Origin of the sequence: Sphingomonas sp. HF-S4 (assembly GCF_032911445.1) — a bacterium.
GTDB lineage: Bacteria > Pseudomonadota > Alphaproteobacteria > Sphingomonadales > Sphingomonadaceae > Sphingomonas > Sphingomonas agrestis.
This window is the reverse complement of record NZ_JAWJEJ010000001.1, coordinates 57,672-112,577: the sequence shown is the minus strand read 5'-3', so window position 1 is coordinate 112,577 and position 54,906 is coordinate 57,672. Positions and strand designations below refer to the sequence as shown.

Sequence of the window (54,906 nt, the reverse complement as noted above, 5' to 3'; positions counted from 1 at the left end):
GTGAAGTCGAACGCCGCGAAGCGCCCCTCGCCGAACAGGTCGCGCATCGCCTCGAGCTGGAGCACCGCGCCGGGCGACAGCTCGTTGAAGCGGGGATCATGCCCGACAAAGGCATAGATCACCGTGTCGCCCTGGACCGGGCAATAAAGATAGGCGGCCGGCTCGCCGCCCACGTACAGCAGCCAGGCACGCACCTGCCCAGCCGCGCCGAGGTCGCGCATCGCCGCGAGGAACCCGGCATCCTCGGGCAGTCCGGAGCCGAGCAGCCGTTCCTGATAGGTCGTCGCCGAGATCGCCCGTGCCACGGGATGGAACGCCGCCAGCTCGCCGGGCGTCCGAAACCGCCGAATGTCCAGCACGCCGCCCGCCGCGATCTTCTTGGCCTTGCGCTTAAGCCCCTGCCGCGCGTTCGACGAAAGGCCGGCGAGCCACGCCTCGAACCCGCCCGCGAAATCGAGATAATGCCGGGTGTAGCGCTGGCGCACGAACGGCAGCATCCCGCCCGCCTGCGCGGCCAGCGTCGCCACCCGCGCCTCGGGAAGCGACGTCACCAGATAGCCGTCGGCGTCGCCTGCCAGGGCGGGAAGCGCCGGCATCGCCTCGCTGCGCGCCTCGGCAAGCGTCAGCGGCACGCGCACCAGCCGAGGCTCGACCGCGAACAGCGTCCGCGCGCCGATCGCGAACTTGAGCCGCACCGGGCGCGGCGCCGCGGCGATCTCGGCATGGGCATTCACGCCGCGCGTTCCTCGACCCAGTTGGACCAGAGCTGCTCGGCCTGGCGCAGCCGCGTGCGCAGCACGCTCGGCCCGAGCGGCGAATCGTCCTGCCCGAGCGCCATTTCCGGCCGGTCGGCGAAATGCGCGGTCTCCAGGATCTCGCGGCGTTCGGCGAGCATGCCGCACAGCGCCTCGAAGCGGCGGACATGCACGCCGTTGGCGCGCGTCCCCGCGCGATTGGCCAGCTCGAAGCCGTGGCTGACGATCGTGACCGCCGCGTGTCGCTCGCGCGATGCATGATCGAGCGCGGCCTTCATCTCGGCGGCCGAAAGCGCGCAGATCTGGAAGTGGCGCAGATGTCCCTTCTGGTCCTCGATCAAGGTCACCGGCACTTCGATCACCCCGCAATGCTCGACGGGAGCGATCTGGCGTGGCGCCAGGCTGATCGCGCTCGGCCAGGGATGCTCGGAGCCGTTGTGGCTCGAATCATAGGCGAAATCGAGCCGCGCCAGCGCCGCCAGCGTATCGTCGCTCGCCGAATAGGAGCCCGAACGGAACGCGATCGGATCGGGCGCCCCCGCGGCGACCAGCATGTCCGCCGCGCCGGCGATCAGTTCGACCTGCTCGGCAAGGCTGTAATCGATCAGCTCGAACGCGCCGTAGCTGACGCCGCCGTCGCCGGCATGCGCGCCGGTCCAATTGGGGTGCAGGTGGAGCTGCACTTCCTGCCCCGCCTCGAGGATCGATCCCACCACGCGTTTGATTGGCTCCAGCCCGTAGACCAGCGCCGGCATCGGATCGACGAAGAAACACGCCTTGAGCCCATGCACGGCAAGCTGCGCGAGCTGCCAGCCCACCCCCACCTCCGCCGGCTCGAGCGAGCGGCGGACGATCGTCTCGGCATCGAGCCCGGCGCAATGGTGGCGCCACATCAGCTCGGTATCGACAGTCAGGAAGACGCGGGTCGGCATGCTGCTCCCCTAGCGCTTCGGGGTGAAGAAACTCCCAATCCTATTACGGCTTGATCCCCCAGCGTGCATAGTCCTCGTCGATCCGCGACGACATCATCCGCGCCGCACCGAGATCGTCATTTCCGCGCGCATCGCCCATCTTCTTGCGGATCACGCCCCGCATATAGAGGCTGGCACCTTGCGTCGGCGAGAGCTCGAGCGCGGCATCCAGATCGGCCAGCGCATCCTCCATGCGGCCCATCCGGTAATAGACCATCGCCCGGCTGTCATAGATCGACGCCGGGTTCTCGGCGAGTTCGATCCCCTTGGTGCAGTCCTTGAGCGCAGTGTCGAGCGCAGCGCCGAGCGTGCCCTTGATCCAGCAGCGTTCGTTGAGCAGCGTGGCGTTGCCTGGATTGACTTTGATGACGCCATCAAGCGCCGCGATCGCCTCTTCGCCGCGTCCTGCCTCGGCAAGCAGATCCGCCCGGCGCGCGACGAAGGTAAGCTTCTCGGTTCCCCCCGCCTCGATCCGCTCGGCAAGCGCAGCCAATGCCGCATCGCGCTCGCCGGCGCGGAATCGCAGCATCTCGCGCTGGGCGACGCCCGCGGTCGAGCTTGGATCGAGCGCCAGGCCCGCGTCGATATCCGCGAGCGCGCCCTTGTCGTCGCGCAACATGGTGCGGATTCGCGAGCGGGTAAAATACAGTTCGGCGGAAGGCTCGATCGCGATCGCCTTGTCCATATCGGCGGCCGCTTCCTTCCAGTCCCACACGCCGTTCAAGAAATTCGCCCGGTTCGAATAGCCCAGCGCCTCTTCGGGTTCGTGAGCGATCACCGTCGCATAGGCGGCCAGGATCGGTGCGAACGCCTTTGTGCCGCGCGCCTCGGCAACGACCTTCCAGCGCGCAGGATAGTCAGCCGGCGCGACCAGCGTGAGCAGCCGGCTTTGCGCCAGCGCCACCTGCGCCCGCGCCGCCGGAATATCGGCCGCAGCGATTTCCGCACCATCGGTTTCGGCGGCATCTTCGAGCGTCGCCCACGCGCCCTCCATCGCCACCTTGCGTCGCATCGTCGTCCCGGCGAGCCGCGCCGGCAGCACCCGATCGCCCTCCAGTTCGAAACCGACGCCCTTGGCGGGCAGATGGACGCGCATCCGCAGCAGCGTCGAGAACGCCATCGGCGCGGTCATCGCCGGTATGTCCTTCCATGCCGGTCGCGCGCGATCGGGCGAGAAGGACGACTTTTCCATTGCCTTGTCGAATTTCATCCGCAAGCGTCCGTCGACCATCCGCCACGCGCTGGAAACGATCCCCTTCGCGGTGATCCGCGTCGTCGAGGTTTCAGCGTCGTAGGTCCAGCTGCGCTCGCCGATCAGCGCCTCGCCCAGCACGCTGCCCACCATCGACTGCGCAATCGCGGTCAGCTGTTCCTTGTCGGCCTGGCTCGCGTTGGTGTGATACATCTCCGCCATTGCCCCGCGCACCGTGAAAACCACCGTGAACGGCGTCGGCAGGTTGAGCCCTGCGCTCTGGTCGAGCTCGACGTCGATCTCGACCGGCGGACGCCCCGGCGGATGCATCGCGAGCGGCATCAGCCCCGCCCCCTCGGCGCGCAGCGGCAAGATGTTGCGGAACGGCGGCGTATCGTCGAGATCGGCGAGGCGCGTGCCGTTCCCGGTCCCGTCGAGCCACAGGCTCTTGCCGCCGATCGCTGCGCGCACGATGACGTGATCGAACGCACCCGGGCCCGGCAGCCGCTGCGCAACATGGTCGCTCAACTGGGCGCTCGCCACCACGGGCTCGGCCTCGATCCCCAATTGGTGGAGGATCGCCAGCAGCAACAGCGTCTTGGCCTTGCAATCACCATAGCGCATCGACCAGGTGTCGGCGGGCTTTTGCGGCGTATAGTTGCCGCCGTCCATGCCCTTGAAGAGATAGCGAACCTCGTCCTGCACCAGTCGCAGCGCCAGCGCGGTGCGGGTGCGCGGGTCGCTCGACTTGGCGGCGATCTTCGCGACTTCGCCGGCCAGCGGGCTTCCCGCCGCGATCAGGCCGTCGGTCCGGTAGAGCGGCGCCATCACCCGCGACACTGCCGGCCAGTGGGCAAAGCTGGTCGCTTCGAGCATCGAGAGCTTATGGTAACGTGCGGGTGCATCAGCCGGGAGCTCGGCGGGCTTGGCCAGCGGCAGGGTGATGTCGATCTCGTTAAAGCCGTCGCGCTGGACGACCTTGGGCGCCAGCCCATCGGCATAGCTGCGCCATTTGAGCTCGGTCCCCACTGGCCAGGACAAGCGCGCCCGGGCAAATTGCGCGCGCGCCGGCGCCGCCATCAGCCCGATCGACGTCTGGACATTGCCCTGCAGCGCCTTGTCGCGGCTCGTCACCGAATAGCTCATCCGCAGCACGTCGCCCACCCGCAGCCCTTCGACGGTCATCGTCGCGGTGAGCATGCCGCTCAGCTGCCATTGCTCGAGCTGTTCCTCACGACGCAGCACCTCGAAGCGCTGCCCCGCCGCGATCAGGTCGATCTTTTCGCCCCCACGAAGGATCTCGGCGCGGTGGACGATCAGGTCGCCGGCATCAGGCTGCCACGGCAACGTCACCGTGCCGCTGTCGCGCATCGCCTGCGACGACAAGATGCGCGTCGCCTGGTCGGTATATTCCCAGACCTGCCCGTCGCCGACACGGTGCTGCTGGTCCATGATGACCAGCGCGGGATCGGAGTCGGTGCGCTTGGCCGCATCGGGCGCAGGTGCCGCAACCACCCATGCGGGCGCCGGCTGGTACAGCGGCTTGTCCCCCGCATAAGCCACTGCCGGCGCACACAGCAGCACCGCCGCAAACGTCATTCGCCCCAACATCGAAAAAGCCCCCTGATCCAACCTGCGGGAGACTAGCGGCTCGAAAAGAGCCGGCAAGCGCGATTGGTGTGCGGAACGCGTCAAAATCCGGTGAGGAACGGGTCAGTAGCCTGAGAGTAGATAATCGATCGCGCGGATGATTTGATCGGCTTCGTGCGACAGCGAGACGAGTTTCGCACCGATTTCCCGCTCGGGCACCGTGGCCATCGGGTGCGTCGCCATGACGAACCGCTCACCTTGAATCGAAAAAATCGGATGCAGCCCTCGCAATTGGGCCGGCGTTTCGGCTTCCGCCTCCGGCAGCAAAGGCACCATCAGTCGGCGGCCCAGATCGACGAGGTCCGACTGACAATCTAGCAGCAAGGTCGAACTGGTGCGTGCTTGATATATCCCGAAGCGAGCCACCTAAAAGCCGCGATACCGATCTAACGGAGATCCGTGCCGCTTCTCCCAAGGCGTTCCACTGCTCGATCGCCTCACGGTTCTCTTCCTTCCACCGCGCCTCGCCGACTCGTTTCACCTCAGCGCGCAGTGCTCCTGTATCGAGCCCGGTGGAGTCGACCTCCAGATAGGTGGCCGTCTCCAGCAACCCCGCATGCGACATGCGGTAGGTGGATTTGGTCGGGGCTTCGGCGAGACTCGCCATGCTCCGCAAGATACACCTTCCCGCCCCCGCCATCAACGCGAGTGGAAATAGTCGTGCACCTGCTGCGCGACCGCGGCCGACACCCCCGGCGCCTTGCGCAGATCCTCCAGGCTTGCCCCGCGCACCGCCCGCGCCGTGCCGAAATGCATCAGCAGCGCCTTTTTCCGTGCCGGGCCGATGCCGGGTACTTCGTCCAGCGGCGACGCGCCGATCGCCTTGCTGCGCTTGTCGCGATGCGCGCCGATCGCGAAGCGGTGGACCTCGTCGCGCAGCCGCTGGAGGAAGAAGAGCACCGGCGAATTTACCGGCAGGGTAAGCTCGCGCCCGTCCATCAGATGAAACACCTCGCGCCCATCGCGGCCGTGATGCGGCCCCTTGGCGACGCCCACCAGGCACACATCCTCGATCCCCAGATCCTCGAGCACGCCCTTCACGGCGTTCAATTGCCCGCGCCCGCCGTCGATCAGCACCAGATCGGGCCAATTGCCCTGGGTGCGATCGGGATCCTCGTCCTGCGCGCGGGCGAAGCGGCGCGAGAACATCTCGCGCATCATGCCGTAATCGTCGCCGGCGATCGTCTCGGCGCGCTTCATGTTGAACTTGCGATATTGGTTCTTCTGGAACCCCTCGGGACCGGCGACGATCATCGCGCCCAGCGCGCTCGTTCCCTGGATATGGCTGTTGTCATAGACTTCGATCCGCTCGGGCGGCTCGGGCAGCTCGAACAGGTCGGCAACCTCGGCGAGCAGCTTGGCCTGGGTCGTGCTTTCGGCCATGCGGCGGTCGAGCGCTTCCACCGCATTGCGCTGCGCCTGTTGGAGCAGTCGCCGCCGCGGCCCGCGCTGCGGCACCCCCAGCGCCACCTTATGCCCGGCGCGCTCGGCCAGCGCCTCGGACAGCAATTTGGCTTCCTCCAGGTTGCGATCGACGAAGATCGTCTTGGGCGGCGGCACTTCCTCGTAGAATTGCATCAGGAACTGGCTGAGCACTTCGTCCTCGGGCACTTCGGCGGTGTGCGCGGGGAAGAAGCTGCGATGCCCCCAATTCTGCCCGCCGCGGATGAAGAAGGCCTGGATCCCCATCACCCCCTGCTTGCAGGCGAGCGCGAAGATATCGACGTCACCCACGCCCTCGGCGTTGATCGCCTGCGATCCCTGGATGAAGGTGAGCGCCTTCAACCGATCGCGCAGGATCGCGGCCAGCTCGAAATCGAGGTTCTCGGCGGCCGCCTGCATCTGCTCGCCGAGCTTGGCCTGGACCTGGGTCTTCTTGCCCATCAGGAAGTCGCGCGAGTCGCTCACCAGCTCGGCATAGGCTTCCTCGCTGATCCGCCCGACGCACGGCGCCGAGCAGCGGCGGATCTGATACAGCAGGCACGGCCGGTCGCGCGTCGCGAAAAAGCCGTCGGTGCACGATCGCAGCAGGAACAGCTTCTGCAGCGCGTTGAGCGTCTGGCGCACCTGGCCCGCCCCCGCGAACGGTCCGAAATAATCGCCCTTGTAGCGCCGCGCGCCGCGATGGAGCTGGACGCGGGCAAAAGCGTGATCCTGCCGCAGCAGGATGAACGGGAACGACTTATCGTCGCGCAGCAACACGTTGTAGGGGGGGCGATAGCGCTTGATCAGCTGGGCCTCGAGCAGCAGCGCCTCGGCCTCGTTGTTGGTGGTGACGATCGTCATCGATCGCGTCTGCGCCACCATCCGCTGGAGCCGCTTCGACAGCCGCATCACCTGGGTATAGTTGGTCACCCGGTTCTTGAGCGCGCGCGCCTTGCCGACATACAGCACGTCGCCGCGCGCGTCGTGCATCCGGTAGACCCCCGGCCGCGCCGGCAAGGTATTGAGCACGTTGCGGATCGCCGCCACGCCCGCCTCGAGATCGGGCGCCCCCTCCCCGCGCACGGCGTAGGTCGCCTTTTCCTCGTTGAATCGATTGGGGGAATTGGGGTCGGACATGGGCTGCCCGCGATTTAGGCGCGCGCGCGACTCCCGGCAATGCGCCGAGTCATTTTCGCTACCGGTTCAGGCAGCTGCAGGCGCCTTGTCGTCGAGCACCTCCCGCACCCGCGCGGCGAGTTGGGCAATGGTAAAGGGTTTGGGGAGCAGTGCCACGCCATCGGTCAGCATCCCGTCGCTGACGATGCCGTCGCTGGGATAGCCGCTCATGTAGAGAAGCCGGATTTCGGGTCGGGCACGCTCGACCTGCGCGGCGAGCTGCGGCCCGCTCATCCCGGGCATCAGCACGTCGGTGAGCAGCAGGTCGATGCGCGGCTGGTCTTCGAGCAGGCTCAGCGCCGCCTCGCCGCCCGGCGCCTGGATCACGATATAGCCGAGCTCGCGCAGGGCATCGACGGCGAGCTGGCGTACCTTGTCCTCGTCGTCGACGACGAGGACGATCTCGCTGTCCTGCGCGGCGGGCAGCCGCGTCTCGGGACCGGCCCGCCAACTCTCGACCTCAGCGACCTTGCCTTCGTAGCGGGGCAGATACAGGCACACCCTGGTCCCGCGCCCGGGCTCGGACTCGATCGCGACATGCCCGCCCGATTGCTTGACGAAGCCATAGACCTGGCTGAGCCCCAGGCCCGAGCCCTTGCCGGGGCCCTTGGTGGTGAAGAACGGCTCGAACGCCCGTTCGCGCACTTCGTCGAGCATCCCGGCGCCGCTGTCCTGCACGGTGATGCTCACATAGTCGCCCGGCCCGACATCGGGATGCGACTTGGCATAGGCGCGGTCGAGCTTCACGTTGGCGGTGCGGACGACCAGCGTGCCGCCCTCGGGCATCGCGTCGCGCGCGTTGACGCACAGATTGACCAGCGCGCTCTCGAGCTGGCCGGCATCGGCATGGACCGGCCACAGCCCGGGCGCGGGATCGACCTGGAAATCGACATTTCCACCAATCGTCCGCCGCAACAACTCCGATAGCCGGCGCAGGAGCTGGCTGGCATCGAGCGCGGTCGGCGCCAGTGGCTGGCGGCGGCCGAAGGCAAGCAGCTGCGAGGTAAGCTGTGCCGCGCGCTGCGCGCCCGACATCGCCGATTCGATATGCTCCTGCGCGCGTTTGACGTCCTTCTCGATCCGGCGCCGGGCAAGGTCGAGCGATCCGATCACGATCGCCAGCATGTTGTTGAAGTCGTGTGCGATGCCGCCGGTCAACTGACCGATCGATTCCATCTTCTGCATCTGGCGTAGCTGGTTCTCGGCCACTTCGCGGCTCGCCGCTTCCTCGTGCAGCCGGCTGTTGGCGTTGAGCAGCTGGTCGCGGGCGATCGATGCGTTGCGCGCCGTCGCCAATGCCTTGCGGGTCGAGCGCATCGCGAAGGCCATCACCGCGGTGGCGCAGATCAGCAGCCAGATCGACAGCAAGGTCGCCTGGCGGTCCGCGGCTTCGCGCTGCTGGTCGAATTGTCGGGCGGCCTCCCCCTTCATCGCGACGACGATTTTCCGGCAGCGATCGGTGATCGGTCGATCGAGCACGGTGCGGATCGACCGCCGCGCCGCATCGGCCTGGCCCGCCTCCATCAGCAGGAAACGCCTGTCGGTCTGCGAAAGCCGCGAGCGCCAGCAGCGATCGAGCTGCGCAGCCGCGGACAACTGGCCCGCATCGTCCGCCACGTGCCGTCGCAGCTCGCCAAGCTCGACATAGAGCCGGTCGCGCGCCTCGCGATATCGGCCGACGAAGCGCGTATCGCCCGAAACCAGATAGCCGCTCTCGCCGAGCAGCGCCTCCTGCGCGCGAGTGAGCAGGCTGTTGAGCCGCTCCTGCACCTGCAGCGTGCGCACCACCGACGCATCGGCGCGTTGCTCGGCGCGAAACAGCAGCAAGGTGCCGACCATCGCGGCGGAGATCAGCGCCAGCCCGAGCAGCAGCGCGACAAGAGCGACATCCCAACGCTTCGTGGCCATCGCACACATCTTGCGCAACAACCGAAGAAGAGCAAACGGATTCGCAGCCGAATTAGAGACTATCCGGCAAATGCAACTCTAATATTGCGAAACTTGCAAGTTACGTAAGCGTCAATAACCGGGATTGTGACATCGGCTACCAGATCAGGATCCGTTGTCGGTACCATTGCCGGCCTCACGCTCCATTCGCGCAGCTTCCGCTTCAATTCGATTCATCTCGGCGGCGACTCGTGCCTTGACGTCTTCTGCCGAACGCCGTTCGTCGTATACTCGCTGCCAGGCCAGCAAAACCGTCGCCAGTGCGAGCACCAGCGCCACGCCCCCGCCGATGCCGAGCCAGCGCACCGCACGGCTATCCTGTCCCTGCCCCATGGCGGGCTTGCCCTTTGGCTTGATGGTCATCGCTCTAGCCTAGCACGACAAACGCCGACCGCCACGAGGGCGATCGGCGTTGCACGATCTCTGGAAGGAGTGTGGCGCCCGCTCAGTTGAGCCGGCCGAGCCCCGAAATGGTCTGGTCGACCAGCGCCTTGTCGGCCTCGGCATTATGCTTCTCGGCGATGATCGTCGCCGCAGCGCGGGTCGCGGCTTCGGCGGCCTTGGTGCGGACGGCCTGGATCGCGGCGCGTTCGGCAGCGGCGATCTTGTCTTCGGCCATCTTGGCGCGGCGGGCGGTCAGTTCGGCAGCATCGCTCTCGGCCTTGGCGAGGACGGCCTTGGCCTCCTCGTCGGCATGCGAGAGCATCGCCTGGGCCTGCGCCTCGGCGCCGGCAATCTTCTTGGCATACTCATCGCGCAGCGCCTCGGCCTCGGCGCGCAGCGCCTTGGCTTCGTCGAGTCGGGTGCGGATCGCCGCGATCTGGTTGTCGAGCCCACGGGTGATGAGCGCCGGGACCTTTTTCCAGATCAGGATCAGGATGAACACCGCCATCGCGATCGACACCCAGACGGTCGCGTCTAGCACGCCGAACAGCGACGGATCGGGATGCGTCTCGCTTGGCCCGCCATGCTCGATCGTAACGGCCTTGGTGCCGGTGTGCGGCACCGCCATGCCCTCGCCATGCTCGGCGTCGGCGAGGTTCTGCGCGACCGGATCGGCCGTCTGTGCCTGTGCCTCAGCCATTGAGCGCCGCCTTCACTGCCTTCTTGGCCTCCGCCGCGGTTACCTTGGCGCCCGAGAAGCGCGCGACGATGTCGCGGGCCGCCTCGGCTGCCACTGCCTCGATTTCGGCGCTCGCCGCCGCGCTGGCGTCGGCGATCTGCGCCTCGGCCGCCGCGATGCGCGCATCGGTCTCAGCAGTCGCCGCAGCAAGCCGCTTCTCCGATGCTGCCGCACCCTGGGCGCGCGCCTCGGCAATGCGCTTCTGGGCGCCTTCGCGCGCGGCGTTTTCCTCAGACCGCCAATTCTCCTCGGCCTGGTCGGCAGCGGCACGCGCCGCCTCGGCAGCGGCGAGGTCGCCGGCGACCGACGCGTCGCGCGCATCGACCGTCGACATCACCTTGGGCAGCATGATCTTGCCCACGACGAAGAAGACGAAGCCGAACGTCACGAGCAGCCAGAAGATCTGGGACGCGAAGGTTTCGGCGAGCTGGGAGATCTGAGGCATTGGATTCCTATCCAGGAACAGGCCGGGGCACAGGCCCCGGCCCGGCCGGAAACGTTACGCGACGAAGATCAGGATCATCGCGACGACGAACGCGAGCAGACCGAGAAGCTCGGCGGCCGCGAAGCCGATGAACAGGCGGCCCTGCTGGCCGTCAGCCGCACCCGGGTTGCGCAGCGCGCCCTCGAGGAAGCTGCCGAACACGGTGCCCACACCGATGGCGGCCATGCCGGCGCCGATCGCCGCGAGACCCGCACCGATGAGCTTTGCTGCTTCTGCGTCCATTTAAATCACTCCTGCGTGTATTTCAGTGGTTACGTTTACGGATGAAACTCAGTGCAGATGCTCGGCGTCGTTGATGTACAGCGACGTGAGCAGCGCAAAGACATAGGCCTGGATGCCGGCGACCAGGATCTCGAGCGCCGAGATGCCGACCATCAGCACGAAGCTGGGGATACCGACGCCGAGCCCAGGGATCAGCCCGGCATTGCCGGCATTGATCACGAAGCCCGCGAGAACCTTGAGCAGGATGTGCCCGGCGATCATCGCGACGAACAGTCGCAGGCCCAGCGAGAATGGGCGCACCATGAACGAGACGAACTCGATCGCTGGGATCAGCCAGATCAGCCACAGCGGGGTGCCATGCGGTACGAACAGCGAGAAGAAGTGGAGCCCGTGCTTCCAGAAACCGACGATCAGCACGATCGAGAAGCTCAGGATCGCCAGCACGCCGGTGACGGTGAAGTGGCTGGTGAAGGTGAACGGGTGGATGCCCACCAGGCCCAGCGGCAGCAGCCCGAGCACGTTGGCGAACAGGATGAACATGAACAGCGAGAACACGTAGGGAAGGTACTTGCGGCCTTCCTTGCCGATGTTCGCCGCGAGCATCGAGTCGATGAAGCCGGTGAAGTTCTCGACCAGCATCTGCCAGCGGCCGGGGACGACTGCGGACTTCATGCCGCCGAGCATAAATGCCCAGAGCACGACCGCCGCGACGCACATCCACAGCGCCGAGTTGGTGAAGGCGATCTGATGGCCGGCAATGTTGAAGCCGTCCCAGATCGTCTGCACCTCGAACTGGTGCATCGGGTCGATCTTGCCTGATTCAGCCGCCACGCGCGTTGATCCGTTCATTAGCCAAAGCGCCCGAAGAGCTACTTCGAGCGCTGGTTCGAAATCCTGATGATGTTCCTGAAAGCACTCGCTATTCCTAGGAACAGCAGCACGAGCAGGAGCCACGGGGAGGTTCCCAGCAGCCAATCGAGGGTGCCCCCGATCACTGCCCCTCCGACCATCGATCCGATCAGTTCGGCCAGCACGCGGTTCCCGAGGCGATAGCTGGCATCACCCTTGGTATCCACAGCGCCGCTTCTGATCGCCTCTTCCGATTTGGCTCGCTTCAGTCGCTCGTCGAGCGAGTTAAGGCGAACATCCTCGGGCAAGGGGTCCAGTCCGGGCTCGTTCTCGGCCAATTGTCTCTCCCGTTCAGCCGTTTCCGGCAGGCCAGACGCATGTGCCGAGCGGCGAGCCCGCCAAGGCAGGGGCGCTTTAGGAAGGGCTCGGGTCCGAGTCAACACCAGCGCCCTAACCGGTGCTCCATGCAAGCGCCGCGGCCCCGCTTCACAGCTGCACACATACCGCGCTAGGCAGGCGCGCCCGCAACGGCGACAATTTCCTACTTCGAAGCGAAGGAATGCGAATGGCCGCCTCAGTTCGAAATCTATCGACAGCCAAGATTCTAGGCACGCTGATCGCCGTGGTTGCCGGGTTTTTCTTGGGCAAGATCGCCTGGGACGCATTCGAAAAGCGCCCGGGGAATGTCGAGGCGGAGTTCGAAAGCCAGGTGCAGAATGATCCGGCGATGGGGCCGATGTTCCAGGCTTTCCGTCAGCACTTTCCGAACGACTATGCCGCCCTGAAGGCCGAAATGGCCGCGCAATATCGCGCCGGCGCGAGCCCGGCGACGCTCAACCTGCTTGGCTTCAATCGAATGACGGCGTTCCGCAAGGCGCACGTCCGCGAACTGGCACTGGCGCCCGCCCCCGAACTGGCCGCCTTCCGCACGAGCCAGGCGGCGCTGATGCGCGGGCTTGCGGCGGAATCGACGAAAATGTGTGCGCAATACACTTTCTCCACCATCCAGCCCGGCAGCACGCCCTCCCCAAAGCTGCAAAAGCTGCTCGCAGACATCGGCAAGGTCCAGTTCGAGGCGATCGCCGCTGGCCAAAGGACCCCGGCTAGGCGCAACCTCGACACGCTGTCCCAGGCCGACAGCGAAGCGCTGGTCGCCCAGATGAAGCGCGCGGGCCTCAGCGACCGCCAACTCGCCGCCTTTCTCGATGGGACAGCCGCGCAATCGCTCAGCGAAGCCGATCAATGCCGGACGGGCGTGATCCTCACCGAGTCCCTTTCCCGGCTTCCCGTCGAGCAGGCCGATCGGGTGCTCGCCGTCATGACGGCGCATTCCTGAATAGTCACGGCTCGCACTCTGCGGCGCGCCGAACTATACCAACGCGATGGCAGTCGAGCCCGACAACACAGGACACCGTGGCCGGCTGCGACAGCGCCTGTTCGAGGGCGGGCCCGACGCCTTGCTCGATCACGAACTGATCGAATATCTCCTCGCTCTCGCCATCCCTCGCCGCGATACCAAGCCGCTCGCCAAGGCGCTGCTCATCGAATTCGGCGGGATCGCCGGACTGCTCACCGCCGATGCTGCAGCACTCGCCCGCGTTTCTGGCATGGGGGAGACCAGCGCCGCCGCGCTCAAGGCCGCGCACGCCGCCGCGCTGCGCCTGCTCCGCGCGCAGGTCGCCGAGCGCCCCGTCCTCGCCAATTGGCAGGCATTGCTCGACTATCTCCGCGCCGACATGGCGCACCACGCGATCGAGCGCGTCCGCGTGCTCCACCTCAACGGCAAGAACATGCTGATCCGCGACGAGCTGATGAACGAGGGTTCGATCGACGAGGCCCCGGTCTATGTCCGCGAAGTCATCCGCCGCGCGATCGACCTGGGCTCGGCGGCAATCATCCTCGTCCACAACCACCCCTCTGGCGACCCCTCCCCCAGCCGCGCCGACATCGAGATCACGCGGCAGGTCGCGGAGGCCGGCAAGCGGCTCGGCATCGCCGTCCACGATCACATCATCATGGGCTCCGAGGGCCATGTCAGCCTGCGCGCGCAGGGTCTGATCTAACGCCAAATCGGGCCCCGATTCCCGGTAACCATGACGGCCGTCTATCATGCACGCATGAGCCGCTTCCGAGAACTCGACCGCAGGGCACACGCGCACCAATTCTCGATCCCCTCGCGCAGCCTGTTCCTGATCGAGGATTCGATCGCGCTCGGGATGCTGTTGCGCAGCGAGATAGAGCGCCGCACCGGAATCAACGTCAAATGGTTCAAGACCTATGCCGACGCCACCGCCGCGCTGGCCGAACAGCGTCCGGCCATGGCGGTATCGGGAATTAACCTGCCCGACGCGCCGGACGGCGAGATCCTCGACCTGCTCGCCGCGCACGACGTTCCCACCATCCTGTTCACAGCGACGCTCAATCGCAGCGCACGCGCGCGCTTTTCGACGCCCAACATCGTCGATTATTTCGTCAAGGACACGCGCGACGGCATCGACCAGATCGTCGCGACGATCCAGCGCACCACCGGCGGGATGGCGACACCGGTGCTGATCGTCGATGACATGGAAAGCTCGCGCGCCGCGCTGGCCAGCCTGCTCCGCTCGCAGAATTGCCGGATCTTCGAAGCGAGCTCGGGCACCGAGGCCCTCGATATCCTGGCCGCCAACGATTCGATCGAACTGGTGATCACCGACCATCTCATGTCCGACATGGAGGGGCACGAGCTGACCCAGCGCATCCGGGCGCGCTACCCATCAGACCGGATGCGTGTGATCGGCATCTCGGCCTCGTCGGACCCGTTCCTATCCGCCGCCTTCCTCAAGGCCGGCGCCTCGGACTTCGTCTACCGGCCGTTCATTCCCGAGGAAGTGAAGTACCGGATCGAGAGTAACATCGACACGCTCCGCCTGATCAAGCACTTGCGCTACCTCGCCGAGCGCGACCCGCTCACCGGCCTGTACAATCGCCGCGCGTTCTTCGAACGCGCCGGCACACTGTTTGACAATCTCCGCGATGCCCAGCGCGAAGGATCTGTGGCGATCCTCGACATCGACCATTTCAAGAGGGTCAACGACACGCACGGCCACGACGCCGGCGACCAGGTCATCCAAATGGTCGCCGATGTCCTTTCGGAGAGATCCGCCGCAGATGGCACGCTCACTGCGCGGTTCGGCGGCGAGGAGTTCGTGATCCTGTTTGCCGGGCGTACCAGCGAAGAGGTCTACGTTCGCTGCGAAGCAATCCGAGAGGCGATCGCCGAGAAGGCGGTCGCCTTCGACGGCACCAGCATCAACGTCACCGTGTCGCTTGGCGCCGCTATCCTTCAGCCCGGCGAGGGGATGGACAACAACCTCAACGCCGCCGACCAGATGCTTTACATGGCCAAGTCCGGGGGCCGTAACCGCCTGGTCTACGACGTTGCCTTTTGCGAGCCAGCCCGCGCACGCGGTTAGGGGGATCGACGCCAGACGGCCGCCGGAAACGAGTTCCGACGGCCGCTTGGGAGTAAGGGTAAGGCGGTGTCGCTTACTGCGCCTTGGGCGTCAGAAAGGTCGTCAGCTCGGCCTGGTTCACCGATTTGCTCTTATCCGAATCCGCCGAGGCGAAGGCCTGGCCCAGCCAGACATTGGCCTCTGCCGAACCCGGCACGAAGCCCGGCTCCGACGTCTTGCGCAGTGCGCTCATCCAGGCACCGAACTCGACATCGCTCAGCATGCCATTGGCATCCTTGTCATAGGTCGCGAAGTCGCGACCCACTGCCTGGGCGACTTGGTCCTGCGTTGCGGCCGGCTGGGCAGCGGCGGTAGTGCCCGAACCCGTGGTGCCGGTCGTTGCCGTATCGGGGGTCGCCGCTGCATCCGGCTGGGCCGGCGGAGTAGTGGGCTGGGCCGGTGCAGGCTCGGCCGAAGGCGCAGGCTGGCTCGGCGTCGGCTGTGCGGCCTCGGTAGCCGGTACCGGGGCGGCGGCGGGCGCTTCCTCGACCGTGCCCGAACCCTGGGTGCCCGGCGCCGCGTCATCGGCAGTCGCCGGCGGAGTCGTCGGGTTGGTTGCCGGCGGAGTCTGCGGCTGGCTCTGCGTAGTTTCGGGTGCCGGGGTCTCCTGCGCAAAGGCAGGTGCAGCAACGAGCATAGAGGTGGCGAGAAGAACCGTCTTCAACATCTTCCTGTCTCCTGTTGATTTGCTCCGACTGTACTAGACGAGCCGGGCATGAAATTGACATCGTTCGGAAATTCAAACGGCCGGGCTGTGACAGTTGTTCCGCACATCTATGAAGCAGAGCACGACTCGTCCCTGCTGAAATTCATCTCATCGCATTTCATTTGCGCTGTGGCGCAATCGCAACGGCAGTTGAGCCTATGACGATGATGACGGAGCGCCGCACATTCTTGCTTGGCCTGACGACCGCCGGACTATGCTCCTTCCGTACCCGCGCCGGCCACGCCTCACCAAACCGCCCGCAGGGGAACGACCGCGCCGGCAAGCTCGTAGCGCACGCCCGAGCCCAGATCGGGGTCACGCTGCGCTATGACCCCGCGTACACTTCCCTTCTCTTCCCCGGCGGCGACGTGCCGCGCGAGAAGGGCGTGTGCACCGATGTGATGATCCGCGCCTATCGCGACGCCTTCGGAATCGATCTCCAGGCGCTGGTCCATGCCGATATGCGCAAGGCGTTCGCTGCCTATCCGAAGAAATGGGGTCTCGCGCGGCCCGACCGCAGCATCGATCATCGCCGCGTACCCAATCTCGCCCGCTTCTTCGCGCGGATGGGCGCCGAACGGCCGATTCCGCCGGGTGGCGAGGGCTGGCAGCCCGGCGACATCTTCACCTCGATCGTCGGCGGCAACGCCCCGCATATCGGCATCGTCTCCGACCGGATCGGCGCCCGCGCGCCGCTGGTCCTCCACAATATCGGCCGCGGCGCGCGCGAGGAGGACGCCTTGCTCGACTGGCCGATCACCGGCCGCTTCCGCTGGAAAGTATAGCGGCGCTGGAAAGTCCCGGACGCGCTTGCTATCGGCCCGCCACACCCCAGCGAAAGGCTTCCGATGGTCCCCCGTTACGCGCGCCCCGAAATGACCGCCATCTGGTCGCCCGAGACGCGCTTCGCGATCTGGTTCGAGATCGAGGCGCACGCGACCGAGGCGCTCGCCGAACTCGGCGTGGTGCCCAAATCGGCGGCCAAGGCGCTGTGGGACTGGTGGGCGACCAAGCCCGCGATCGATGTCGCCGCGATCGACGCGATCGAAGCCGTCACCAAGCATGACGTCATCGCCTTCCTCACCTGGGTCGCCGAGCAGGTCGGCGAGGAGGCCCGCTTCATGCACCAGGGCATGACCAGCTCCGATGTGCTCGACACGTGCCTTGCGGTCCAGCTCGCCCGCGCCGCCGACATCCTGATCGCCGATCTCGACACGCTGCTCGGCGTGCTCAAGCGCCGCGCCTATGAGCACAAGCTCACCCCGACGATCGGCCGCAGCCACGGCATCCATGCCGAGCCGGTGACCTTCGGCCTCAAGCTCGCCGAGGCCTATGCCGAATTCAAGCGCAACAAGGAGCGCCTGCTCGCCGCCCGCGCGGACATCGCCACCTGCGCGATCTCGGGCGCGGTCGGCACCTTCGCCAATATCGATCCGCGCGTCGAGGCGCATGTCGCCGCCAAGCTCGGCCTGTCGGTAGAGCCCGTTTCGACCCAGGTCATCCCGCGCGACCGCCACGCGATGTTCTTCGCGACGCTCGGCGTGGTCGCCAGCTCGATCGAGCGCCTCGCCACCGAAGTCCGCCATCTCCAGCGCACTGAAGTGCTCGAGGCGGAAGAGTATTTCTCGCCCGGTCAGAAGGGCTCGTCGGCGATGCCGCACAAGCGCAACCCGGTGCTCACCGAGAACCTCACCGGCCTCGCCCGCATGGTTCGCAGCGCCACCATCCCGGCGATGGAGAATGTCGCCCTCTGGCACGAGCGCGACATCAGCCACTCTTCGGTCGAGCGCTATATCGGCCCCGACGCGACGATCACGCTCGATTTCGCCCTCGCCCGCCTCACCGGCGTGATGGACAAGCTGCTCGTATACCCTGCGCGGATGCAGAAGAATCTCGATCGCATGGGCGGGCTGGTCCATTCGCAGCGCGTGCTGCTCGCGCTCACCCAGGCCGGTGTCAGCCGCGAGGACAGCTATCGCCTCGTCCAGCGCAACGCGATGAAGGTGTGGGAGAGCGACGGCCAGCTCTCGCTGCTCGAACTGCTCAAGGCCGATGCCGAAGTCACCGCCGCGCTGTCCGAGGCCGAGCTCGAGGACAAGTTCGACCTCGGCTATCACTTCAAGCAGGTCGACACGATCTTCGGCCGCGTCTTCGCTTGAACCCGGCGCACAAGGCGCTCCGCGAGGGCACTGCCGCGGCGCACGATCGGGTCGATGCCGCCTTTGCCGGCTTCGACCTGACCGATCGGGACGGCTACCGCCGCTTCCTGACGGCGCATGCCGAAGTGGTGTGGGCGCTCGAAGCCGCGCTTCCCGGCGAGCGGCTGACTCCCGACTGGGAAGAGCGCAAGCGCGGCGCCTTGCTGCGCGAGGACCTGGCCTTTCTCCGCGGCCCTGGCCAGGAGCCTGCGGCCGTCGTCTTCGATGAAAGCTGGGATGACGCCGCCATCGCAGGGGCGCTCTACGTGCTCGAAGGCTCGCGGCTCGGCGGCCGCTTTCTCGCGCGCGGACTGCCGACGGGCTTCCCCCGCGCCTATCTCGATTCGAATCAGCCGCCCGCTTTGTGGCGCAGTCTGCTCGACCGGATCGACGCGATCCTCACCCCGGACCGGCTCGAACCCGCGCTGGCCGCCGCCCATCGCATCTTCCTGGCGTTCGAGCACGCGGCCGCGCGCTGGGCCAAGAACGGATAGACGGAACTCTCTCCAAACCGGACAAATCACGCGATTTACACACCACATCCGTGCGCGCATCCTGCTCGAACAGAACCGAGCAGGGAGACGAAGATGCGCACTACATCCAAAGTAATCCTTGGCGCCTTCACTATCGCGGCAGGCACTCTTTCCTTGCCCTCGTCGGCAGCAGCGCAATCCAAGGCGTGCGTAATGCTGAAAGCCGGCGCCGGCTACGCCGCCAAGATCCGCGTGACTACCGGCGGCACGCAGACGCCCTGGTCCAGCTCCTTCCCGATCGGGCAGGAAAGGTGCATCGACCTCAAGAGCCTCGGCGTGCTTCAGCCCGGCACGCGCTTCAGCGTTCAGGTCCAGGCCGTCGCCGGCAAGACGGCGACCTGCACCCCGTCGGACGTGCCCTATGACCCGAACAATACCACCAATCTCGTCTATATCGCCACCGGCACCACGCTCAACGTCCACTGCAAGCAGCCGGACTGACGGGCGCGGATAGCGCGGCAGGGCGATAGTCTTCCCAATCGCCCGCTTCGCGCCTAACTTGGGCGTGGTCAGTCAGGGGGAGACGGGCAATGGCGATCGGGGCATCGGTAGGCAAAGGCGGCAAGAACGAACTCGCCGACGTGCTGGTCGTTCAGCATCTGCTCAATGGCTGGCTGGCCGACACCAACCAGACCGTCCTTCCCACCACCGGCAATTGCGGGCCGCTGACGATCGCCGCGATCGAGGCATTCCAGACGCGCGTGCTCGGCGCGAGCAAGCCCGATGCCCGGATCGATCCGGGCGGGCGCACCTGGAACGCGCTGTCTAGCCGCGCAGCCCCGGCGCCCACGCCCCCGGCCAATCTCAGCGGCGCGGCCTGGTGGCACGCCAACCAGGCCCGTTTCCCGAACAGTTCTGCGATCGACGACCTGATCGAGCCGTTCCGCGCCAACGTCGCCGCCTTTGTCGACGTGCTCAAGGATGCCGGCGCCACGGTCAAGGTCTCGGCGACGCTGCGCAACCCCACACGCGCCAAGCTGATGCACTATAGCTGGCGCGTCGCCAACGGCTCGGTCGCACCCGGGGACGTCCCCGCCTTCCCCGGCTGCGCGATCACCTGGGATCATGGCGACCTGGCCCGCTCCAGGAAAGGCGCGCAGGAGATGGTCGACCTGTTCGGCATTGCCTTCCAGCCCTCGCTCACTTCGCGCCATATCGAGGGCCGCGCGATCGACATGACGATCGGCTGGGCGGGCACGATCCAGGTCAAGGACAAGGCCGGCCGCCCCCGTGCCGTGGGCGCCCCGCGCTCGGGCGACACCAATACCGATCTCCACGCGATCGGCGCGACCTATGGCGTCCGAAAGCTCGCCTCCGACCCGCCGCACTGGAGCGACGACGGGCGTTAGCCCCCGACCAGAATCCGCCCGCGCAGGTCGGGCAGCGCGAAGCTCCGGCCGTCGCCGCCGTAACGGGTGCCGAGCAGCGCAAACAGCGCGGGCGCTGCGTCGGCCTCGATCAGCGCGCCGTCGCACGACGCCCAGCCCTGCGGCACCTCGCTGCCGGCAAAGGCGACCACTTGCCCCAGCCAGTTCCCCGATTGCGGGAAGGCACCGGTGCCGCCGCTGGGCGGAGCCTCGCCCTCAACGCTGATCAGATAGTCGAGCGCCAGCGCGGGCACGGGCTCGGCGACGCGCCCGCCCAGCGCGATCGGCGCGATCCCCGACCCTTCCCCCGCGCCGATCACTGCGAATCCGTCGAGATCGGGCAGGTTGAACCCCACCGGACTGCCGCCGAAGCTGTGCCCGATCAGCTGGTAGAGTGGCACATTGGCCGAGATCGGCAGCATCCGCCCGTCTGCGACGGTCCAGCCTGACGGTGCGAAGCTACCCGCGAACGCGGCGACCATGCCCAGCAGCGGCGCGCCGCTCTCCGCATTGGTCGCGATCAGATAGGTCATCCCCAGCGTGTGCTGCCCCTCCAGGCCGAGCTGCGCACCGCCGATCGGCGTGCGGGACCGAAGATCGGGCAGCGCCAGCCGCGAACCGTCGCCGCCGAAGGTAAGCCCGATCACTGCCATCAATGGCTGGTTCTCGGCGACGGGGATTTCGCGCCCATCGGCGGGCGGAGCGCCATAGGCCCCGCCTCCGCCGGCGAAGCTCTGGATCATACCCAGCGTATAGGTCGCGGGCGCACCGCCCGCGCGCTGCGGGAATTCGCCGGCGACCGCCATGAGCTGCGGCAACACCAGCATGCCCTCGGCAGGCGGTGCGGGCGGCGGCGGTGCAGGCGGCGGCGGGGTGGGAGTCGGGGCGGGCTTACTCCCCGCTAGCGCCGGCTCTGGCGGCGGTGGTGACGCGGCCGGCGCGTCAGCGCTTTGCGACGCGAACCAATCGAACAAGCGAACTAGGCGCCGCAGCGCTTCGACAAGCCGTGCCAGCATGGCGATGTCCCCCGGAGGCCGTTTCGCCTCTGAAATGAGCATACGCTTGGAGGGCCAATTCGTCCAATATTCTTGGGATTTCCTTGCCTAGACTTGGATTTCGCAGGAAAAGCGGCCACTTGATCGCCACTTTTACTGAAAGCGACCTAATCAAATTCCTCCCCGAGTTTGTCTCGGGGAGGAATGAAGAAGGTCAGCCCAGCGCCGCCTTCAACTTGGCGAAGAAGCCGCTCGATTGCGGGCATTCGTCGCCCGTCTCGGTCGCGCGGAATTCCTCGAGCAGCTCGCGCTGCTTGGCGGTCAGCTTGCTCGGCATCTCGACGTCGAGCCGCACGACCAGGTCGCCGCGCCCGCGGCCCTGCAACACCGGCATGCCCGCTCCGCGATGCCGCACTTCGCGGCCCGGCTGGGTACCCGCACCGATCTTGACGGTGATCGTCTCGCCGTCGAGCCCAGGCAGCGCGATCTCGCCGCCCAGCGCCGCGGTCGTGAAGCTGATCGGCGCGTTGGCGAACAGGGTCGTTCCCTGCCGCTCGAAGATCGAATGCTTGGAAACGTGGAGGAAGATGTAGAGGTCGCCCGAAGGCGCCCCGCGTGCACCCGCCTCGCCTTCGCCACTCAGCCGGATCCGCGTGCCTTCGTCGACGCCGGGCGGCACGTTGATCTTGAGCGTCTTGGTCTTGTCGGTCCGCCCCTCGCCGCGACAGTCGCGGCACGGATCGCTGATGACCTGGCCCGCGCCGTGGCAGACCGGACACGTCCGCTCGACCATGAAGAAGCCCTGCTGCGCGCGCACCTTGCCATGGCCGTTGCACTGCTTGCAGGCATGCGCCTGCGTCCCCGGCGTCGCGCCGCTGCCGGTGCAGCTGTCGCACGCGCCCGAAACGTCGACGGTGATCTCGCTGGTCTTGCCATGATAGGCATCCTCCAGGCTGATCTCCATGTCGTAGCGCAGGTCTGCGCCGCGCAGATTGGGTCGGCCGCCGCCGCGCCCGCCCATGAACTCGCCGAACACGCTTTCGAAGATGTCGCTGAACGCGCCGAAGTCCTGCGCGCCATGGCCTGGGCCGCCACCCATGCCGTTCTTGAACGCCGCATGGCCGAAGCGATCGTACGCCGCGCGCTTCTGCGGATCCTTCAGGCAGTCATAGGCTTCACTGACGGCCTTGAACTTGGCCTCGTGATCCTTGCACCCGCCATTCTTGTCGGGGTGAAACTTCATCGCGAGCTTGCGGTACGCCGATTTCAGCGTCGCATCGTCCGCGGTGCGCTCGACTTCGAGCAGTTCGTAATAATCGACTTCGGTGGTCATTCAAAAAGCCCTCTCCCCATTGGGGAGAGGGTTGGGAGAGGGGCACGCTCGCGGAAACGCTCGCACATTCGCCCCACTCCCCCTCTCCCCGGCCCTCTCCCCGCAGGGGAAAGGGAGGGGTGTCCGTTACGCCTTGTTGTCGTCCACCTCGGAGAACTCGGCGTCGACGACTTCCTCGCCGCCCGCTTCGTCCTTCGAAGCCCCGCCGTCCGCGTTCGGCGACGCGTTCTCGGCAGCCTGCTTCTCGTAGATCGCCTGGCCCAGCTTCATCGCCACCTGGGCGAGGTTCTGCGCCTTGGCCTGCATGTCGTCGGCGTCGCCGCCTTCGATCGCAGTCTTGGTCTCGGCGATCGCCGCCTCGATCTCGCCCTTGAGCGACGCGTCGACCTTGTCGCCATTCTCGGCGAGCTGGCGTTCGGTCGTATGGACGAGGCTCTCGGCGTTGTTCTTGGCTTCCGCCCCGGCACGCCGCTTCTTGTCCTCTTCGGCGAACTGCTCGGCGTCGCGGACCATCTGGTCGATGTCGGCGTCCGAGAGACCACCCGAGGCCTGGATGCGGATCTGCTGCTCCTTGCCGGTGCCCTTGTCCTTAGCCGAAACGTTGACCAGGCCGTTGGCGTCGATGTCGAAGGTGACTTCGATCTGCGGCACGCCGCGCGGCGCCGGCGGGATGCCGATCAGGTCGAACTGGCCGAGCATCTTGTTGTCGGCCGCCATTTCGCGCTCGCCCTGGAAGACGCGGATCGTCACGGCGTTCTGGTTGTCGTCCGCCGTCGAATAGACCTGCGACTTCTTGGTCGGGATCGTCGTGTTGCGATCGATCATCCGAGTGAACACGCCACCCAGCGTCTCGATGCCCAGCGACAGCGGCGTCACGTCGAGCAGCAGCACGTCCTTGACGTCGCCCTGCAGCACGCCCGCCTGGATCGCCGCGCCGATCGCCACCACCTCATCGGGGTTGACGCCGGTATGCGGCTCCTTGCCGAAGAACTGCTTCACGATCTCGCGGACCTTGGGCATGCGGGTCATGCCGCCGACCATCACGACTTCGTCGATCGCGCTCGCCTTGAGGCCCGCATCGGCCAGCGCCTTGCGGCACGGCTCGAGCGTACGCTGGATCAGGTCGTCGACCAGGCGCTCCAGATCGGCGCGGCTGATCGCCTTCACCAGATGCTTCGGCCCGTTGGCGTCGGCGGTGATGAACGGCAGGTTCACTTCGGTGGTCTGCGCGCTCGAAAGCTCGATCTTCGCCTTCTCGGCAGCTTCCTTGAGCCGCTGGAGCGCGAGCTTGTCCTTGGTGAGGTCGATGCCCTCGGCCTTGCGGAACTCGTCCGCGAGGAACTGGACGATCTTCGAATCGAAGTCCTCGCCGCCCAGGAAGGTGTCGCCGTTGGTCGCCTTCACTTCGAACACGCCGTCGCCGATCTCGAGCACCGAGATGTCGAACGTGCCGCCGCCAAGGTCATAGACCGCGATCGTCTTGCCGTCGTTCTTCTCGAGGCCGTAGGCCAGCGCCGCCGCGGTCGGCTCGTTGATGATGCGCAGCACTTCGAGGCCGGCGATCTTGCCGGCATCCTTGGTCGCCTGGCGCTGGGCGTCGTTGAAGTATGCGGGAACGGTGATCACCGCCTGCGTCACGGTCTCGCCGAGATACGATTCGGCGGTTTCCTTCATCTTCTGCAGCGTGAATGCCGAGATCTGCGACGGCGAATAGTCCTCGCCGCCCGCCTTCACCCAGGCGTCGCCGTTCGGCCCGCGGGTGATCGTGTAGGGCACCAGCTCGGTGTCCTTCTTGGTCACCGGATCGTCGAAGCGGCGACCGATCAGGCGCTTGACTGCGAAGATCGTGTTGTCACCGTTGGTGACCGCCTGCCGCTTGGCCGGCTGGCCGACCAGCCGCTCGCCGTCCTTGGCGAACGCGACGATCGAAGGCGTGGTGCGTGCGCCCTCTGCATTCTCGATGACCTTGGGCTTGCCGCCTTCCATCACCGCGACGCAGCTGTTGGTCGTGCCCAGATCGATACCGATTACTTTAGCCATGGTCCCTCGTTGGCCCCCAGTGTTCAAGGTCAGTGTTCAAAAACAAAAACTTGCCCTCCCGCGCGTCCCGATCAGGCGACGCCGGAGCAGCAGTTGCGAAAGCGATATAGGTGCGCTGGCGCTTGCCGCAAGAAGGGTGGAATTCTAGGGAGCATCCCGAAATGGGAGACGGGTCGATGCGTGGATTTCCGGTGATCGTTGCGGCGTCGCTATTGCTCGCGGGCTGCGGCAAGCCCGCCGAGCTCGCCGCGCGCGACGCCTGGGCGCGGCTGCCCGCGGTCCAGGGCCGGCCGGGCGCCGCCTATTTCACGATCCAGGGCGGCGCCACCGCCGACACCTTGCTCGCCGTTGCCACTCCCGCCGCCCTGCGCGCCGAGGTTCACGAGACCGTCACCACGCAGGGCGTCATGGCGATGCGGCCGGTCGATACCGTCACCGTCCCCGCGGGCCAGAGCGTCGCCTTCGCGCCCGGCGGCCGCCACGTCATGCTGTTCGATCTCGGCCCCAACGTGAAGCCGGGCACCCGCATCCCGCTCGCGCTCGCCTTCGCCAGCGGCAAGCGCGTCGAGGTCCAGGCCCAGGTCGTCGCCGCCGGCGACCCGGCGCCCCGGTAAACCAAAAGACTCCCCTCCCTGCGAGCAGAGAGGGGAAGCGAATCATTCCACCCCTGCATCCGTAAAACCCCGCAGGGCAAAACTCCCTAACCCACTGGAAACTACCTCTTTTCCATTCCCACCCCAAAAGGCGCTCCAAATGACGGACCGCATCCCGGTCCCAGTGCGGAGCGTGGGCTTGAAGCAGGATCGGCAGCAGCGTTCGGGGTTCATGGTGCGGCTCGCGCGCGACAGCCGCGGCACCACCTTGGCGATGATGGCGGCGCTGCTCCTGCCGCTCGCCGCCTTCTGCGGCTGCGCGATCGACACCGCGCGGCTCTATGTCGTCAAGGCGCGGCTCCAGCAGGCCTGCGACGCCGGCGTGCTCGCCGGCCGCAAGTCGATGACCGACGTCTCGCTCACCAACACCACGCTCGATGCCACCGCCACCGCGCAGGCGCAGACCTTCTTCAACAACAATTTCCGCACCGGCTGGTTCAAGACCGCGTCCGCCAGCTTCACGCCGTCCAAGACCGCCGACGCGCAGGTCGCGGGCGCCGCCAGCGCCAATGTGCCGATGACGATCATGACGATGTTCGGCTTCGCTACCCAGCAGATCAACGTCACCTGCCAGGCGAGCTACGACATCGCCGACACCGACGTGATCTTCGTCCTCGACACCACCGGCTCGATGGCCTGCCTGCCGAGCGACGACGACAGCACCTGCAACAACTATGTCGGCTCGGCCGGCGCGACGAGCTACAGCCGCCCCGCCGACGGCACCGCCAGCGGCAATGACAGCGTCGCCGGCTATCCCGGCAGCACCGCTTATTATGTCCCCGAAAAGAGCGGCTCGCGCATGGCGGCCTTGCGCTCTGCGGTGATGAGCTTCTACGACACGATGGCCTCGGCCGCCGATCCGTCGACCCACATCCGCTACGGCTTCGTTACCTACACTTCGACCGTGAATGCCGGGAAGGCGATCACCTCGATCTCGCCCTCCTACATGGTCGGCGGCTCGGGCAGTGCGAACAGTCAGTGGGGATATCAGTCGCGCTATCAGACCGGCACCTGGTTCGGCACGCCGACCTGGCGCTACCAACAGCTCAACTTCGACGTGCGCAACTATGTCGCCGGCAATGCGGTCATCGATCCCAGCAAGACCAACGGCAGCACCAATCGCTGGGCGGGCTGCATCGAGGAGCGCGCCACCACCGCCGGCGCGACGAGCTTCAGCCAGACGGCGCTGCCGCCCGATCTCGATCCCGATCTGGTGCCGGGCAGCAATATCGACACCCAGTGGCGCCCGATGTGGCCCGAGCTGTTCTACGCCCGCAACAATTACGGCAGCAGGGCAGACGCGACATCGACCGGCGACAGCAGCAGCCACCCCAATGTCGGCGGCGCCGCGTCGTCGCTCCAGCAGGGCTTCGTCTCGTGCGGCAAGCCGGTCGCGCGCCTCAAGACGATGACCCGCACGCAGGTGTCGAACTTCGTCAACGCCACCGATTTCCGCGCGATCGGCGGCACCTATCACGATGTCGGGATGATCTGGGGCACGCGGCTGATCTCGCCCACGGGCATCTTCGCAGACGACACCGCCGCCTGGCCCGCGCGCCAGGCGCCGAACCGCGTGATCGTGTTCCTCACCGACGGCGACATGTCGCCCAACACCGGCGTCTACGGGATGTACGGCAACGAATATTACGACCGGCGGGTGAGCAACGGCGACTTCACCAACTTGAAGGCCTATCACAACGCCCGCTTCCTCGCCGAATGCAGCGCGGCCAAGGCGCGCAACATCCAGGTCTGGACGGTGCAGATCGATTCGAGCGCGACCAACGAGATGAAGGCCTGCGCCACCACCACCAGCCAGGCGCTGTTCACCACCACCGGCTCGGGCCTCTCCGCCGCCTTCACCAATATCGCCAAGCAGGTGGCGATGCTGCGCGTGTCGCAATGAGCGCGGCGCGCCGCCTCCTGGCCCGTCTGGCGGGCGACCGCCGCGGCGCCGCCGCGATCGAGTTCGCCATCCTCGCGCCGGTGATGCTCACGCTGATGATGGGGCTGATGGAGCTCGGCTATCAGGCCTATGTCCAGGCCGCGGTCACCGGCGCGGTGCAGAAGGCCGGGCGCGACAGCGCGATCCAGGGCGCCACGGCCGCGACGATCGACGCCAAGGTGCTCAGCCAGGTCCAGGCGATCGCCAAGGGCGCGAGCTTCACCGCGGGCTTCCCCACCCGGCTCAATTATTCGAACTTCAGCGCGATCGCGCCCGAGCCGTTCGTCGACTCGAACAGCAACGGCGTGCGCGATGCCGGCGAATGCTACACCGACGTCAACGGCAATGGTCGCTGGGACGACGATGCCGGCCGGACCGGCCAGGGCGGCGCCAACGACGTCACCGTCTACACCGTCTCGGTCGACTATAGCCGGCTCTTCCCGGTCGCGCGCTGGTTCGGCTGGTCGGGCACCGCGACGCTCAGCGCGAGCACCACGCTGATGAACCAGCCTTATGCCAGCCAGACGGTCAACAACCCCCCGACGATATGCAAATGACGCACGCCCTGCTCCACCGCTTCGCCGCGGCGACCCGCGGCATCGCGATGCTCGAATTCGCCCTGGCGCTGCCGGTGGTGCTCCTGCTCGGCTGCTTCGGGATCGAGACTGCCAACCTCGCGATCGCCAATCTGCGCGTCAGCCAGATCGCCTCGAATCTGGCCGACAACGGCTCGCGCATGGGGATGATGACCTCGCTGTCCACCGTCCAGCTTCGCGAGCTCGACATCAACAACGCGCTCCAGGCCGCACGGCTGCAAGGCGCTGCAATTGGTCTCGGCGACAATGGCCGGGTGACCGTCTCGAGCCTCGAGAACGTTCAACAAAGCTACGATACCGCCCCGGTCCAGCGCATCCACTGGCAGCGCTGCTTCGGCCTCAAGCGCGGCACGGGCTATGATTCGAGCTACGGCACCACCAGCACCACCGCGGGAACCGACGCGACCAAGGCCAATGCCGGCACCACTTCGACCGGCATGGGCGATCCCGGCGCGGTGGTCACCGCGGCAAGCGGCTCGGCGCTGATCTTCGTCGAAGTCAATTACGACTATCAGCGCCTGTTCGGCGGCACCTTCATGGGCCCTGCCAAGCTCCGCTACGTCGCCTCGTTCCTCGTGCGCGACCGCCGCGACCTGTCGCAATTGTTCAACCCCTCCCCCGCCGCGACGCGCTCGACCTGCGACAAATATACGGCGTGAGTTGAAGCGGCGGCGATCCGCGCTATCCTTCCCGCAAAGGGAGGCCCGCACACATGCCGCAAGCCATCGATCGTTTCCGTTCGTCCACGCTGGGCTGGCTGCGCGGCACGCTCGCCGGCTGGGGCACCGTCGTGCTGCTGCTCGCCGGGGTGGTCGGGACGATCTGGGCACTCGCTCAGCGCCCGGTCACCGGCTGGGCATGGCTGTTCCCGATCGCGCTGGTCGCCGCGCTGCTCGTCCTGCTCGCCAAATGGTTCGAGAACCTCGCCACCGCCTATGAAGTCACGCAGGACCGGCTGATCCTCCACAGGGGCATCTTCCTCAAGTCGATCGACGAGATCGAACTCTATCGCGTCAAGGATGTCCGCATCGATTTCTCGATCGTCAACCAGATCGCCGATCTCGGTACGATCAGCATCACCTCGTCGGACGAGACCACCCGCGACGCACCTTTGGTGATCCGCGATGTCGAGCGCGCCCGCGCCCGCCGCGAGACGCTCCGCGGCCTGGTCAACGCCGCCCGCCGCGAGCGCGGCGTCCGCGAGATCGACATGGTCCACGAGGATTTCGGCGAGCCGACTTGAGTCTCCGCTCTCTTTCGAGAGGAATTTTCATGCACTCCGCGCGTTGCCCCTAGGGCAAGCGACCAAAAACGATCGTTACGGCAGTGTGTTCCAAAACCGTCGCAAATGTATAGCAAATGACTTGCTGATTACCTTGCTCGCGCTGTATGTGGCAGGCCGATGACAATTCCTCCGCCGGACGGGTCGCGGGATCGCCGGATCGAGGATCCGACCAACCTCTGGATCATTCACCCCGCAGGGCGGCTCCTGCTTCCCTGGGCCATCGCGCGCGGCATTTCGGCAAACTTCGTTTCGGTCATCGGGCTGATCCTCGGCGCCCTCGCCGCAGCCTGCTACGCCAATTGGTCGTCCTGGCCGTTCGCGCTGCTCGGGCTGGTCTTCTCGGTCGGCTGGCTGATCGCCGACGGGCTCGACGGGATGATCGCCCGCGCCACGCGCACTGCCAGCGCGCTCGGCCGCGCGCTCGACGGGATGTGCGATCACGGCGTGTTCGCCTTGCTCTACCTCGTCCTGGCCTATTCGGTCGGCACGCTCGAAGGCTGGATTCTCGCCACTGCCGCGGGCGTGACCCACGCGGTCCAGTCGAACCTGTACGAGAGCGAGCGCACCCGCTTCCATCGCCGCTGCAAGGGCGAGACGCCGGTGCCGCCCGCGCCGAGTCGCAATCCGCTGGTCCAGCTCTACGACTGGGTCGCCGGCAGCATCGATCGCGTCGCCTTCCGCCTCGATCAGGCCATGTCCCGCGCCGCCGATCCGGTCGCGTTCGGGCAGGCCTATGCCGTCCGCGCGCTCGGCCCGATGCGGCTGATGCGGCTGCTCACTGCCAACGCCCGCGTGTTCGCGATCTGCCTCGCCTGTCTCGCCGCCGATCCGCGGCTGTTCTTCTGGTTCGAGATCGTCCCGCTCACTGCGCTGCTCGTCATCGGCCTGGTCTGGCACCGCGCCGTCGAAATCCGCTTCCTCCGCTCGGCGGGGGTGGCGTCCCAACAACCAACTAACTCCCCCATTCAGAGGACCTGAATTGCAATGAAGAGCATCAACATCGCGATCGTCGGCATCGGCAACTGCGCCAGCTCGCTCGTCCAGGGCCTGTCGCACTATCGCGACGGCGCCAACGATACCGTCGGCCTGATGCACTGGGACCTCGGCGGCTATCGCCCGAGCGACATCCACGTCGTCGCCGCCTGGGACGTCGACGCGCGCAAGGTGGGCAAGGACGTTGCCGAGGCGATCTTCGCCAAGCCCAATTGCACCGCGGTGTTCTGCGAGAGCATCGAGCCGACCGGCGCGGTCGTCCAGATGGGCCGCATCCTCGACGGCGTCGCCGATCACATGGCCGACTTCAACGATGACCGCACCTTCGTCGTCGCCCAGGATCGCGAAGCGACCAAGGAAGAAGTCGTCCGCGTGCTGCGCGAGACCAAGACCGACGTGCTGATGAACTACCTCCCGGTCGGCAGCCAGGAAGCCAGCGAGTTCTACGCCGAATGCGCGCTCGAAGCCGGCGTCGCCTTCGTCAACAACATCCCCGTCTTCATCGCCAGCAACCCCGAATGGGCCGATCGCTTCACCCAGGCGGGCGTTCCGATCATCGGCGACGACATCAAGGCGCAGCTCGGCGCGACGATCGTCCACCGCGTGCTGACCGATCTGTTCGCCAAGCGCGGCGTCAAGCTCGAGCGCACCTACCAGCTCAACACCGGCGGCAACACCGACTTCCTCAATATGTCGAACCACCGCCGCCTCGCCTCGAAGAAGGTCTCCAAGACCGAGGCCGTCCAGTCGGTCGCGGCCGAGCGCCTCGAGGACGAGAACGTCCATATCGGCCCGTCGGATTACGTGCCGTGGCAGAACGACAACAAGGTCTGCTTCCTGCGCATGGAAGGCTCGATGTTCGGCAACGTGCCGATGAACCTCGAACTGCGCCTCTCGGTCGAAGACAGCCCGAACTCGGCCGGTGTCGCAATCGACATGATCCGCTGCGCCAAGCTCGCCAAGGATCGCGGCATCGCCGGCCCGATCGACGCCGCCTCGGCCTATTTCTGCAAGCATCCGCGCACGCAGATGACCGACGATCTGGCGCAGACCGCAGTCGAGGCATTCATCGCCGCCGCCTGAGGTGATCACCACCGCAGTCCTGCTCGCCGCGGGCGAAGGCAGCCGCCTTCGCGCCGCGGCGGCGTCCAAGCCGCTCTGCCCGGTCGGCGGCAAGCCGCTGATCGAGCATGCTATCACCGGCTTCGCCGCGGCGGGTCTCGCGCGCGTGGTGGTGGTGCTCGGCTATGAGGCGGAGAAGATCGAGGCGCACCTCGCGTCCCGATCCTGGCCGATCGCAGTCGAGACCGTCCGCACGCCCGACTACAAGCAACCCAACGGCGTCTCGGTCCTCGCGGCCGAGGCGACGCTGGCCGGCGGCGAGGCGGTGCTGGCGATGTGCGACCATCTCGTCGATCCCGCGCTCTACGCCCGCGTTGCCCAGGCCGGCGCTGGCGACGGCGCCCGCCTGGCGATCGACCGCAACATCGAGAGCGACCTGGTCGATCTCGATGACGTCACTGCCGTGCGCACCCAGGGCGACGCGATCGTCGGCATCGGCAAGCACTTGCCCGACTATGATTGTTTCGACACCGGCGTCTTCGCGATCGGCCCGGGCCTGTTCGCCGCGCTGAACGGCCTCGCCTCCCCTTCGCTCACCGAAGGCATGCGCGTCCTCGCCGCCGCCGGCACCGCGCTGACGATCGACTGCAGCGACCTCGCCTGGATCGACGTCGACGACCCCGCCGCGCTGGGCAAGGCCGAGGACTGGCTCCGCGCGGCCTGACACTGATCGACGCATCGGCCCCGCCGCTTGCGGGGCGGAAACAAAGTCGCAACCGTCCTTGCGATAGACGGGCCGGATGCTCGCCGCCGCGTTCGCCTGGATCCTCGGCATCAACCTGTGGACCATCCTGCGCTTCTGGCAGGACAAGAAGCGCGCGATCGCCGGTGCGCGCCGCATCCCCGAGAGCGACCTCCTGGGGCTCGCCCTGATCGGCGGCTCCCCGGGCGCGTTCGCCGCGCGACACCTGTTCCGCCACAAGACGCGCAAGCAGCCCTTCTCCACCCACCTCATGCTGATCGCCGCGACCCAGGCAGGTATCGCGATCGGACTTTTCGCCCTCTGAAAGCATCGCGGATCGGGTCCTACAAATCCCGGTGACAAATAGCGCTCAAATGTTCATGCTGCACGCATGACCAGCCGCTCGCTCACCGAAGGTGAAACCCGCATGTGTGCGTCAGTGTTCGGCGCCGCGATCGACTATTCGCAAGCGAAGGTCGCCAACAGCAAGTGGATATTCTTCCAGCCGTCGAACACCACGATGGCGCCGCGCGGAACGATCCACTTCCATCCCAAGAGCGGCATCTATTACGAGGATTTCAGCCAGGCGCCGCTCGGCGTCCAGGCGTTGTTCCTCCACGAGATGGTCCATATCTGGCAGCACCAGAAGGGCATCTTCCTGCCGATCAAGCGCCATCCCTTCTGCCGCTACGATTATGCGCTCAAGCCCGGCCAGTCCTTCGAGAAATACGGGCTCGAGCAGCAGGCCGAGATCATCCGCCACGCCTATCTGCTGCGCAACCGCTGCATCATCGCCGGCGCCCCGCCGCTCGCGCAGTACGAGACGCTGATCCCCTTCAAGCCGGCCTGACGCCCGCCGCTATTGCGGCTCGGGGTCGTTCCGCAGGGTCGCGCCCTTGCTGGAGGGCGCAGGCGATGGCCGCGGTGGCGGCGCAGTGCTCGGCGCGGGCGGCGGCGCGCTACGCTCCGGACGCGTCCAGCCGCCATTGCCGCGCGGTGGCCGTGTTGCAGGCGGCGCACCGACCCCCGCATCGGGGCCCTGCCGGGACCAGCGCGGCGCGCCCTCTGCAGGCCGGGGCCGCGGCACCGTTGCGGGTGCTCCCGGCACCGCATCGGGACGGGGCCGCGACCACGGCCTCGAACCGCCCGACGGCCGGCTCGATGCCGGCGGCACGCCGGGGGTCGTCGGATCGGTTCCGCGGTCGGGCCGCGGTCGCCAGCCCCAACCCGGCCGGCGTGGCGGACTCACCGCCGGGGCCGGGGCCGTGCCTGGGGTCTCGGTCATTGGCACGGGGGCAGTCGCCGGCGGCCGCGGCCGCCCGTCTTGCCAGCCTCCCGGCCGCGGCCGGCCCGGGCCGCCGGCGTCGGGCCCGGACGGACGGCCAGGCTGCCACCCCGGGCGAGGACGGCCCGGCGTTTCATCGGGTCCGCGCGGCGGCCCCGGCTGCGCGCCCGGCGGGCGTCCCCCCTGGCCCGGCTGCCGCGGCCGATCGATTCCCGGCCGGGGCCGCCCCGGACCGCCGAACCCCGGCCGATCGCCGGGCTTGTGCCAGTTCCCCGGCGGCGAGCCCTGGAACCCGCCCTCGCGCCAGCGGCGGAACTGCTCGGCCAGTGCCTGGCGCCGCAGCCGCTCGGCGGTCAGCCGGTGGCGCCAGTCGGCGTTGCGCACCGTCTCGCGATGGCGGCCCCAGCCGGGATGGCGGGTCATCCCATTGTCCCACAGCGCGACGCTGCCCCAGATCATCGGCCCGGTATCGATCCACGCCTGGCTGTCGACCGCGCGCCACTGCTTCTGCAGCATCGCGCGCAGCAGCAGCCGGCCGCGCGCGTACAGCTCGGCACCTTCGCCGAGATGTTCCGACCCCGCGTCGCGCGGCATCGCCCCGCCGTCGGGGCCATAGACCACCGCCACCGTCTCGCCCTCGAAGCCGAAGCTCATCCCCGGCCGCACCGCGAGGAACGGCCCGTCTTCGCCCGGTGCGAAATAGAAGCTGCGGATGCCGTCGCCGGTCTCCTCGACGACGATGCGGTGCCCGTCGGCGAGGTCCCACGCCCAGGGCTCGGCATCGTCGAAGGTGAAGGCATGGTCGGGCGGGGCGTCGCCGATCGCTTCCCACAGCGAGTCGGCGCGGTCGATGAACGCATAGGAATCCGGGCTCTCGATCGCGCTCCATGCCGGTGCCGGCGGCGCCTCGTACAGCCCGTCATAGGGCATCATGCATGCCGACAATGCCAGCGCCGCCGCCAGCGTGCCGAGCCGCGCCGCAACTCCCCGGTCCATCCTGCCCTCCTGTTCTTTCCCGCTCCGAACCTTCGCCCCGGGCGCTGAACAAAGGATGACCATGTCCTGCAACGAATTGAAAGCTTTGGAGCACTCCCCTCCCTGCTTTCAGAGAGGGGGATCTTCGATGACCAGCCTTACTCCCGCCGGAACAGGTTGTTCTTGAGCACTTCGTCCACGCGGCGGACCAGTTCCTCGGGCTCGAAGGGCTTGACCAGATAGTCGTTGGCGCCCGCTTCCATCGCCTCTTCCACGGCGTCCTCGCCCCCCTTGGCGGTCAGCATCAGGATGGGCGTGAGGTACAGCCCCGGCAGCCGCCGCAACGCGCTGAGGATGTCGACGCCCTGCATGCCGGGCAGCCCGCGGTCGAGGATCACCAGATCGGGCTTCTTGAACGCGATCGTCTCATAGGCCAGCGTGCCGTGCCCGATCACGCCGATCAGATGCCCGGCATCGGTCAGTACCTGCTGGACCAGCGCGCCGACCAGCTCGTCGTCCTCGACATAAATGATCCGTGCCATGCCGCCTCAGCGCTTCGCCGCAAGCAGCTCTTCGACACGGAACACGAGTTCGTCAGGATCGAAAGGCTTTTTCATATATTCGTTGGCGCCTGCGAAGCGCGCCAGTTCCTCGTCGCGGTCGCTGCGCCGCCCGGTGAGCATCATCACCGGCAAATCGGCATATTCGGGCATTTTCCGCAGCTCCTGGACGACCAGCACCCCCGAGACCTCGGGCATGTTGCAGTCGAGGATCAGCAGGTCCGGTCGCCGCGCCTTGACGATCTTGAGCGCGTCGGCGCCGTTGCTCACCAGCCCCGCGCCGTGCCCCGCCGCGATCAGCGCGTCGCGGGCCATCTCGCCCACGATCTCGTCGTCGTCCGCGATGATGATCCGTGCCATTCTGCCAAACCCTTCGACCCGCCCGAGGCGCCACATGCCACCCCTATTATAACGCATGATAAGCGCTATCGAGCCTGCGACGGATAAATTGCCCGGCACGCGGGTTCTAGTCCGCAACAAAAAATTGGCGATTTATCCTATAGTAGAGGTTGGGGTTTCAGGGAACTCGACGATGAACAACGCCATTCGGCACCGGTCGCGGACGATGATCGTGGCGGTGTTCCTGCTGCTGATCTGCTCCGCGGCCTCGGGGCTGTGGCTTGCCTCGCAGAAGCAGGCCGCGGAGAAATGGGTCCGCCATACCTTCGAAGTCTCCGAGCATCTCGCCAAGGTCCGCATCCTCAGCCTGCGCGCCGAAGTCTATCGCCGCGGCTACCTGCTCACCGGGACGCAGGAGGATTTCCTCGCGGTCGAAGCCCAGCGCGGCGTGCTGCCGCGCGAACTCGATGCACTGCGTTCGATGATCACCGACAATCCCGAACAGGGCGTCCGCGTCGCGCGGCTCGCCTCGCTGATCCAGGAGCGCCTCTCGGCCGCGCAGCAGACGATGTGGCTGCGCCGCACCGGTCGCACTGCCGAGGCGATCGCCGCGCTCGACAGCGCCGAATCGCACGCCGCCACGGTCCGCCTGCTCCGCACGATCAACGAAATCGAGACCGAGGAAGACCGCCTGCTCGCCGAGCGGCTCGATCGCGCCAACGCCTATGAACAGCCCGTCCGGATCGCGTTCGTCGGCAGTGCCTTCCTAGTCCTCCTGCTCGCCTTGCTCGTGCTGCGCGACCGCCGCGCGCGAATGCTGAGCCTGCGCGAGGCCAACGACCAGCTCGAACAGGACATCGCCCGCCGAGAGATCGCCGAGGCACAGCTCGCGTTGCTCGCCCAGAACGCCACCGACGCGGTGTTTCGCATCGATCTCGACGGCACCGTCACCTATGCCTCGCCCTCGACCGAACAGGTGCTCGGCATCCAGCCCGAGCTCGCCGTCGGCGGCTCGATGGCGGGGATGGTCCACAAGGAAGACAAGCCCGCGCTGTTCGACTTCTACACCCGCCTCGTCGCGGGCGAGATCGAGCGCGGCGTCACTACGAACCGGATCGCGAAATATGGCTATGCCGGCGTCGAGACCTGGATCGAGGCGAGTTGCGGGCTGGTTCGCGATCCGGCGAGCGGCGCGCCGATCGAAGTCATCGCCTCGCTGCGCGACGTCACCAAGCGCAAGCACCTGGAATTCGCGCTCGAGATCGCCCGCGCGCGCGCCGAGGCTGCGGCGAGCGCCAAGTCGAGCTTCCTCGCCAATATGAGCCACGAGATCCGCACGCCGATGAACGGCGTGCTCGGTTTCGCCGACCTGCTGCTCCACAGCGAACTCAACCATCAGCAGCAGCGCCACGCCCAGTTGATCGTCGATTCGGGCAAGGCGATGATGCGCCTGTTGAACGACATCCTCGACATCTCGAAGATCGAGGCGGGGCAGATGCAGATCGCCCCCGAGCGCGTCGATTTCCGCCACGCGCTGCGCAACTGCGTCAAGCTGATCGAGCCCGCGGTCGCGCAGAAGGGCCTGCGGCTGTGGTTCGATATCGAGCCCGAGCTGCCGATGTTCGTCCTGATCGATGGGCTGCGCCTGCGCCAGATCGTGCTCAACCTGCTCGGCAACGCCGTCAAGTTCACCGAAACCGGCAGCGTCTCGATCGAGGCCAAGCGCGGCTGGCACGATCGCCGCGCGCATATCGAGATCACCGTCGCCGATACCGGCATCGGCATCGCCCAGGATCGCCAGCCGGCGATCTTCGAGCAGTTCGTCCAGGCCGAGCAGTCTACCGCGCGGCGCTTCGGCGGCACCGGGCTCGGGCTTGCGATCAGCAGCCAGCTCGCCACGCTGATGGGTGGCACGCTGGTGATGGAGAGCGAGGAGGGCAAGGGCACGCGCTTCACGCTGCGCGTGCCGCTCAAGCTCGCCGACCCCGGCGACGCGCATGCCCCGGTGATCGATCCCCCCAAGCAGGAAGTCGAGCGCCCGCTGCGCATCCTCCTGGCCGAGGATCACGACGTCAACCAGGCGCTGGTGGAAGCGATGCTCGGCAAGCTCGGCCATGAGAGCGTCACCGCCGTCGACGGCGCGCAGGCGCTCGCCGCCGCGGTCGCCGCGGCGCGCTCGGCCGAGCCGTTCGATCTCGTGCTGATGGACATGCAGATGCCGGTGATGGACGGCATCCAGGCGACCAAGGCGATCCGCGACGCGGGCATCAGCGCCGAGACGCTGCCGATCCTCGCGCTCACGGCCAATGCCTATGCCGACGACGTGGCCGCCTGCCTCGCCGCAGGGATGCAGGCGCATGTCGCCAAGCCGGTCCAGCTCGCCGACCTCGGCAAGGCCATCCGCCGCTGGGCCCGCCCCGAGCCGCTGGCGATCGAACCCGATGCCGATGCCGGTGCGGATGCGGATGCGGATGCCGGGGAACCGGCCCCCGCCCCTGCCCCCAGGCCCGCGGCCAAGCTCGTCATCTCCCCCGAGCTGCGCGCCCGGTACGACACCCGCAAGGCCGAGTTGCTCGCGCTGGCCGAGCGCATCGCCGCCAGCGCCCGCTTCGACGACGAGGAGATTTCCGAGCTGCGCGGGCTGCTTCACAAGCTTGCCGGCTCGGCCGGGCTGTTCCACGAAGCGCAGCTTGGCGTCCGCGCCGCCGATCTCGAGGACGCGCTGGAGATCTGCCCGCTTGGCGAACGCCCCGCCAAGGTCCGCGAGGTTACCGAGGCGCTGACGCAGGCGGCGTAGGCGCACAGACGCCTAGTTGTGGCGCCTGCTCAAAGAGGCCTCAGCTGTCCGGACGGATAGCATGAAGTATCCGCATACCATCCTCGATCGATCCTTGCATCAACGTCAGGAGTCGAGGCGCCATTTCGCTCATGCGAGGTGCCGTCAGGTGCTTGTTCAAGGCATCACGGCTTACCCAGCGTTCATACGCGATGAAGACGCCAGCTTCATCGGCGACTTCATGCATTTCATAGTCGATGCACCCAGGATCGTTTCTAGACAAGGTGACCGCGCTCTTGAGAAACAAGCGCATATCGTCTTCGCACCCTGGCTTCGCCCGTGCTTCCCAGATCACGGACACAAAGTCTTCCGCACGCGACATTCTAGGTCTCCCATATTGCGTAGGCGATGATCGAAATCCGTTCCCGCATGCATCGTGGCCATATGGCTGGCACACTCGCAGCCTGACGCCTTGGACTCAGGCTTGCCTCGTCTCGTCTAGGCTTTGGGACCGTCCGGTACGATCGGCCGGTCGACTTCGAAGATGTTGCCCCACGGGTCGGAGAAGACCGCGAAACGCCGATTACAGGCTTCGAAATCCATCGGTTCGGAGAGGATTGTTACGCCGCGTTCCTTCAGCATCCTTACGGCTTCGTCCACGTCGTCCACGCGAAAGCCCACATGGTGAAAGCCGTATAGCGACAAGCTGTCGTTCAGATCTGCGTAGTGCGGCTTCCGTTGGGCGCCCGGGCCACCCATGAGCTCGATACGAACGCGGTTGTCGGTAGCAGGCGACAAATATCCGAATGTGATGCCGCCTTCATATGGCCAGCTATGCACGAGCCGAAAGTCCAGCGTCTCGGTATACCAGCGGACGCCTGCGCTGAAGTCGGGCACCCGGACGGCGACGTGATTGAGCCACCAGGAGGCGAAGGGGCTTGACGCATTCTCATAGTCCGGAGCGGCGGGCATCGGCATGCTGATCTCCATTCTCTCTCGCGGAAACTTTGGTGCGCGCTAGATTTATGGAGCTACGCTCAGCATTGGAATTCGCATTTCATGAACGCCCCTCCGAAGCCCGCAATCGCCCGGAAACTGCCGGTTCAGGCTCGCTCCATGGCGACGATATCGGCCCTGCAAACCGCAGCGATTCAAGTTTTGACACGGGAGGGACTCGGCCACTGCACCACGACTCGTATTGCGCGGCGGGCCGGCGTTTCTGTGGGCACGATCTATCAATACTACCCCAATCGCGACGTGTTGCTCGCCGCCGTGCTGGAACGGCACCTGGATGGTTTTTCCGCTTCGGTGATCGGCGCATGCCAGGAGGTTGCGGGCAAGCCGATCGCCGAGATGACCAGGCATTTGGTCGCGGTTCTGCTACGCCTGAAAATGCACGATCCGCAGGAAGCGGCAGTCCTCTACGCCGTCGCGGCCGAGAAGACCGGGAAGAACATCGCGCTCACGGTCCACAATCTGATGCTGCCTGCAATCGCCGAGATGCTGCGATCGGCACCGGACGCCGAATTCCCACGCTTGCGCGTCACCGCCGAAGTGTTCCTCAGTATCTTCCTCGGGCTGCCGCGAACAATGCTCGAGGGCTATGCCTCAGCCGAATTTACGGAGTCCCTGGCGACGCAACTGGAAACGGCGTTGCTGGCCTATCTGCAAGCGGTCGGCACCGGAACGGGCCCCGCGCACAACGACTAGGGGGAAATGCTTCAACGACCGCTCAAGCGCGTGCGGGTCATCCGTGCCATTGGGGCGCAGGCCGTCGCCGCCCACCCCTCGCAACTCCCGCTCCTCCTTCCTATCTCTGCCACTGGAATCCCCGCAAGAACAGAGATAGAACGCCCTTCATGAGTCTCACCCACATCTCCGTCCGCGGCGCGCGCGAGCACAATCTCAAGGGCGTGGACATCGATATCCCGCGCGACACGCTGACGGTGATCACCGGCCTCTCGGGCTCGGGCAAGTCGAGCCTCGCGTTCGACACGATCTATGCCGAGGGCCAGCGCCGCTATGTCGAGTCGCTGTCGGCCTATGCCCGCCAGTTCCTCGAGATGATGCAGAAGCCCGATGTCGATCATATCGAAGGCCTCTCCCCCGCCATCTCGATCGAGCAGAAGACCACCAGCCGCAACCCGCGCTCCACGGTCGCGACGGTCACCGAGATCTACGATTACATGCGGCTCCTGTGGGCGCGCGTCGGCATCCCCTACAGCCCCGAGACCGGCCTGCCGATCGCCGCGCAGACCGTCAGCCAGATGGTCGACCGCGTCCTCGCGCTCCCCGAGGGCACGCGCCTGCTCCTCCTCGCGCCCGTCGTCCGCGGCCGCAAGGGCGAGTACCGGAAAGAGCTCGCCGAGTGGCAGAAGGCCGGCTTCCAGCGCGTCCGCATCGACGGCGAGACCTATCTGATCGAGGAAGCCCCCGCGCTCGACAAGAAGTACAAGCACGACATCGAAGTCGTGGTCGACCGCCTCGTCGTGGGCGGCGAAATCGCCACGCGCCTCGCCGAAAGCTTCGAGCAGGCGCTCAAGCTCGCCGAGGGGCTGGCCTATGTCGACCTGGTCGACGGCGTGGTCCCCGGCCGCGAGGACGAGGCGGCTGCGGGCGGCAACATGAAGAACACCGGCATCCCCGCCAACCGCATCGTCTTCTCCGAGAAGTTCGCCTGCCCGGTCAGCGGCTTCACCATCGCCGAGATCGAGCCGCGCCTGTTCAGCTTCAACGCCCCCCAGGGCGCCTGCCCCGCCTGCGACGGCCTCGGCGAGAAGCTCGTGTTCGACGAGGACCTCGTCGTCCCCAACCACGACCTCAGCATCAAGAAGGGCGCGATCGTCCCCTGGGCCAAGTCCAACCCGCCCAGCCCCTACTACATGCAGGTCCTCGGCAGCCTCGCCCGCGAATTCGGCTTCAGCCTCGACACCCCGTGGCAGGACCTCCCCGTGGAGATCCACTACGCCATCCTCCACGGCACCAGGGGCAAGCCCGTCACGCTCACCTTCGTCGACGGCAAGAAGTCGTACGACGTCAAGAAGCCGTTCGAAGGCGTGATCGGCAACCTCAACCGCCGCATGCTCCAGACCGAGTCCGCCTGGATGCGCGAGGAGCTCAGCAAGTACCAGGCGAGCCACGCCTGCGAAGTCTGCGAAGGCGCCCGCCTCAAGCCCGAGGCGCTGGCCGTGAAGGTCGCGATGCGCGACATCTCCAGCGTCACTCGCCTCTCGGTGGTCGACGCGCTCGCCTGGTTTGCCGACCTCCCCGACCAGCTCACCCCGCAGAGCAAGGAAATCGCCCGCGCGATCCTCAAGGAGATCGACGAGCGGCTCGGCTTCCTCAACAATGTCGGGCTCGACTATCTCAACCTAGACCGCACCAGCGGCACGCTCAGCGGCGGCGAATCCCAGCGCATCCGCCTGGCGTCGCAGATCGGCTCCGGCCTCTCAGGCGTGCTCTACGTCCTCGACGAGCCGAGCATCGGCCTCCACCAGCGCGACAACGACATGCTGCTCGCCACGCTCCGCCGCCTGCGCGACCTCGGCAACACCGTCCTCGTCGTCGAGCATGACGAGGACGCGATCCGCACCGCCGACTACGTCATCGACATGGGCCCGGGCGCCGGCGTCCATGGCGGCGAGATCGTCGCGTACGGCAGCCTCGACGACGTCCTGGCGAACGAGAACAGCATCACCGCCGATTACCTCAGCGGCCGCCGCGAAGTCCCCCTCCCGGCCAAGCGCCGCAAAGGCAACGGCAAGAAGCTCACCGTCCACAATGCCACCGCGAACAACCTCACCGGCGTCACCGCGTCGATCCCGCTCGGCACCTTTACCTGCATCACCGGCGTCTCGGGCTCGGGCAAGTCCAGCTTCACGATCGACACGCTCTACGCCGCCGCCGCGCGCCAGCTCAACGGTGCGCGCATCCTCGCGGGCAAGCACGACCGGATCGCCGGGCTCGAGCATCTCGACAAGGTGATCGACATCGACCAGTCGCCGATCGGCCGCACCCCGCGCAGCAACCCGGCCACCTATACCGGCGCCTTCACCCAGATCCGCGACTGGTTCGCCGGCCTGCCCGAGGCGCAGGCGCGCGGCTACAAGCCCGGCCGGTTCAGCTTCAACGTCAAGGGCGGCCGCTGCGAGGCGTGCACCGGCGACGGGCTGCTCAAGATCGAGATGCACTTCCTCCCCGACGTCTACGTCACGTGCGACGTCTGCCACGGCCAGCGCTACAATCGCGAGACGCTGGAAGTGAAGTTCAAGGGCAAGAGCATCGCCGACGTGCTCGACATGACCGTCGAGGACGCGTTCGAATTCTTCAAGGCGGTCCCCCCGATCCGCGACCGCATGGCGATGCTCGCCGAAGTCGGCCTCGGCTACGTCAAGGTCGGCCAGCAGGCGACGACGCTCTCGGGCGGCGAGGCGCAGCGCGTCAAGCTCGCCAAGGAACTCGCCCGCCGCGCCACCGGCCAGACGCTCTACATCCTCGACGAGCCCACCACCGGCCTCCATTTCGAGGACGTGCGGAAGCTCCTCGAAGTCCTCCACGCGCTGGTCGAGCAGGGCAACACCGTGGTGGTGATCGAGCACAATCTCGACGTCATCAAGACCGCCGACTGGATCCTCGATCTGGGCCCCGAAGGCGGCGTCAAGGGCGGCGAGATCGTCGCCCAGGGCACGCCCGAGCAAGTGGCGAAGGAGCCGCGGAGCTTCACGGGGAAGTATCTCGCGCCGTTGCTGGAGCGCAGGAAGGGCGCGAAGCAGGCGGTGGCGGCGGAGTAACCAACAAAAGCCCCTCCCCTTCAGGGGAGGGGTTGGGGTGGGGCCTGTCCGCAGGCGAGACGACCGGGGGGAATGCAAATGCCACCACGCTACCGGCCAGAGTTCGAAGCCGCCCTCCGCCTTTTCGCCCGCGCCAGCACCGCAATGACGGCACAAGACTTCGAACCTCCGATCCTAGTCGGCGGCGGCGCGGTCGAGCTGTATTCGAACAGCGCCGTCACCACCGGCGACTTCGACTTGGTCACTGCCCGCCAGGAATCCCTGGAGCATATCTTTCGCTCTCTCGGTTTCGTCCGCCCCTCCGGTCCCGGCATCGCAACCCGCGGCTGGATGCATCCCGATCTCAAGCTCGGCTTCGAAATCGTCTCCTCGACCCTGCTCGACGGCTTGGCCGACCGCGACCGCATCCTGCTGGTCGATCTGGGCGCCGACGGCATCGCCGCGATCATCGCGGTGGAAGACATGATCGCCGACCGCATGGGCCAGTTCGCCAGCGGCAGCGCCCCCGAAATGCGCGAACAGGCCCGCCGCCTCCTCACACTTCACAGCGACGCCGACCGCGCTTATCTTGACCGCCGTATCCGCGAGGAGACCGCCGGTGAGTACGGCATCGAAGACCTCTGAACCCGTGACGCTGGAAGCGCTAGCGCAAGACATCGAGCGTCGCCGCGCCGAGACCGGCATTACCGACCTCCCCCGCAACGGCGGCAAGCGCCGCACAGCGAGCAAGAAGGCGCTGCTGGCAGCGATCGACGCGGCTGGGGGCAAGTGGTGATCGAGCACAATCTCGACGTCATCACGACCGCCGACTGGATCCTCGACCTCGGCCCCGAAGGCGGCGTCAAGGGCGGCGAGATCGTCGCTCAAGGCACGCCGGAGCAAGTGGCGAAGGAGCCGCGGAGCTTTAGGGGGAAGTATCTGGCGCCATTGCTGGAGCGCGGGAAGGGCGCGAAGCAGGCGGTGGTGGCGGAGTAAGCCGATTCCTAGCCATCCGGCCTCATTAGACATCTTGGTCAGCTATTTGACTGCGATACTTCATTTCGGCAAAGTTCGAGCATGAAGATTAGCCAGTCTATATCCAGCACTTTGCTTGTAGCAATTACGGAAGCTCTGCAGGGGGGAATGATAACCTCGTATGGCACCTTCTCTTTCGAGAAAGATTGGGAGAGCACCACGCTGGGGGCGCTAGATGCAGAGTTTGCAAAATCTCTCAGCAAGGCTTTGGATGGAAGCACATTGCTGTCGTTCGTGAGAGATCAGCTAACTCTCCTACGGGTGCTAGGCGCCACGCCCCTGCCAAAGGATGACGCGCCCATAACCAAGCTGAAGTGCTTTTCCGATCCCTTGAAGACTGCCCGACATATCGTTTCCGCGCTGGAAGCGGTGCCAAATCAATATCGCCTCATCGTACGCGTTGCGGTGGAGCTTGGCGAAAGGGTTAATTCCGAAGCTATCAACATAGGCCTATCGGAGAGGCTAACGCTTTTATCAGGAGCGATGATCTCCCCAACATTTAAGACCCATCATGAGGTACCTTCTGTAGATACGGTGATTAGGCGCATGGTAATGAAAGAGGACGATCTCAGCATTATCCCTAATGCGCTATATCTTGAATACAGAACTTCTGGATATTTAGCAGCAAGGCGTCAATCAAGAGCTATCAGCGAGTTCTATGATCAGGTACGCGCCTTTTACGGCGCTTGCATCGCGTATAATATCATTAGTGAGTATGGTACATGGGGCGATGAAATAACCCCATTTTTGTTAGGGGACAGCATATCCAACGGTTTGGAAGAATTTGCTTATGTGGAGCGCGCGGAAGATGATGTTGTAAATTGCGCTAATCTGGCCACGAGCGATAAAACCGATCAGGCCATCAAGGCAGAAACCTCCCTAGAAAAAATCCTCGAACCTGTAAGGCCTGTCTTTAAATCAGATAATTCGTTAAAATTGAAGACTGCTTGCGCATGGGCGTTAAGGGCCCATCTAAGCAATAGAGGCTTGGATAAGATCTTGGAGTCCGCAATCACTATAGAAGTTTTAATGGGAGATAGAGATACGAGCGACAGAGTAGGTTTATCGAAGCTTATAGCCAATAGATGCGCTTACGCTCTCGGAGATAGCAACAAGTCTCGAAGCGACATGATAGATTTCTTCGTTAAGTTCTACAGAGTTAGGTCAGAGGTTGTTCATAGTGGCCGGACTGCGTTAGAGCCCGATGAACGGAGAATCGTCAATGAGGGACTTACTTTAGCAACGCGCATCTTAAAGCACGAGATTTCTTTGGCTCGTTAACTTGGGTCTTCGTTGCAGTTCGAAGAGCGCCCGTTCTCATTCACGATGCGCCGCCGCGTTCGTCCCCGCTTCCCCTCACCCATGATACTCCCGTTACAGCGCCCGCAGCGTCGCCTCGCGCTTCGCGGACCTTCTCGAGCACGTCGGGATCGATCCGCAGCGTCACCTGCTGCTTGGCGCGGTCGCGGTCACGGTGGGCGGCCGCGGACCACGCCGTTCGGGCCGATATAGCCCGCCGCCGGCCCAGCCTTCCGTCGCCACCCCACTCGCGCTATATTCCCCGTATGACCAAGCTCTCGCCCATCGAGTCCGAGTTCGCCACGAGCGAAGAGGCCGAGGCGCATGACGCATGGGTCCGCGTAAAGGTCGAAGCCCGGCTGGCGGACAACGCGCCCGGCATCCCGCATGAGGAAGTCATGGCCCGGATGCAGGGCATCATCGACCGTCGCCAGCGGGACTGATGCGCCCGCTGATCTGGCACCCCGGGGCGCTGGACGACCTCGAGACGATCGTCGATTTCATCGAAGCCCGTAACCCGCGCGGCGCATCGGCGACGCCATTCGCCACACCGCGGCGCAGCTTCCTGCCCATCCCCATGCCTATCGGCCCGGCCGCGTCGCTGGCACGCGCGAAGCCGTTGTGCATCCGAACTATATCCTGATCTATCGCGTCTCCGAGATCATCGAGATCGTGGCGGTGATCCACGCCCGCCAGCGCTATCCCTGACTTCTTCTCCGCGCCCTCGGCGCCTCTGCCCGAACCCTTCTTCGTCACCCCGGACTTGTTCCGGGGTCCACCGTGCCGGCAGCGAGAACCTGGCCCCTCCAGCGTCCCGCCCAGCCTCCCGGTGGATCCCGGCACAGGCCGGGATGACGCCCCGCTGTTGCCGCCACGCCACGCCCCATCAAAAAAGGAACAAACCAAAAACAAACCCCTGTCCTACAACCCCCATTCCGGCATATCTGACCAGTCCTCCGAGTCGAACCCAGGAGGACCGCCATGACCGCGCAGACCGAGATCCTGCCCAGCGAACCCTACGCCTACGATCCCGCCAGCTTCGATCCCGCCGCCTATCACGGCTTCGCCCCGCCGCCCGGCGCCACGCGCTACGATGGCTGGACGCCCGACAAGCAGCGCCGCTTCCTCGAAGCGCTCTCCGAAGGGTTCACCGTCGTCCAGGCCTGCGCGATCGTCGCGCTCTCCAAGCAATCGGCCTATGCGCTGCGCGGCTCGCCGCGCGGGGCGAGCTTCGCGATCGGCTGGGAGGCGGCAGTGCTCAAGGCACGCGCCACGCTTGCCGACGAGCTGATGGAGCGCGCCTTCAAGGGCAATCGCGACACCGTCACCACCGATGACGGCCGCGTCACCACCCGCCACCGCCACGACAACCGGCTCGGCATGGCGATGCTCGCCCGGCTCGATCGCATGGCCGATACCGCCAAGGGAGCGGGGATCGCCGCCGCGGCGCGGCTGGTCGCGGAGGATTTCGGCCAGTATCTCGATCTGATCGGCCGCGATGCCGGCCCGGCGCGCGCGGGCATGTTCCTCGGCGCGCGGGTCGAGCCCGCCGGCGACGCGGCACTTGCCCCGATCCGCACGCTCGCCCGCGCCGATCGCTGGCTGCGCACGCATACCGACATCGCCGAGCCGCTCCAGATCGCCGACCTCGATCCCGCCGAGCGCGCCGGCTGGACCGCCGAGCAATGGGTCCGCGCCGAAGCCGCAGGGCTGGTCGACCTCGCCCCCGAAACCCCCGATTCGAGTCAAGTTGGTCAACCGCTGGACTCGGACGAGGACGAACTGCCGGTCTGGTGGTGCAGCACGCGCGAGTGCTGGCTGACCAATTTCCCCCCGCCCGAGGGCTATCAGGGCTTCGAAGTCGGCCAGTATGGCGACGCGAACTATTCGCGCACGGTCACCGATGCCGAGCAGGCCGTGCTCGACGCCCAGGAAGGCGCCGACACCGCGACCCGCCAGGTCGCCGGCGCGCGCGCCCGCGATCGCTATTTCGGCTTTGCCGCTGACGCCGATGCCGATGCCGACGCGGCCGAGGCGGAAGCCGCGCCCGAGGCCCCCGACCCCGCCGACGAACTTCCCGCCCCATCGGACGCCCCGCGCCGCCGTGCGCCCGCCACGGCGTACCTGCAGGCCGATCGCAGCCTTGCGCCTCCGTTCGCGCCTTCCGGCGCCGATATGGGAATATCCCCCGGGAGCATCGCGGACGCGGTCTTGGGGCATCCCGGGAACGGCGGCGGCGCGCCCGCGAGCCTCGAGGAGTGAACGCGTTCGCGCAACGGGGCAACGGCGCGACGAGCAATGCCCTTCCGGCGCCACAGCCCGCCGCGTCGGCGGCAGGATGTGCAAGGGCCGCTTTGCCGCCACGCCAAGGCGGCTTGCCCAACCTCGTCGCGTCGTCGCGTCGTTGCGCGAACCGCTTTGCTCTTCCCTGCTGGGCTCCGCTGGCGCCTCATTGGGGCGGCCGACTTGAAACTCGCCGCCCGGCTTCCCATAATGGATCAAGGCGCCCGCCGCGTTGCGGCTGTTCCTCCCGGAAATCAGGACGGAACTTCGGCGCCCTTCGCCCTTTATCCCCGTGTGGGGGCTCGCGATCCGCAAGGCTTCGCGCATCCCCCACCTCCGGCCGGCATCCGCCGTGCAGGGCGATCTCGAAAACCCCAACAGGAAACAGAATGAACTTTTTTACGCATATCGAAGACACCCAGATTACCCGCGGCGCGCGCAAGGCGTTCGACGCTTTCATCCCGCTCCACCGCCGCCTCTTCCCGATCGAGCCGTGCCCGCGCGAAGTCGCCCGCGCCGCCGTTCGCGAAGTGCTCGGCTGAGCAAGCCCATCCCAGGGCGCGGCATGTTTGCCGTGCCCTGCACCGGGGCTGCGGGCCCCGGCACTTGCAATGTAGGATTTGCCCTGATCTAGTCCGGGCTCGAGTTCAGAAATCTGCAAGAAATATTTTTCGTCCCGAAATTGTCGATCCGCGCTGTGCGGCACGCGTGAAGTCTAGTGTCAGAAAATCGACGAATTCTCTCGCACTGTGACGCGGATTTGTAATTTCGGTTCAAAGCGCGCATATAGGCGCTGCTACAGTCGCAATCAGACGGTCACTTGGACGCTTTGCGGCTCCTTTTTTCCTTCTCCTAGCCTCCGCAGCACGAGGTCCGTCCGCACGGGGCGCGCCGATCACAGAAGGAAAATTTCCATGACCCAGCAGGGCACCGTCAAATTCTTCAACGCCGACAAGGGCTATGGCTTCATCGCCAGCGACAATGGCGGCCCGGACGCGTTCGTCCACATCACCGCCGTCGAGCGCGCCGGCCTGCGCACGCTCGAGCAGAACCAGCGCGTGACCTACGATCTCGAGCCCGACAAGAAGGGCAAGATGGCCGCGGTCAACCTCCAGGCCGAAGGCTAAGGAACGTCGCGGCTCCCCGCTTGTTGTAGAGCGGGGGGCTGCGCGCCTCCCTGTCCTCGCGCCCGGAGCTTTCATGACCGATCTCGTCAACACCTACCGCGTCCAGGCCGAGAAGGCGCAGGCCGAGGCTGACAGCGCGACGCTGGCCAATGTCCGCGATCGCCATCTCCGCGCCGCGTTCGCCTGGGGCCAGATGGCCGAGCGCCAGGAGCGCACCGAGCGCGGCCGCGCCCAGCGCGAGGATGCCGCCCAGGCCCGCGCCGCTTTGGTCGCCGTCCACCAATAGGCACCGCCGGACTCGGCAAAGCGAGCGCTTCGTGCTAGTCCTCGACTCATCACCGGCATGCTGTTCGTAAGCGCCGGTGACTGAGAGACAGGACCGCGCTCCCGCTTACAGGACACCCTGGAGCTTGCCATGGACCTCGAATATCTGAACCGCCGCCACGCCGATGCCGTGGCCCGCGCCGCCGCCGCAGACTCGGCCCCGGCGCGAATCGCCCACCAGCGCATGGCGCGCGGCTATGCCGATCGCATCGCCGCCGGCCAGCGCGACGAGCCCGCGGCGCCTACCGCCTTGTGAAGACCTCCGCCGCACTGCGACGCGCGACCACCCGGGCCTGCGTCGCCGGCGTTGGCGTGACGAAACGATAGTCGCGATCCGCCAGCATCTCGATGAAGCGCAGCAAGGCGGCATCGGCTTCGGTCATCGATTCTCCAGGCACAAAAAAGCCCGCGGAGCCGGTGGGGCTCAACGCGGGCTTCCTTTGATGGTGGGCGTGGCAAGGATTGAACTTGCGACCCCTGCGATGTCAACACAGTGCTCTACCACTGAGCTACACGCCCCCAAGGAGGGCGGGCTTTAGCGGGGCTTTTTCGCCCGCGCAAGCGCCCCCGAACATTAAATCAGTTGAACCCCGCATTCTCCGACTGGAACATGCGATCGACCTCCAAAACCAGGTCGCGCAGATGGAACGGCTTGGAGAGCACGCGGGCCTGCGGCACCTGCTTGCCGGCCTTGAGCGTCACCGCCGCGAATCCGGTGATGAACATCACCCGCATCTCGGGCGCCATCTCGCTGGCACGCTGGGCAAGCTCGATCCCGTCCATCTCGGGCATGACGATGTCGGTGAGCAGCAGGTCGAATCGCTCGGCCTCGAGCAGCGGGATCGCCTCGGTGCCCCGATCGACCGCACTGACCGCATAGCCCGAGCGCTCCAGCGCACGGGTGAGGTATTCCCGCATCACGCGGTCATCCTCGGCCAGCAGAATCCGGATCATCACTACCCCAACCAATCTAAGGCCCCATCCTATGCGCAAAGCGCTTAAAAATTTCCAGTAGGTTTGCCTACGGGAGATTGCTGATACGGCGCGGCGTGCCTAGTCAGGGACAAGTGACGTCAACGCCCTCCTTCGTGCGGCACGGTCCGCTCGAACCGGTCACGCCGGTGATAATGTCGGTCCCGCATGCCGGCCGCGACTATCCGCTGGCGCTGCGTTCGGCGATCCGCGTGCCGCTCGCGGCGCTCAAGGGACTCGAGGATCGCTATGCCGACGCGCTCGCGCTAGAGGCGCGCGGTGCCGAGACGATGTTCGTCGCCGGACGCGCCCGGGCCTGGATCGACCTCAACCGCGCCGAGGACGAGCGCGACCCCCGGCTCGACGATGGCGCCGCCACGTCGGGCCGGCCGCTCTCGGCCAAGCTGCGCAGTGGCCTCGGTCTCGTCCCGCGCCGGGTCGGCACTTCGGGTGATATCTGGCGGCACCGGCTCTCGGTCGACGATGTCCAGATGCGGATCGAGACCGATCACCGTCCCTATCACGCCGCACTGGCCGCCGCGCTCGAATCGGCGCGCGCACGCTTCGGGATCGCGGTGCTGATCGACGTCCATTCGATGCCGCCGCTCGGCGCGCCCGAAACCGCGCCCAGGCTCGTGCTCGGCGATCGGTTCGGCAAGTCGGCCGCAGCGCGATTCACCAGCCGGATCGAAGGCGTCGCGCGCGCCCACGGCATCGCCACCGCCGCCAATGCTCCCTATTCGGGCGGGCACATCCTCGAACGCCACACCGATCCCGCGCGCGGCATTCACGCCATCCAGCTCGAATTCGATCGCGGCCTCTATCTCGACGCGGCGCTCGACGGCCCCGGCCCCGGCCTTCCTGCAATCGGCCGGCTGCTGCGCGCGATCATCGATGCCGTCACCGACGAGGCGCTGCCGACCGCGCTCGCCGCCGAATGAGCACATAAAAAACCACCCCGTGCACGAAGCACGAGGTGGCCAAGGTTCAGGGAGGAGACACGCCCGAGGGCGTGTCGCACGGCGCGTGAAAGGGGGGACACGAGCCGTACAGGAGTAGATATAGTTGAGCGGGCCGTTAGTTCAAGGGCTTGCGGGGAAGTGTGCGACGCAGGCGCCCAGCCGAATTTTCGCGCCGTTCTGGACAAATGGCCGGGCCATCCCGAAAGACCTGGCGATGTTTGGGATGACCGATCGCCGCGGCTTGCTGCGCGGTGCCGCATTCGCCGGCGGCACGGCCGCGCTCGGCCGCTGGATGCCCGCCTGGGCGCAGACCGTGTCCCCCGGTCTTGCTGCGCTTTCGGGCGAGGACATCACCCTGCGTGTCGCGCACCAGGCGATGACGGTCGACGGTCGCACCAGCCATGCCATTGCGGTCAACGGCACCGTTCCCGCCCCACTGATCCGCCTGCGCGAGGGCCAGCGCGCACGGCTCCACGTGATCAACGACCTGGACGAGGAAACCTCGATCCACTGGCACGGGCTGATCCTGCCCTTCCAGATGGATGGCGTGCCGGGCGTTTCCTTCCCCGGAATCCCTGCGCGCACGCACTTCACCTATGAATTCCCGATCGTCCAATCGGGCACCTATTGGTATCACAGCCATTCGGGGCTTCAGGAGCAGATGGGCCATTACGGCCCGATCGTCATCGACCCCGCCGGCGCCGATCCGGTGGGCTTCGACCGTGAGCATGTGATCGTCCTTTCCGACCACAGCCCGCTCCACCCGCACCGGATCTTCGAGAAGCTCAAGCAGCAGCCCGGCATCTTCAATCGCCAGCGGCAGACGTTGGCTGGACAGATGGCCGACCAGGACCAGTCCGCAAAGGACCGTCGCGAATGGGGCCGCATGCGGATGGACCCCACCGACATCGCCGACGTCACCGGCAGCACCTATACCTACCTCGTCAACGGCCACGGCCCGCGCGACAATTGGACCGGCCTCTTCCGCCCCGGCGAGCGCGTGCGGCTGCGCATCGTCAATGCCTCGGCGATGACGATATTCAACTTCCGCATTCCTGGCCTGCGGCTGCGCGTCGTCCAGGCCGACGGCCAGAATGTCCGCCCGATCGACGTCGACGAACTCCAAATCACCGTCGCCGAGACCTATGACGTGATCGTCACGCCCGCCGAGGACCGTGCTTACACGATCGTCGCTGAATCGGTCGATCGCTCGGGCATGGCACGCGGCACGCTCGCCCCCCGCCCCGGCATGGCCGCCGAGGTGCCCCCGCTCCGCCGGCGCCCGCTCGCGACGATGAGGGACATGGGGATGGATATGTCGGGCCATGGCGGCATGGCCCACGACATGGCGATGCGCGACGGCGCCAATGCGCCGCAGGTCCGGCTCGGTCCCGGCGTCCAGAGCATCGCGCCGATGCCGATCGACCGTACCGGCGACCCCGGCCAGGGGCTCCAGGATGTCGGCCATCGCGTCCTCACCTATCGCGACCTCGTCGCGCTGGAACCCAATCCCGACACCCGCGCGCCCTCGCGGCAGATCGAAATCCACCTGACCGGCAACATGGAACGCTACATGTGGTCGTTCGACGGCGAGAAGCTCAGCGAGGTCCGCGATCCGATCGCATTCACTACCGGCGAGCGCCTCCGCGTCACCCTCGTCAACGACACGATGATGGCGCACCCGATCCACCTGCACGGCCATTTCTTCGAGCTGGTCACCGGCCACGGCGCGCATTCCCCGCGCAAGCACACGGTCAACGTGCTGCCGGGCGGCAAGGTCAGCTGGGACGTCACCGCGGTGCCCGGGGACTGGGCGTTCCACTGCCACATGCTCTATCATATGCACGCCGGGATGATGCAGGTCGTCCGCGTGCGTCCCTTGCAAGACGCGGCATGAAGGCGCTGCTCGCCCTCGCCCCGCTGCTCGTAGCCGGCACCGCTGCGGCGCAGGATCATTCGGGGCACGCGATGCACGGCACGCCCCCCGCCCAGGCGCCCGCGCAGCCCGACCCGCATGCAGGCCACGACATGGCGCCCGCACCCGCTCCACAGGACGATCCGCACGCAGGCCACGTCATGCCCGCCACCGGCACGCCGATAGGCACCGACCTGCCCCCGGGCAACGCTCCCGCCCCCATCCCGGCACGCGACCGCGCCGCCGACCGCTACTGGGGCGCCGACGCAATGGCCCGCGCCGAGCGCAAACTGCGCAGCGAGCATGGCGGCGGCCGTTGGCACCGCCTGCTCTTCGACCTTGCCGAATATCAGGTCCGCGACGGCCGCGACGGCTATCGCTGGGAAGCCGAGGCCTGGCTAGGCGGCGACATCGACCGGCTGGTGGTCAAGACCGAAGGCGGCGGCGCGCTACGCGAAGGCGTCGACCATGCCGAGGTCCAGGCGCTCTACGGCCGCGCGCTCGATCCGTGGTGGAACCTCGAAGCCGGCATCCGCCAGGATCTGGGCCCGGGCAGCCGTGCAACCTACGCCGCGCTCGGCATCGAAGGCATGGCGCCCTATTGGCTGCGGCGCGAAGGCACGCTGTTCCTATCGACTCGCGGCGACCTGCTCGCCCGCGCCGAGGCCGCCTATGACCAGCGCATCACCCAGGATCTCGTCCTCCAGCCCCGAGTGGAAGCCAATCTCGCGGCACAGGACGTGCCCGAGGACGGCATCGGCGCAGGCCTGTCGGAAATCGAGCTCGGCCTGCGCCTGCGGTACGAACGGACCCGTGAATTCGCGCCCTATCTCGGCATCTCCTGGGATCGAAAACTCGGCCGCACCGCCGACTTCGTCCGCGCGCGCGGCGAACCCACCGGCGGCGCCAGCCTCGTCGCCGGCATCCGGGCATGGTTCTAGATATCCCCGGCTATCGTGCAAGGCTCGGCCTTGCCTCGAAGGATATGCTCGGCGTCGGTCACTCGAGCAGATGCGCCGGGTTAAGCGCGCTTGCGGGCTCGACGCTGATATGCGCGCGGGTCGAGGGCGGCCGCTCCACCTCGATGTTGATGGTGATCGAGCGCGCCGGACGGTTCGGTAGCTCGACGGTGACTCGATATTGGGCGCGGCGCAGGAAATCGGTCTGCATCGCCGGCTGCCAGCCGCCGTCGTTGAGATCCCAGGCGACCGCGATGGCTTCGTAGCGGACGCGTCCACCCAGCGGATCGACTTCACGAAACAAGTCGCGCATCCAGCCTTCCACGCCACGATTCTGGTGCCATTGGTTCACTTCGCGGGGCCCCTTCATCATGCCCGCGGCCGCCTCGTCGCCGAAGCCGGGGCCGACCAGATGCAGATTCTCCCACTGCCCCAGCGGCAACCCGGCCTCGGCATGCGTGACGAGCGAGGACGACCGGTTGTAGTTCGGCGCGCGCGTGCGCCCGGCCGGCGGCGTGCCGCCGCGGCGCCACAAGCCCTGGCGCAGCACCCCGATGATGCGCACGGCGAAGCGGCCGGCAGGATCGGGCTCGAAGCTGATACTGCTGATCCCGCCGGTGCCGGCGGTGCCCCGGTCGAAATCGGAAATCGCGAATCCGCTACGTAGCCGCCCGGCAGGATCGACGATCCTCGGCACTACCGGTGCAGAGGCGGCAGGCGTGGGAGCGGCAGGTGCTGTGGGCCCGGGCGTCGCGGTAGCGGGTGTCGCCAGCGCGGCGGCCGGCGGAGCAGCCGGGGGCGTGGGCCCGGCGCCCGCCATCGTCCGGTCGCCGGAAGGCGGCAGGGCACCACTCTGGCTCCGCGAATTGCGCAGCCAGTCCTCGACGCCTTGCATGAGGTCGGCATAGCCGCTGGTGCCGGGCTCGGCATAGCGGGTCCGCCCGCCCCAATCGGCGGCATAGGCGGCGAGGTTGGGGAAGCCGCGCACCGAAGGCTGCCCGCCCTCCCCGACAAAGCCGACCACGACGCGCCCGTCGGGATGCACGCGCAGCACCGTATAGCGCCGCCCGCCGCCCGGCATGTCGTGCTCGATAAAGGCGGTGATCGGGCGCCCGGCTCGGGCAGCTTCCTGCCAGGTGCCGTGCACATCGGCAGGGGCAGGGTTTCGATAGGTCAGCGCCTGTTCGGGATTGGGATGATTGTGCAGCACGTTGGCCCATTCGCCGGCATCCGCCCATCGCTCACCGGGGCGACGGCTCTCTAGCGGGGCGGAGACCGATCCCTCCCTGCCGGCGACCACCGCATATTCGCCGGTTTCCGCATGATGATAGATACCGATCTCCCGCCCCGGCGCACGAGCACGGAAATCGTCATAGACCCGCAGCGCCTCGGCCATCGTGGCGATACGATAATGGACCTCGCCCGGCCGCACCGGCGCGGCATGCGGTCGCGGCACCGGCGGCGGACGCACCCCCATGCCGCCGGCGAGCGTCGCGTCGATCCAGGCAGTGTGCGCGGCGTGATTGGCAGGCGTGCGCACCGGCGGCATGCCCCCGCTGCCGCCTCCGCCGC

The 54,906-nt window shown here is 66.6% G+C and carries 59 protein-coding genes, 1 tRNA gene and 2 pseudogenes (2 of these 62 running past the window's edge); 35 read left to right on the top strand and 27 right to left on the bottom strand.

Going from position 1 to position 54,906, the window contains the following annotated elements; genetic code table 11:
* The 13 genes and pseudogenes from RZN05_RS00550 to RZN05_RS00495 all read right to left on the bottom strand — a co-directional run.
* On the bottom strand, positions 1-734 hold the 5' portion of the coding sequence (locus RZN05_RS00550) for a GNAT family N-acetyltransferase (RefSeq protein ID WP_317224676.1). The gene continues 202 nt to the left of window position 1, outside the view; the window shows 734 of its 936 coding nt (coding positions 1-734); the start codon lies at positions 732-734; the stop codon falls past the left edge of the window.
* On the bottom strand, positions 731-1,687 hold the full coding sequence (locus tag RZN05_RS00545; protein ID WP_317224675.1) for a polysaccharide deacetylase family protein: 957 nt from the start codon (positions 1,685-1,687) through the stop codon (positions 731-733). Before RZN05_RS00545 ends, RZN05_RS00550 begins: the two co-directional genes overlap by 4 nt.
* Before the next feature lie 43 nt (positions 1,688-1,730).
* Positions 1,731-4,517 carry a DUF3857 domain-containing protein gene (locus RZN05_RS00540; protein ID WP_317224674.1) on the bottom strand — a complete coding sequence of 929 codons (2,787 nt, stop codon included), beginning with the start codon at positions 4,515-4,517 and terminating at the stop codon, positions 1,731-1,733.
* 114 nt (positions 4,518-4,631) lie between these two features.
* Positions 4,632-4,934 carry a CcdB family protein gene (locus RZN05_RS00535; protein ID WP_317224673.1) on the bottom strand — a complete coding sequence of 101 codons (303 nt, stop codon included), beginning with the start codon at positions 4,932-4,934 and terminating at the stop codon, positions 4,632-4,634.
* A gap of 52 nt (positions 4,935-4,986) precedes the next feature.
* A pseudogene (locus RZN05_RS20630) lies at positions 4,987-5,133 on the bottom strand (type II toxin-antitoxin system CcdA family antitoxin); the annotation flags it as partial.
* 74 nt (positions 5,134-5,207) lie between these two features.
* Positions 5,208-7,130, bottom strand: a complete 1,923-nt coding sequence (gene uvrC / locus RZN05_RS00530) for an excinuclease ABC subunit UvrC (RefSeq protein ID WP_317224672.1) — start codon at positions 7,128-7,130, stop codon at positions 5,208-5,210.
* Positions 7,131-7,196: 66 nt separating this feature from the next.
* Positions 7,197-9,077, bottom strand: coding sequence for an ATP-binding protein (locus tag RZN05_RS00525; RefSeq protein WP_317224671.1), 1,881 nt, complete (start codon positions 9,075-9,077; stop codon positions 7,197-7,199).
* Positions 9,078-9,221: 144 nt separating this feature from the next.
* Complete coding sequence (locus RZN05_RS00520) at positions 9,222-9,479, bottom strand: hypothetical protein (protein WP_317224670.1); 258 nt, start codon at positions 9,477-9,479, stop codon at positions 9,222-9,224.
* Between the two features lie 82 nt (positions 9,480-9,561).
* Positions 9,562-10,200 carry a F0F1 ATP synthase subunit B family protein gene (locus RZN05_RS00515; RefSeq protein ID WP_317224669.1) on the bottom strand — a complete coding sequence of 213 codons (639 nt, stop codon included), beginning with the start codon at positions 10,198-10,200 and terminating at the stop codon, positions 9,562-9,564.
* On the bottom strand, positions 10,193-10,684 hold the full coding sequence (locus RZN05_RS00510; protein ID WP_317224668.1) for a F0F1 ATP synthase subunit B family protein: 492 nt from the start codon (positions 10,682-10,684) through the stop codon (positions 10,193-10,195). Before RZN05_RS00510 ends, RZN05_RS00515 begins: the two co-directional genes overlap by 8 nt.
* Before the next feature lie 54 nt (positions 10,685-10,738).
* The gene (locus tag RZN05_RS00505; RefSeq protein WP_317224667.1) at positions 10,739-10,966 is read right to left on the bottom strand and encodes a F0F1 ATP synthase subunit C; all 228 of its coding nucleotides are present in this window, start codon (positions 10,964-10,966) and stop codon (positions 10,739-10,741) included.
* Between the two features lie 48 nt (positions 10,967-11,014).
* Positions 11,015-11,815, bottom strand: a complete 801-nt coding sequence (locus RZN05_RS00500; RefSeq protein ID WP_317224666.1) for a F0F1 ATP synthase subunit A — start codon at positions 11,813-11,815, stop codon at positions 11,015-11,017.
* A 20-nt stretch (positions 11,816-11,835) separates the two neighbouring features.
* On the bottom strand, positions 11,836-12,153 hold the full coding sequence (locus tag RZN05_RS00495) for an AtpZ/AtpI family protein (RefSeq protein ID WP_317224665.1): 318 nt from the start codon (positions 12,151-12,153) through the stop codon (positions 11,836-11,838).
* Positions 12,154-12,380: 227 nt separating this feature from the next.
* Between RZN05_RS00495 and RZN05_RS00490 the strand changes: the two genes are divergently transcribed.
* Genes RZN05_RS00490 through RZN05_RS00480 form a run of 3 tightly spaced genes read left to right on the top strand, consistent with a single transcriptional unit; the run spans position 12,381 to position 15,270 of the window.
* Positions 12,381-13,151 (top strand): hypothetical protein, encoded by a 771-nt coding sequence (locus RZN05_RS00490; protein ID WP_317224664.1) that lies wholly within the window; start codon positions 12,381-12,383, stop codon positions 13,149-13,151.
* A gap of 46 nt (positions 13,152-13,197) precedes the next feature.
* On the top strand, positions 13,198-13,878 hold the full coding sequence (gene radC, locus RZN05_RS00485; protein WP_317224663.1) for a RadC family protein: 681 nt from the start codon (positions 13,198-13,200) through the stop codon (positions 13,876-13,878).
* A 54-nt stretch (positions 13,879-13,932) separates the two neighbouring features.
* Complete coding sequence (locus RZN05_RS00480) at positions 13,933-15,270, top strand: GGDEF domain-containing response regulator (RefSeq protein WP_317224662.1); 1,338 nt, start codon at positions 13,933-13,935, stop codon at positions 15,268-15,270.
* 73 nt (positions 15,271-15,343) lie between these two features.
* Here the strand turns inward: RZN05_RS00480 and RZN05_RS00475 are convergent, their stop codons facing one another.
* Positions 15,344-15,976, bottom strand: coding sequence for an EF-hand domain-containing protein (locus RZN05_RS00475; RefSeq protein WP_317224661.1), 633 nt, complete (start codon positions 15,974-15,976; stop codon positions 15,344-15,346).
* A gap of 197 nt (positions 15,977-16,173) precedes the next feature.
* On the opposite strand from RZN05_RS00475, the gene RZN05_RS00470 reads away from it, so the two are divergent.
* The 5 genes from RZN05_RS00470 (at position 16,174) to RZN05_RS00450 (ending at position 20,095) form a co-directional block, all read left to right on the top strand.
* Entirely contained in the window at positions 16,174-16,800 is a 627-nt protein-coding gene (locus RZN05_RS00470; RefSeq protein ID WP_317224660.1) for a DUF1287 domain-containing protein, read from the top strand.
* Positions 16,801-16,863: 63 nt separating this feature from the next.
* Positions 16,864-18,174, top strand: coding sequence for an adenylosuccinate lyase (gene purB / locus RZN05_RS00465; RefSeq protein ID WP_317224659.1), 1,311 nt, complete (start codon positions 16,864-16,866; stop codon positions 18,172-18,174).
* Complete coding sequence (locus tag RZN05_RS00460; RefSeq protein ID WP_317224658.1) at positions 18,171-18,707, top strand: biliverdin-producing heme oxygenase; 537 nt, start codon at positions 18,171-18,173, stop codon at positions 18,705-18,707. Before purB ends, RZN05_RS00460 begins: the two co-directional genes overlap by 4 nt.
* Positions 18,708-18,899: 192 nt before the next feature.
* A complete protein-coding gene (locus tag RZN05_RS00455; protein ID WP_317224657.1) occupies positions 18,900-19,187 on the top strand; it encodes a hypothetical protein in 288 nt (95 codons plus the stop codon).
* A gap of 89 nt (positions 19,188-19,276) precedes the next feature.
* Positions 19,277-20,095 (top strand): hypothetical protein, encoded by an 819-nt coding sequence (locus RZN05_RS00450; RefSeq protein ID WP_317224656.1) that lies wholly within the window; start codon positions 19,277-19,279, stop codon positions 20,093-20,095.
* Here the strand turns inward: RZN05_RS00450 and RZN05_RS00445 are convergent.
* From RZN05_RS00445 to dnaK, 3 genes are all read right to left on the bottom strand, one after another.
* On the bottom strand, positions 20,092-20,940 hold the full coding sequence (locus tag RZN05_RS00445) for a tail fiber protein (RefSeq protein ID WP_317224655.1): 849 nt from the start codon (positions 20,938-20,940) through the stop codon (positions 20,092-20,094). The two genes, RZN05_RS00450 and RZN05_RS00445, sit on opposite strands and share 4 nt — an antisense overlap.
* 382 nt (positions 20,941-21,322) lie before the next feature.
* Complete coding sequence (dnaJ, locus tag RZN05_RS00440; RefSeq protein WP_317224654.1) at positions 21,323-22,441, bottom strand: molecular chaperone DnaJ; 1,119 nt, start codon at positions 22,439-22,441, stop codon at positions 21,323-21,325.
* Between the two features lie 126 nt (positions 22,442-22,567).
* The gene (dnaK, locus tag RZN05_RS00435; RefSeq protein WP_317224653.1) at positions 22,568-24,481 is read right to left on the bottom strand and encodes a molecular chaperone DnaK; all 1,914 of its coding nucleotides are present in this window, start codon (positions 24,479-24,481) and stop codon (positions 22,568-22,570) included.
* A gap of 176 nt (positions 24,482-24,657) precedes the next feature.
* Here dnaK and RZN05_RS00430 point away from each other — a divergent pair, with 176 nt between their 5' ends.
* The 10 genes from RZN05_RS00430 (at position 24,658) to RZN05_RS00385 (ending at position 32,604) form a co-directional block, all read left to right on the top strand.
* Complete coding sequence (locus tag RZN05_RS00430) at positions 24,658-25,095, top strand: copper chaperone PCu(A)C (protein WP_317224652.1); 438 nt, start codon at positions 24,658-24,660, stop codon at positions 25,093-25,095.
* A gap of 139 nt (positions 25,096-25,234) precedes the next feature.
* A complete protein-coding gene (locus RZN05_RS00425; RefSeq protein ID WP_317224651.1) occupies positions 25,235-27,037 on the top strand; it encodes a Tad domain-containing protein in 1,803 nt (600 codons plus the stop codon).
* A complete protein-coding gene (locus tag RZN05_RS00420; RefSeq protein WP_317224650.1) occupies positions 27,034-27,633 on the top strand; it encodes a TadE/TadG family type IV pilus assembly protein in 600 nt (199 codons plus the stop codon). Before RZN05_RS00425 ends, RZN05_RS00420 begins: the two co-directional genes overlap by 4 nt.
* Positions 27,630-28,331 (top strand): TadE/TadG family type IV pilus assembly protein, encoded by a 702-nt coding sequence (locus tag RZN05_RS00415; RefSeq protein WP_317224649.1) that lies wholly within the window; start codon positions 27,630-27,632, stop codon positions 28,329-28,331. Before RZN05_RS00420 ends, RZN05_RS00415 begins: the two co-directional genes overlap by 4 nt.
* Positions 28,332-28,384: 53 nt before the next feature.
* On the top strand, positions 28,385-28,915 hold the full coding sequence (locus RZN05_RS00410; protein WP_317224648.1) for a PH domain-containing protein: 531 nt from the start codon (positions 28,385-28,387) through the stop codon (positions 28,913-28,915).
* A gap of 159 nt (positions 28,916-29,074) precedes the next feature.
* Positions 29,075-29,935, top strand: coding sequence for a CDP-alcohol phosphatidyltransferase family protein (locus RZN05_RS00405; protein ID WP_317224647.1), 861 nt, complete (start codon positions 29,075-29,077; stop codon positions 29,933-29,935).
* Positions 29,936-29,941: 6 nt separating this feature from the next.
* Positions 29,942-31,033 carry an inositol-3-phosphate synthase gene (locus RZN05_RS00400; RefSeq protein ID WP_317224646.1) on the top strand — a complete coding sequence of 364 codons (1,092 nt, stop codon included), beginning with the start codon at positions 29,942-29,944 and terminating at the stop codon, positions 31,031-31,033.
* 1 nt (position 31,034) lies between these two features.
* Entirely contained in the window at positions 31,035-31,736 is a 702-nt protein-coding gene (locus RZN05_RS00395; RefSeq protein WP_317224645.1) for a phosphocholine cytidylyltransferase family protein, read from the top strand.
* 76 nt (positions 31,737-31,812) lie between these two features.
* Complete coding sequence (locus RZN05_RS00390) at positions 31,813-32,079, top strand: DUF1294 domain-containing protein (protein ID WP_317224644.1); 267 nt, start codon at positions 31,813-31,815, stop codon at positions 32,077-32,079.
* Positions 32,080-32,145: 66 nt separating this feature from the next.
* Positions 32,146-32,604, top strand: a complete 459-nt coding sequence (locus tag RZN05_RS00385; protein ID WP_317224643.1) for a vgr related protein — start codon at positions 32,146-32,148, stop codon at positions 32,602-32,604.
* Positions 32,605-32,613: 9 nt separating this feature from the next.
* Here the strand turns inward: RZN05_RS00385 and RZN05_RS00380 are convergent, their stop codons facing one another.
* The 3 genes from RZN05_RS00380 to RZN05_RS00370 all read right to left on the bottom strand — a co-directional run bounded on the left by RZN05_RS00380 (position 32,614) and on the right by RZN05_RS00370 (position 34,934).
* Entirely contained in the window at positions 32,614-34,035 is a 1,422-nt protein-coding gene (locus RZN05_RS00380) for a hypothetical protein (RefSeq protein WP_317224642.1), read from the bottom strand.
* Positions 34,036-34,172: 137 nt separating this feature from the next.
* Complete coding sequence (locus tag RZN05_RS00375) at positions 34,173-34,556, bottom strand: response regulator (RefSeq protein WP_317224641.1); 384 nt, start codon at positions 34,554-34,556, stop codon at positions 34,173-34,175.
* A gap of 6 nt (positions 34,557-34,562) precedes the next feature.
* Positions 34,563-34,934 (bottom strand): response regulator, encoded by a 372-nt coding sequence (locus RZN05_RS00370; RefSeq protein ID WP_317224640.1) that lies wholly within the window; start codon positions 34,932-34,934, stop codon positions 34,563-34,565.
* Between the two features lie 172 nt (positions 34,935-35,106).
* Here RZN05_RS00370 and RZN05_RS00365 point away from each other — a divergent pair, with 172 nt between their 5' ends.
* Complete coding sequence (locus RZN05_RS00365) at positions 35,107-37,710, top strand: hybrid sensor histidine kinase/response regulator (RefSeq protein WP_317224639.1); 2,604 nt, start codon at positions 35,107-35,109, stop codon at positions 37,708-37,710.
* Between the two features lie 40 nt (positions 37,711-37,750).
* Here RZN05_RS00365 and RZN05_RS00360 read toward each other — a convergent pair whose 3' ends face one another.
* Together RZN05_RS00360 and RZN05_RS00355 are read right to left on the bottom strand one after the other, a co-directional pair.
* Positions 37,751-38,071 carry a putative quinol monooxygenase gene (locus RZN05_RS00360; protein ID WP_317224638.1) on the bottom strand — a complete coding sequence of 107 codons (321 nt, stop codon included), beginning with the start codon at positions 38,069-38,071 and terminating at the stop codon, positions 37,751-37,753.
* A gap of 116 nt (positions 38,072-38,187) precedes the next feature.
* Positions 38,188-38,667: a VOC family protein gene (locus tag RZN05_RS00355; protein ID WP_317224637.1), complete on the bottom strand. Its 480-nt coding sequence runs from the start codon at positions 38,665-38,667 to the stop codon at positions 38,188-38,190.
* 138 nt (positions 38,668-38,805) lie between these two features.
* Here RZN05_RS00355 and RZN05_RS00350 point away from each other — a divergent pair, with 138 nt between their 5' ends.
* The 6 genes and pseudogenes from RZN05_RS00350 to RZN05_RS00325 all read left to right on the top strand — a co-directional run bounded on the left by RZN05_RS00350 (position 38,806) and on the right by RZN05_RS00325 (position 44,774).
* Positions 38,806-39,399, top strand: coding sequence for a TetR/AcrR family transcriptional regulator (locus tag RZN05_RS00350; RefSeq protein ID WP_317224636.1), 594 nt, complete (start codon positions 38,806-38,808; stop codon positions 39,397-39,399).
* A 149-nt stretch (positions 39,400-39,548) separates the two neighbouring features.
* A complete protein-coding gene (uvrA, locus tag RZN05_RS00345; RefSeq protein WP_317224635.1) occupies positions 39,549-42,479 on the top strand; it encodes an excinuclease ABC subunit UvrA in 2,931 nt (976 codons plus the stop codon).
* A gap of 144 nt (positions 42,480-42,623) precedes the next feature.
* Entirely contained in the window at positions 42,624-43,103 is a 480-nt protein-coding gene (locus RZN05_RS00340; protein WP_317224634.1) for a hypothetical protein, read from the top strand.
* Positions 43,078-43,254, top strand: a complete 177-nt coding sequence (locus RZN05_RS00335) for a hypothetical protein (RefSeq protein WP_317224633.1) — start codon at positions 43,078-43,080, stop codon at positions 43,252-43,254. The genes RZN05_RS00340 and RZN05_RS00335 overlap by 26 nt, the downstream gene beginning before the upstream one ends.
* A pseudogene (locus tag RZN05_RS00330) lies at positions 43,233-43,454 on the top strand (hypothetical protein); the annotation flags it as partial. The gene RZN05_RS00335 and the pseudogene RZN05_RS00330, both read left to right, overlap by 22 nt.
* Positions 43,455-43,535: 81 nt before the next feature.
* Positions 43,536-44,774: a HEPN domain-containing protein gene (locus RZN05_RS00325; protein ID WP_317224631.1), complete on the top strand. Its 1,239-nt coding sequence runs from the start codon at positions 43,536-43,538 to the stop codon at positions 44,772-44,774.
* 40 nt (positions 44,775-44,814) lie between these two features.
* Here the strand turns inward: RZN05_RS00325 and RZN05_RS00320 are convergent, their stop codons facing one another.
* Positions 44,815-44,940, bottom strand: a complete 126-nt coding sequence (locus RZN05_RS00320; protein ID WP_317224630.1) for a hypothetical protein — start codon at positions 44,938-44,940, stop codon at positions 44,815-44,817.
* A gap of 118 nt (positions 44,941-45,058) precedes the next feature.
* Here RZN05_RS00320 and relB point away from each other — a divergent pair, with 118 nt between their 5' ends.
* The 7 genes from relB to RZN05_RS00285 all read left to right on the top strand — a co-directional run bounded on the left by relB (position 45,059) and on the right by RZN05_RS00285 (position 48,782).
* Positions 45,059-45,235, top strand: a complete 177-nt coding sequence (gene relB / locus RZN05_RS00315) for a type II toxin-antitoxin system RelB family antitoxin (protein ID WP_317224629.1) — start codon at positions 45,059-45,061, stop codon at positions 45,233-45,235.
* Positions 45,236-45,320: 85 nt separating this feature from the next.
* Positions 45,321-45,500, top strand: coding sequence for a type II toxin-antitoxin system RelE/ParE family toxin (locus RZN05_RS00310; RefSeq protein ID WP_317227529.1), 180 nt, complete (start codon positions 45,321-45,323; stop codon positions 45,498-45,500).
* Positions 45,501-45,773: 273 nt separating this feature from the next.
* Positions 45,774-47,054: a hypothetical protein gene (locus RZN05_RS00305; protein ID WP_317224628.1), complete on the top strand. Its 1,281-nt coding sequence runs from the start codon at positions 45,774-45,776 to the stop codon at positions 47,052-47,054.
* A gap of 410 nt (positions 47,055-47,464) precedes the next feature.
* Entirely contained in the window at positions 47,465-47,617 is a 153-nt protein-coding gene (locus RZN05_RS00300) for a hypothetical protein (protein ID WP_317224627.1), read from the top strand.
* A gap of 372 nt (positions 47,618-47,989) precedes the next feature.
* Complete coding sequence (locus RZN05_RS00295; protein ID WP_317224626.1) at positions 47,990-48,202, top strand: cold-shock protein; 213 nt, start codon at positions 47,990-47,992, stop codon at positions 48,200-48,202.
* 73 nt (positions 48,203-48,275) lie between these two features.
* Entirely contained in the window at positions 48,276-48,488 is a 213-nt protein-coding gene (locus tag RZN05_RS00290; RefSeq protein WP_317224625.1) for a hypothetical protein, read from the top strand.
* Positions 48,489-48,617: 129 nt separating this feature from the next.
* On the top strand, positions 48,618-48,782 hold the full coding sequence (locus tag RZN05_RS00285) for a hypothetical protein (protein ID WP_317224624.1): 165 nt from the start codon (positions 48,618-48,620) through the stop codon (positions 48,780-48,782).
* On the opposite strand, the gene RZN05_RS00280 is transcribed toward RZN05_RS00285, so the two are convergent.
* From RZN05_RS00280 to cpdR, 3 genes are all read right to left on the bottom strand, one after another.
* Positions 48,769-48,909, bottom strand: coding sequence for a hypothetical protein (locus RZN05_RS00280; RefSeq protein WP_317224623.1), 141 nt, complete (start codon positions 48,907-48,909; stop codon positions 48,769-48,771). The two genes, RZN05_RS00285 and RZN05_RS00280, sit on opposite strands and share 14 nt — an antisense overlap.
* A 61-nt stretch (positions 48,910-48,970) precedes the next feature.
* Positions 48,971-49,045 (bottom strand) — tRNA-Val (locus RZN05_RS00275).
* Positions 49,046-49,105: 60 nt separating this feature from the next.
* Positions 49,106-49,480 carry a cell cycle two-component system response regulator CpdR gene (cpdR, locus tag RZN05_RS00270; protein ID WP_077509890.1) on the bottom strand — a complete coding sequence of 125 codons (375 nt, stop codon included), beginning with the start codon at positions 49,478-49,480 and terminating at the stop codon, positions 49,106-49,108.
* A 173-nt stretch (positions 49,481-49,653) separates the two neighbouring features.
* Between cpdR and RZN05_RS00265 the strand changes: the two genes are divergently transcribed.
* From RZN05_RS00265 to RZN05_RS00255, 3 genes are all read left to right on the top strand, one after another.
* Complete coding sequence (locus RZN05_RS00265) at positions 49,654-50,439, top strand: N-formylglutamate amidohydrolase (RefSeq protein WP_317227528.1); 786 nt, start codon at positions 49,654-49,656, stop codon at positions 50,437-50,439.
* A gap of 235 nt (positions 50,440-50,674) precedes the next feature.
* Positions 50,675-52,357: a copper resistance system multicopper oxidase gene (locus RZN05_RS00260; protein ID WP_394804765.1), complete on the top strand. Its 1,683-nt coding sequence runs from the start codon at positions 50,675-50,677 to the stop codon at positions 52,355-52,357.
* Positions 52,354-53,316 (top strand): copper resistance protein B, encoded by a 963-nt coding sequence (locus RZN05_RS00255; RefSeq protein WP_317224621.1) that lies wholly within the window; start codon positions 52,354-52,356, stop codon positions 53,314-53,316. The genes RZN05_RS00260 and RZN05_RS00255 overlap by 4 nt, the downstream gene beginning before the upstream one ends.
* A 58-nt stretch (positions 53,317-53,374) precedes the next feature.
* Here RZN05_RS00255 and RZN05_RS00250 read toward each other — a convergent pair whose 3' ends face one another.
* Positions 53,375-54,906 carry the final stretch of an eCIS core domain-containing protein gene (locus tag RZN05_RS00250; protein ID WP_317224620.1) on the bottom strand. The gene runs 2,857 nt beyond the window's last position, so 1,532 of the gene's 4,389 nt are visible here — the last part of the coding sequence; its start codon lies off the right edge, out of view; its stop codon occupies positions 53,375-53,377.

Bases quoted from the DNA above. Each gene is read 5' to 3' on its own strand.
- RZN05_RS00305 (WP_317224628.1), top strand. From the start codon at position 45,774: ATGACCGCGCAGACCGAGATCCTGCCCAGCGAACCCTACGCCTACGAT.
- purB (WP_317224659.1), top strand. From the start codon at position 16,864: ATGGTCCCCCGTTACGCGCGCCCCGAAATGACCGCCATCTGGTCGCCC.
- RZN05_RS00480 (WP_317224662.1), top strand. From the start codon at position 13,933: ATGAGCCGCTTCCGAGAACTCGACCGCAGGGCACACGCGCACCAATTC.
- RZN05_RS00290 (WP_317224625.1), top strand. From the start codon at position 48,276: ATGACCGATCTCGTCAACACCTACCGCGTCCAGGCCGAGAAGGCGCAG.
- relB (WP_317224629.1), top strand. From the start codon at position 45,059: ATGACCAAGCTCTCGCCCATCGAGTCCGAGTTCGCCACGAGCGAAGAG.
- dnaJ (WP_317224654.1), bottom strand. From the start codon at position 22,441: ATGACCACCGAAGTCGATTATTACGAACTGCTCGAAGTCGAGCGCACC.
- RZN05_RS00370 (WP_317224640.1), bottom strand. From the start codon at position 34,934: ATGGCACGGATCATCATCGCGGACGACGACGAGATCGTGGGCGAGATG.
- RZN05_RS00405 (WP_317224647.1), top strand. From the start codon at position 29,075: ATGACAATTCCTCCGCCGGACGGGTCGCGGGATCGCCGGATCGAGGAT.
- RZN05_RS00355 (WP_317224637.1), bottom strand. From the start codon at position 38,667: ATGCCGATGCCCGCCGCTCCGGACTATGAGAATGCGTCAAGCCCCTTC.
- RZN05_RS00455 (WP_317224657.1), top strand. From the start codon at position 18,900: ATGCTGAAAGCCGGCGCCGGCTACGCCGCCAAGATCCGCGTGACTACC.
- RZN05_RS00420 (WP_317224650.1), top strand. From the start codon at position 27,034: ATGAGCGCGGCGCGCCGCCTCCTGGCCCGTCTGGCGGGCGACCGCCGC.
- RZN05_RS00265 (WP_317227528.1), top strand. From the start codon at position 49,654: ATGTCGGTCCCGCATGCCGGCCGCGACTATCCGCTGGCGCTGCGTTCG.
- radC (WP_317224663.1), top strand. From the start codon at position 13,198: ATGGCAGTCGAGCCCGACAACACAGGACACCGTGGCCGGCTGCGACAG.
- uvrA (WP_317224635.1), top strand. From the start codon at position 39,549: ATGAGTCTCACCCACATCTCCGTCCGCGGCGCGCGCGAGCACAATCTC.
- cpdR (WP_077509890.1), bottom strand. From the start codon at position 49,480: ATGATCCGGATTCTGCTGGCCGAGGATGACCGCGTGATGCGGGAATAC.
- RZN05_RS00450 (WP_317224656.1), top strand. From the start codon at position 19,277: ATGGCGATCGGGGCATCGGTAGGCAAAGGCGGCAAGAACGAACTCGCC.
- uvrC (WP_317224672.1), bottom strand. From the start codon at position 7,130: ATGTCCGACCCCAATTCCCCCAATCGATTCAACGAGGAAAAGGCGACC.
- RZN05_RS00525 (WP_317224671.1), bottom strand. From the start codon at position 9,077: ATGGCCACGAAGCGTTGGGATGTCGCTCTTGTCGCGCTGCTGCTCGGG.
- RZN05_RS00260 (WP_394804765.1), top strand. From the start codon at position 50,675: ATGTTTGGGATGACCGATCGCCGCGGCTTGCTGCGCGGTGCCGCATTC.
- RZN05_RS00360 (WP_317224638.1), bottom strand. From the start codon at position 38,071: ATGTCGCGTGCGGAAGACTTTGTGTCCGTGATCTGGGAAGCACGGGCG.
- RZN05_RS00490 (WP_317224664.1), top strand. From the start codon at position 12,381: ATGGCCGCCTCAGTTCGAAATCTATCGACAGCCAAGATTCTAGGCACG.
- RZN05_RS00500 (WP_317224666.1), bottom strand. From the start codon at position 11,815: ATGAACGGATCAACGCGCGTGGCGGCTGAATCAGGCAAGATCGACCCG.
- RZN05_RS00375 (WP_317224641.1), bottom strand. From the start codon at position 34,556: ATGGCACGGATCATTTATGTCGAGGACGACGAGCTGGTCGGCGCGCTG.
- RZN05_RS00350 (WP_317224636.1), top strand. From the start codon at position 38,806: ATGGCGACGATATCGGCCCTGCAAACCGCAGCGATTCAAGTTTTGACA.
- RZN05_RS00340 (WP_317224634.1), top strand. From the start codon at position 42,624: ATGACGGCACAAGACTTCGAACCTCCGATCCTAGTCGGCGGCGGCGCG.
- dnaK (WP_317224653.1), bottom strand. From the start codon at position 24,481: ATGGCTAAAGTAATCGGTATCGATCTGGGCACGACCAACAGCTGCGTC.
- RZN05_RS00380 (WP_317224642.1), bottom strand. From the start codon at position 34,035: ATGGACCGGGGAGTTGCGGCGCGGCTCGGCACGCTGGCGGCGGCGCTG.
- RZN05_RS00445 (WP_317224655.1), bottom strand. From the start codon at position 20,940: ATGCTGGTGTTGCCGCAGCTCATGGCGGTCGCCGGCGAATTCCCGCAG.
- RZN05_RS00400 (WP_317224646.1), top strand. From the start codon at position 29,942: ATGAAGAGCATCAACATCGCGATCGTCGGCATCGGCAACTGCGCCAGC.
- RZN05_RS00325 (WP_317224631.1), top strand. From the start codon at position 43,536: ATGAAGATTAGCCAGTCTATATCCAGCACTTTGCTTGTAGCAATTACG.
- RZN05_RS00425 (WP_317224651.1), top strand. From the start codon at position 25,235: ATGACGGACCGCATCCCGGTCCCAGTGCGGAGCGTGGGCTTGAAGCAG.
- RZN05_RS00280 (WP_317224623.1), bottom strand. From the start codon at position 48,909: ATGACCGAAGCCGATGCCGCCTTGCTGCGCTTCATCGAGATGCTGGCG.
- RZN05_RS00365 (WP_317224639.1), top strand. From the start codon at position 35,107: ATGAACAACGCCATTCGGCACCGGTCGCGGACGATGATCGTGGCGGTG.
- RZN05_RS00300 (WP_317224627.1), top strand. From the start codon at position 47,465: ATGAACTTTTTTACGCATATCGAAGACACCCAGATTACCCGCGGCGCG.
- RZN05_RS00540 (WP_317224674.1), bottom strand. From the start codon at position 4,517: ATGACGTTTGCGGCGGTGCTGCTGTGTGCGCCGGCAGTGGCTTATGCG.
- RZN05_RS00510 (WP_317224668.1), bottom strand. From the start codon at position 10,684: ATGCCTCAGATCTCCCAGCTCGCCGAAACCTTCGCGTCCCAGATCTTC.
- RZN05_RS00520 (WP_317224670.1), bottom strand. From the start codon at position 9,479: ATGACCATCAAGCCAAAGGGCAAGCCCGCCATGGGGCAGGGACAGGAT.
- RZN05_RS00385 (WP_317224643.1), top strand. From the start codon at position 32,146: ATGACCAGCCGCTCGCTCACCGAAGGTGAAACCCGCATGTGTGCGTCA.
- RZN05_RS00285 (WP_317224624.1), top strand. From the start codon at position 48,618: ATGGACCTCGAATATCTGAACCGCCGCCACGCCGATGCCGTGGCCCGC.
- RZN05_RS00515 (WP_317224669.1), bottom strand. From the start codon at position 10,200: ATGGCTGAGGCACAGGCACAGACGGCCGATCCGGTCGCGCAGAACCTC.
- RZN05_RS00545 (WP_317224675.1), bottom strand. From the start codon at position 1,687: ATGCCGACCCGCGTCTTCCTGACTGTCGATACCGAGCTGATGTGGCGC.
- RZN05_RS00410 (WP_317224648.1), top strand. From the start codon at position 28,385: ATGCCGCAAGCCATCGATCGTTTCCGTTCGTCCACGCTGGGCTGGCTG.
- RZN05_RS00430 (WP_317224652.1), top strand. From the start codon at position 24,658: ATGCGTGGATTTCCGGTGATCGTTGCGGCGTCGCTATTGCTCGCGGGC.
- RZN05_RS00390 (WP_317224644.1), top strand. From the start codon at position 31,813: ATGCTCGCCGCCGCGTTCGCCTGGATCCTCGGCATCAACCTGTGGACC.
- RZN05_RS00470 (WP_317224660.1), top strand. From the start codon at position 16,174: ATGACGATGATGACGGAGCGCCGCACATTCTTGCTTGGCCTGACGACC.
- RZN05_RS00415 (WP_317224649.1), top strand. From the start codon at position 27,630: ATGACGCACGCCCTGCTCCACCGCTTCGCCGCGGCGACCCGCGGCATC.
- RZN05_RS00295 (WP_317224626.1), top strand. From the start codon at position 47,990: ATGACCCAGCAGGGCACCGTCAAATTCTTCAACGCCGACAAGGGCTAT.
- RZN05_RS00475 (WP_317224661.1), bottom strand. From the start codon at position 15,976: ATGTTGAAGACGGTTCTTCTCGCCACCTCTATGCTCGTTGCTGCACCT.
- RZN05_RS00255 (WP_317224621.1), top strand. From the start codon at position 52,354: ATGAAGGCGCTGCTCGCCCTCGCCCCGCTGCTCGTAGCCGGCACCGCT.
- RZN05_RS00505 (WP_317224667.1), bottom strand. From the start codon at position 10,966: ATGGACGCAGAAGCAGCAAAGCTCATCGGTGCGGGTCTCGCGGCGATC.